56 protein-coding genes (2 of these 56 cut by a window edge) are annotated in these 57,671 nt (G+C 44.9%); 29 read left to right on the top strand and 27 right to left on the bottom strand.

The window, feature by feature from the left end:
• The 4 genes from SIO70_RS05795 to SIO70_RS05780 all read left to right on the top strand — a co-directional run.
• Positions 1 to 724, top strand: the 3' portion of a protein-coding gene (locus SIO70_RS05795) for a tetratricopeptide repeat protein (RefSeq protein ID WP_320580011.1). The gene continues 71 nt to the left of window position 1, outside the view; 724 of the gene's 795 nt are visible here — the last part of the coding sequence; the start codon falls outside the window, past its left edge; its stop codon occupies positions 722 to 724.
• Positions 725 to 780: 56 nt separating this feature from the next.
• Positions 781 to 2,724: a (E)-4-hydroxy-3-methylbut-2-enyl-diphosphate synthase gene (gene ispG, locus SIO70_RS05790; protein ID WP_320580010.1), complete on the top strand. Its 1,944-nt coding sequence runs from the start codon at positions 781 to 783 to the stop codon at positions 2,722 to 2,724.
• A 327-nt stretch (positions 2,725 to 3,051) separates the two neighbouring features.
• Positions 3,052 to 3,327 (top strand): hypothetical protein, encoded by a 276-nt coding sequence (locus SIO70_RS05785; protein WP_320580009.1) that lies wholly within the window; start codon positions 3,052 to 3,054, stop codon positions 3,325 to 3,327.
• 57 nt (positions 3,328 to 3,384) lie between these two features.
• Positions 3,385 to 4,287: a LysR substrate-binding domain-containing protein gene (locus SIO70_RS05780; protein ID WP_320580008.1), complete on the top strand. Its 903-nt coding sequence runs from the start codon at positions 3,385 to 3,387 to the stop codon at positions 4,285 to 4,287.
• Positions 4,288 to 4,328: 41 nt separating this feature from the next.
• Here SIO70_RS05780 and SIO70_RS05775 read toward each other — a convergent pair whose 3' ends face one another.
• The 5 genes from SIO70_RS05775 to SIO70_RS05755 all read right to left on the bottom strand — a co-directional run bounded on the left by SIO70_RS05775 (position 4,329) and on the right by SIO70_RS05755 (position 7,027).
• Positions 4,329 to 4,832 (bottom strand): lipocalin family protein, encoded by a 504-nt coding sequence (locus SIO70_RS05775; RefSeq protein WP_320580007.1) that lies wholly within the window; start codon positions 4,830 to 4,832, stop codon positions 4,329 to 4,331.
• Between the two features lie 83 nt (positions 4,833 to 4,915).
• Positions 4,916 to 5,329 carry a hypothetical protein gene (locus SIO70_RS05770; protein ID WP_320580006.1) on the bottom strand — a complete coding sequence of 138 codons (414 nt, stop codon included), beginning with the start codon at positions 5,327 to 5,329 and terminating at the stop codon, positions 4,916 to 4,918.
• Between the two features lie 164 nt (positions 5,330 to 5,493).
• Entirely contained in the window at positions 5,494 to 5,985 is a 492-nt protein-coding gene (locus tag SIO70_RS05765) for a hypothetical protein (RefSeq protein ID WP_320580005.1), read from the bottom strand.
• The gene (locus tag SIO70_RS05760; protein WP_320580004.1) at positions 5,986 to 6,489 is read right to left on the bottom strand and encodes a sigma-70 family RNA polymerase sigma factor; all 504 of its coding nucleotides are present in this window, start codon (positions 6,487 to 6,489) and stop codon (positions 5,986 to 5,988) included.
• A gap of 76 nt (positions 6,490 to 6,565) precedes the next feature.
• Positions 6,566 to 7,027, bottom strand: coding sequence for an SRPBCC family protein (locus SIO70_RS05755; RefSeq protein ID WP_320580003.1), 462 nt, complete (start codon positions 7,025 to 7,027; stop codon positions 6,566 to 6,568).
• A gap of 54 nt (positions 7,028 to 7,081) precedes the next feature.
• On the opposite strand from SIO70_RS05755, the gene SIO70_RS05750 reads away from it, so the two are divergent.
• From SIO70_RS05750 to recR, 3 genes are all read left to right on the top strand, one after another.
• Positions 7,082 to 10,240: an ATP-dependent DNA helicase gene (locus tag SIO70_RS05750; protein WP_320580002.1), complete on the top strand. Its 3,159-nt coding sequence runs from the start codon at positions 7,082 to 7,084 to the stop codon at positions 10,238 to 10,240.
• An 83-nt stretch (positions 10,241 to 10,323) separates the two neighbouring features.
• Positions 10,324 to 11,841 carry an Ig-like domain-containing protein gene (locus SIO70_RS05745; protein WP_320580001.1) on the top strand — a complete coding sequence of 506 codons (1,518 nt, stop codon included), beginning with the start codon at positions 10,324 to 10,326 and terminating at the stop codon, positions 11,839 to 11,841.
• 47 nt (positions 11,842 to 11,888) lie between these two features.
• Positions 11,889 to 12,506: a recombination mediator RecR gene (recR, locus tag SIO70_RS05740; protein ID WP_320580000.1), complete on the top strand. Its 618-nt coding sequence runs from the start codon at positions 11,889 to 11,891 to the stop codon at positions 12,504 to 12,506.
• A gap of 114 nt (positions 12,507 to 12,620) precedes the next feature.
• On the opposite strand, the gene SIO70_RS05735 is transcribed toward recR, so the two are convergent.
• Positions 12,621 to 12,821, bottom strand: a complete 201-nt coding sequence (locus SIO70_RS05735) for a hypothetical protein (protein WP_320579999.1) — start codon at positions 12,819 to 12,821, stop codon at positions 12,621 to 12,623.
• A 272-nt stretch (positions 12,822 to 13,093) separates the two neighbouring features.
• Between SIO70_RS05735 and SIO70_RS05730 the strand changes: the two genes are divergently transcribed.
• From SIO70_RS05730 to SIO70_RS05705, 6 genes are all read left to right on the top strand, one after another.
• The gene (locus SIO70_RS05730; protein ID WP_320579998.1) at positions 13,094 to 14,110 is read left to right on the top strand and encodes a homocysteine S-methyltransferase family protein; all 1,017 of its coding nucleotides are present in this window, start codon (positions 13,094 to 13,096) and stop codon (positions 14,108 to 14,110) included.
• A gap of 33 nt (positions 14,111 to 14,143) precedes the next feature.
• Positions 14,144 to 16,894, top strand: a complete 2,751-nt coding sequence (gene metH, locus SIO70_RS05725) for a methionine synthase (protein ID WP_320579997.1) — start codon at positions 14,144 to 14,146, stop codon at positions 16,892 to 16,894.
• 73 nt (positions 16,895 to 16,967) lie between these two features.
• A complete protein-coding gene (locus tag SIO70_RS05720) occupies positions 16,968 to 17,732 on the top strand; it encodes an exodeoxyribonuclease III (RefSeq protein ID WP_320579996.1) in 765 nt (254 codons plus the stop codon).
• 15 nt (positions 17,733 to 17,747) lie between these two features.
• On the top strand, positions 17,748 to 18,050 hold the full coding sequence (locus SIO70_RS05715) for a DUF4286 family protein (protein ID WP_083723334.1): 303 nt from the start codon (positions 17,748 to 17,750) through the stop codon (positions 18,048 to 18,050).
• 307 nt (positions 18,051 to 18,357) lie between these two features.
• Entirely contained in the window at positions 18,358 to 18,627 is a 270-nt protein-coding gene (locus SIO70_RS05710) for an HU family DNA-binding protein (RefSeq protein ID WP_012788562.1), read from the top strand.
• A gap of 203 nt (positions 18,628 to 18,830) precedes the next feature.
• Complete coding sequence (locus SIO70_RS05705) at positions 18,831 to 18,959, top strand: 30S ribosomal protein THX (RefSeq protein ID WP_072362758.1); 129 nt, start codon at positions 18,831 to 18,833, stop codon at positions 18,957 to 18,959.
• A 58-nt stretch (positions 18,960 to 19,017) separates the two neighbouring features.
• Here SIO70_RS05705 and pdxH read toward each other — a convergent pair whose 3' ends face one another.
• A complete protein-coding gene (pdxH, locus tag SIO70_RS05700) occupies positions 19,018 to 19,662 on the bottom strand; it encodes a pyridoxamine 5'-phosphate oxidase (RefSeq protein ID WP_320579995.1) in 645 nt (214 codons plus the stop codon).
• 121 nt (positions 19,663 to 19,783) lie between these two features.
• Between pdxH and SIO70_RS05695 the strand changes: the two genes are divergently transcribed.
• Positions 19,784 to 20,869 (top strand): DUF3298 and DUF4163 domain-containing protein, encoded by a 1,086-nt coding sequence (locus tag SIO70_RS05695; RefSeq protein WP_320579994.1) that lies wholly within the window; start codon positions 19,784 to 19,786, stop codon positions 20,867 to 20,869.
• A 45-nt stretch (positions 20,870 to 20,914) separates the two neighbouring features.
• Here the strand turns inward: SIO70_RS05695 and pyrH are convergent, their stop codons facing one another.
• The 6 genes from pyrH to SIO70_RS05665 form a co-directional block, all read right to left on the bottom strand.
• Positions 20,915 to 21,628: a UMP kinase gene (pyrH, locus tag SIO70_RS05690; RefSeq protein ID WP_320579993.1), complete on the bottom strand. Its 714-nt coding sequence runs from the start codon at positions 21,626 to 21,628 to the stop codon at positions 20,915 to 20,917.
• Positions 21,629 to 21,808: 180 nt separating this feature from the next.
• Complete coding sequence (tsf, locus tag SIO70_RS05685) at positions 21,809 to 22,636, bottom strand: translation elongation factor Ts (RefSeq protein ID WP_320579992.1); 828 nt, start codon at positions 22,634 to 22,636, stop codon at positions 21,809 to 21,811.
• A gap of 133 nt (positions 22,637 to 22,769) precedes the next feature.
• On the bottom strand, positions 22,770 to 23,774 hold the full coding sequence (gene rpsB, locus SIO70_RS05680) for a 30S ribosomal protein S2 (protein ID WP_320579991.1): 1,005 nt from the start codon (positions 23,772 to 23,774) through the stop codon (positions 22,770 to 22,772).
• A gap of 77 nt (positions 23,775 to 23,851) precedes the next feature.
• Entirely contained in the window at positions 23,852 to 24,241 is a 390-nt protein-coding gene (gene rpsI / locus SIO70_RS05675) for a 30S ribosomal protein S9 (protein ID WP_083723339.1), read from the bottom strand.
• A 14-nt stretch (positions 24,242 to 24,255) separates the two neighbouring features.
• The gene (gene rplM / locus SIO70_RS05670) at positions 24,256 to 24,699 is read right to left on the bottom strand and encodes a 50S ribosomal protein L13 (RefSeq protein ID WP_083723340.1); all 444 of its coding nucleotides are present in this window, start codon (positions 24,697 to 24,699) and stop codon (positions 24,256 to 24,258) included.
• A gap of 301 nt (positions 24,700 to 25,000) precedes the next feature.
• Positions 25,001 to 25,690: a zinc metallopeptidase gene (locus tag SIO70_RS05665; RefSeq protein WP_320579990.1), complete on the bottom strand. Its 690-nt coding sequence runs from the start codon at positions 25,688 to 25,690 to the stop codon at positions 25,001 to 25,003.
• A 563-nt stretch (positions 25,691 to 26,253) separates the two neighbouring features.
• Here SIO70_RS05665 and radA point away from each other — a divergent pair.
• From radA to SIO70_RS05640, 5 genes are all read left to right on the top strand, one after another.
• Positions 26,254 to 27,621, top strand: a complete 1,368-nt coding sequence (radA, locus tag SIO70_RS05660; RefSeq protein WP_083723342.1) for a DNA repair protein RadA — start codon at positions 26,254 to 26,256, stop codon at positions 27,619 to 27,621.
• A 6-nt stretch (positions 27,622 to 27,627) separates the two neighbouring features.
• A complete protein-coding gene (locus SIO70_RS05655) occupies positions 27,628 to 28,308 on the top strand; it encodes a ComF family protein (RefSeq protein WP_320579989.1) in 681 nt (226 codons plus the stop codon).
• Between the two features lie 48 nt (positions 28,309 to 28,356).
• Positions 28,357 to 28,884, top strand: a complete 528-nt coding sequence (locus SIO70_RS05650; RefSeq protein WP_320579988.1) for a glutathione peroxidase — start codon at positions 28,357 to 28,359, stop codon at positions 28,882 to 28,884.
• 77 nt (positions 28,885 to 28,961) lie between these two features.
• Entirely contained in the window at positions 28,962 to 30,101 is a 1,140-nt protein-coding gene (locus SIO70_RS05645; protein WP_320579987.1) for a hypothetical protein, read from the top strand.
• A 143-nt stretch (positions 30,102 to 30,244) separates the two neighbouring features.
• Entirely contained in the window at positions 30,245 to 31,684 is a 1,440-nt protein-coding gene (locus SIO70_RS05640) for a regulatory iron-sulfur-containing complex subunit RicT (protein WP_320579986.1), read from the top strand.
• 183 nt (positions 31,685 to 31,867) lie between these two features.
• Here the strand turns inward: SIO70_RS05640 and SIO70_RS05635 are convergent, their stop codons facing one another.
• Together SIO70_RS05635 and SIO70_RS05630 are read right to left on the bottom strand one after the other, a co-directional pair.
• A complete protein-coding gene (locus tag SIO70_RS05635) occupies positions 31,868 to 32,920 on the bottom strand; it encodes a nucleoid-associated protein (RefSeq protein ID WP_320579985.1) in 1,053 nt (350 codons plus the stop codon).
• A gap of 75 nt (positions 32,921 to 32,995) precedes the next feature.
• Positions 32,996 to 33,160 (bottom strand): hypothetical protein, encoded by a 165-nt coding sequence (locus SIO70_RS05630; protein ID WP_320579984.1) that lies wholly within the window; start codon positions 33,158 to 33,160, stop codon positions 32,996 to 32,998.
• A 197-nt stretch (positions 33,161 to 33,357) separates the two neighbouring features.
• On the opposite strand from SIO70_RS05630, the gene SIO70_RS05625 reads away from it, so the two are divergent.
• The gene (locus tag SIO70_RS05625; protein ID WP_320579983.1) at positions 33,358 to 34,236 is read left to right on the top strand and encodes an SMP-30/gluconolactonase/LRE family protein; all 879 of its coding nucleotides are present in this window, start codon (positions 33,358 to 33,360) and stop codon (positions 34,234 to 34,236) included.
• A 58-nt stretch (positions 34,237 to 34,294) separates the two neighbouring features.
• Here SIO70_RS05625 and fabG read toward each other — a convergent pair whose 3' ends face one another.
• From fabG to lptB, 3 genes are read right to left on the bottom strand one after another with little or no spacing between them, the layout of a single operon-like run.
• On the bottom strand, positions 34,295 to 35,044 hold the full coding sequence (fabG, locus tag SIO70_RS05620) for a 3-oxoacyl-[acyl-carrier-protein] reductase (RefSeq protein WP_083723348.1): 750 nt from the start codon (positions 35,042 to 35,044) through the stop codon (positions 34,295 to 34,297).
• 28 nt (positions 35,045 to 35,072) lie between these two features.
• Positions 35,073 to 36,605 (bottom strand): GH3 auxin-responsive promoter family protein, encoded by a 1,533-nt coding sequence (locus SIO70_RS05615; protein WP_320579982.1) that lies wholly within the window; start codon positions 36,603 to 36,605, stop codon positions 35,073 to 35,075.
• A 30-nt stretch (positions 36,606 to 36,635) separates the two neighbouring features.
• Positions 36,636 to 37,400 carry an LPS export ABC transporter ATP-binding protein gene (gene lptB / locus SIO70_RS05610; RefSeq protein ID WP_320579981.1) on the bottom strand — a complete coding sequence of 255 codons (765 nt, stop codon included), beginning with the start codon at positions 37,398 to 37,400 and terminating at the stop codon, positions 36,636 to 36,638.
• A gap of 189 nt (positions 37,401 to 37,589) precedes the next feature.
• Between lptB and metF the strand changes: the two genes are divergently transcribed.
• The gene (gene metF, locus SIO70_RS05605; protein WP_320579980.1) at positions 37,590 to 38,543 is read left to right on the top strand and encodes a methylenetetrahydrofolate reductase [NAD(P)H]; all 954 of its coding nucleotides are present in this window, start codon (positions 37,590 to 37,592) and stop codon (positions 38,541 to 38,543) included.
• 253 nt (positions 38,544 to 38,796) lie between these two features.
• Here the strand turns inward: metF and SIO70_RS05600 are convergent, their stop codons facing one another.
• From SIO70_RS05600 to SIO70_RS05585, 4 genes are all read right to left on the bottom strand, one after another.
• Complete coding sequence (locus SIO70_RS05600; protein WP_320579979.1) at positions 38,797 to 39,423, bottom strand: porin family protein; 627 nt, start codon at positions 39,421 to 39,423, stop codon at positions 38,797 to 38,799.
• A 196-nt stretch (positions 39,424 to 39,619) separates the two neighbouring features.
• Positions 39,620 to 40,228 (bottom strand): porin family protein, encoded by a 609-nt coding sequence (locus SIO70_RS05595; RefSeq protein ID WP_320579978.1) that lies wholly within the window; start codon positions 40,226 to 40,228, stop codon positions 39,620 to 39,622.
• Positions 40,229 to 40,345: 117 nt separating this feature from the next.
• Entirely contained in the window at positions 40,346 to 41,038 is a 693-nt protein-coding gene (locus tag SIO70_RS05590) for a porin family protein (protein ID WP_320579977.1), read from the bottom strand.
• A gap of 246 nt (positions 41,039 to 41,284) precedes the next feature.
• A complete protein-coding gene (locus SIO70_RS05585; RefSeq protein WP_320579976.1) occupies positions 41,285 to 42,694 on the bottom strand; it encodes a redoxin domain-containing protein in 1,410 nt (469 codons plus the stop codon).
• A 101-nt stretch (positions 42,695 to 42,795) separates the two neighbouring features.
• On the opposite strand from SIO70_RS05585, the gene rlmD reads away from it, so the two are divergent.
• From rlmD to SIO70_RS05550, 7 genes are all read left to right on the top strand, one after another.
• The gene (rlmD, locus tag SIO70_RS05580; RefSeq protein ID WP_320579975.1) at positions 42,796 to 44,202 is read left to right on the top strand and encodes a 23S rRNA (uracil(1939)-C(5))-methyltransferase RlmD; all 1,407 of its coding nucleotides are present in this window, start codon (positions 42,796 to 42,798) and stop codon (positions 44,200 to 44,202) included.
• Positions 44,203 to 44,226: 24 nt separating this feature from the next.
• Entirely contained in the window at positions 44,227 to 45,045 is an 819-nt protein-coding gene (locus tag SIO70_RS05575; RefSeq protein WP_083725175.1) for a rhomboid family intramembrane serine protease, read from the top strand.
• 37 nt (positions 45,046 to 45,082) lie between these two features.
• Positions 45,083 to 45,835, top strand: coding sequence for a rhomboid family intramembrane serine protease (locus SIO70_RS05570; protein WP_320579974.1), 753 nt, complete (start codon positions 45,083 to 45,085; stop codon positions 45,833 to 45,835).
• Between the two features lie 175 nt (positions 45,836 to 46,010).
• The gene (locus SIO70_RS05565; RefSeq protein ID WP_320579973.1) at positions 46,011 to 47,075 is read left to right on the top strand and encodes an endonuclease/exonuclease/phosphatase family protein; all 1,065 of its coding nucleotides are present in this window, start codon (positions 46,011 to 46,013) and stop codon (positions 47,073 to 47,075) included.
• 106 nt (positions 47,076 to 47,181) lie between these two features.
• Positions 47,182 to 48,246, top strand: a complete 1,065-nt coding sequence (locus tag SIO70_RS05560; RefSeq protein ID WP_320579972.1) for an endonuclease/exonuclease/phosphatase family protein — start codon at positions 47,182 to 47,184, stop codon at positions 48,244 to 48,246.
• Between the two features lie 75 nt (positions 48,247 to 48,321).
• Positions 48,322 to 49,818 (top strand): cysteine--tRNA ligase, encoded by a 1,497-nt coding sequence (cysS, locus tag SIO70_RS05555; protein ID WP_320579971.1) that lies wholly within the window; start codon positions 48,322 to 48,324, stop codon positions 49,816 to 49,818.
• Positions 49,819 to 49,845: 27 nt separating this feature from the next.
• Complete coding sequence (locus tag SIO70_RS05550; protein ID WP_320579970.1) at positions 49,846 to 50,826, top strand: M28 family peptidase; 981 nt, start codon at positions 49,846 to 49,848, stop codon at positions 50,824 to 50,826.
• Between the two features lie 194 nt (positions 50,827 to 51,020).
• On the opposite strand, the gene recA is transcribed toward SIO70_RS05550, so the two are convergent.
• From recA to SIO70_RS05525, 5 genes are all read right to left on the bottom strand, one after another.
• Positions 51,021 to 52,031, bottom strand: a complete 1,011-nt coding sequence (gene recA / locus SIO70_RS05545) for a recombinase RecA (protein ID WP_320579969.1) — start codon at positions 52,029 to 52,031, stop codon at positions 51,021 to 51,023.
• A gap of 235 nt (positions 52,032 to 52,266) precedes the next feature.
• Positions 52,267 to 52,959 (bottom strand): hypothetical protein, encoded by a 693-nt coding sequence (locus SIO70_RS05540; RefSeq protein ID WP_320579968.1) that lies wholly within the window; start codon positions 52,957 to 52,959, stop codon positions 52,267 to 52,269.
• 39 nt (positions 52,960 to 52,998) lie between these two features.
• Positions 52,999 to 54,495, bottom strand: a complete 1,497-nt coding sequence (gene rpoN, locus SIO70_RS05535; protein ID WP_320579967.1) for an RNA polymerase factor sigma-54 — start codon at positions 54,493 to 54,495, stop codon at positions 52,999 to 53,001.
• A gap of 64 nt (positions 54,496 to 54,559) precedes the next feature.
• Complete coding sequence (locus tag SIO70_RS05530) at positions 54,560 to 55,171, bottom strand: ribonuclease HII (protein ID WP_320579966.1); 612 nt, start codon at positions 55,169 to 55,171, stop codon at positions 54,560 to 54,562.
• Positions 55,172 to 55,247: 76 nt separating this feature from the next.
• Positions 55,248 to 55,679, bottom strand: coding sequence for a hypothetical protein (locus SIO70_RS05525; RefSeq protein WP_320579965.1), 432 nt, complete (start codon positions 55,677 to 55,679; stop codon positions 55,248 to 55,250).
• Positions 55,680 to 55,853: 174 nt separating this feature from the next.
• Here SIO70_RS05525 and SIO70_RS05520 point away from each other — a divergent pair, with 174 nt between their 5' ends.
• Positions 55,854 to 57,671 carry the 5' portion of a S46 family peptidase gene (locus tag SIO70_RS05520; RefSeq protein WP_320579964.1) on the top strand. 342 nt of this gene lie beyond the right edge of the window, so 1,818 of the gene's 2,160 nt are visible here — the first part of the coding sequence; it begins with the start codon at positions 55,854 to 55,856; its stop codon lies off the right edge, out of view.

Below are 57,671 nucleotides of genomic sequence, written 5' to 3'. Positions count from 1 at the left end.
CGCTCAGAATGGTAATAAGTACATCCGTAAAGGCAATGAACTGTATGAAAAAAAGCAATATACCGATGCTGAAGCCAACTATAAGAAAGCCCTGGATGTAAACCAGGCATCTGTTGAAGGCAGGTATAACCTGGGTAACTCCATGTACGAGCAAAAACGCTACGACGATGCCCGCGCTCAATACCTGAACAGCTTCAAGATGGCGCCAAACAAAGCACAGAAAGCGGATGCCAGCTACAACATCGGGAACACCTTTATGGAAGGAAAGAAATGGGAAGAAAGCATTAAGGCTTATAAAGAAGCCCTGAAGATGAACCCGTCCGATGAACAGGCGCGTTACAACCTTGCCTATGCCCAGGCCATGCTGAAAAAACAAAACCAGGGCGGCGGCGATAACAAGAATAACAAAGACCAGCAAAACAAGGACAAGAAACAAGACAAGAAAGATCAGAACAAAGACAATAAGGATAGCCAGGATAAAAAGGAGCAGAACAAAGATCAACAGAACAAGGATAATAAAGACCAGCAGAATAAAGACAAAAAAGATCAGAACAAAGACCAGAATAAAGATCAGCAGGATGAAAAACCGCAACCGCAACCCAGCAAACTGGACAAGCAGGAAGCAGAACGATACCTGCAGGCTTTAGGTCAGGAGGAGAAGAAACTGCAGGACAAAATGAAAAAAGCCAAAGGACAGATTGTGCCAGTTGATAAGGATTGGTGATTTAACATCCCACGTGATGCTTTTTGTTACCTTTGTCCTGGATATTTTTTCGAACTATGCAGTTATATTGTAATTCACTGACGGAGTATAAAAGGTTGGCTACGCTTGAAGTTAAGGTAGGAGATTTGTTGATAGGGAATTTTAACCCTGTGCGTATCCAGACCATGACGACTACAGATACAATGAATACCCTGGCTACTGTAGAACAGGCCATTCGTTGTATCGAAGCGGGCTCCGAACTGGTGCGTATCACTGCGCCCAGCAAAAAAGAAGCAGAAAACCTGCTGCCCATTAAAAACGAACTGCGTAAAAGAGGCTATCATACCCCCCTTGTGGCCGATATCCACTTCACTCCCAATGCTGCTGAAGTAGCAGCCCGCATTGTGGAAAAAGTGCGTATCAACCCCGGCAACTTTGTAGATAAAAAGAAATTTGAGACCATCAACTATACAGACAGTGAATACATGGCTGAAACAGACCGTATTCGCAAACAATTCACCCCTCTGGTGAACATCTGTAAAGAATATGGTACCGCTATGCGTATCGGTACAAACCATGGTTCCCTCAGCGATCGTATCATGAGTCGCTATGGTGATACTCCCATGGGGATGGTGGAAAGCGCGATGGAATTTCTCCGTATCGCAGAAGACCTGAGCTACCGCAACATCATCCTAAGTATGAAGGCCAGCAATCCGCAGGTAATGGTACAGGCTTACCGCCTGCTCATTCAAACCATGCAGGATGAACTTGGTCATTGCTATCCACTGCACCTCGGTGTAACGGAAGCTGGTGATGGTGAAGATGGCCGTATCAAATCGGCCGTTGGTATCGGCACCCTGCTGGAAGATGGTATCGGCGATACAATTCGTGTCTCTCTCACAGAAGATCCGGAATTCGAACTGCCTGTATGCCGCGACCTGATAAAGCGCTATGCTAACCGTCAGCAACATGCCCCCATTCCTCCGGTTGAGCAGGTGCCTTACTCTCCTTTCAATTACAAACGCCGTGAATCTGTCGCCTTCAATAATGTAGGTGGCAAGCAGGTACCGGTAGTAGTAGCTGACCTGAGCGCAGTCAATAATATCACACCTGAAAACCTGAAGGGCATCGGATATAATTACGATGCAGATACTGACAAATGGAATATTGCCGATGCAGCAGCAGACTACCTGTTCTGCCATGAGGTACTTTCCTTTGCATTGCCTGGCACACTGAAAGTGATCGTTCCCAACACCCTTTGGGAAACTGCTGAAGACAAGGAAAAATACATGCCGCTCTTCTCTGCCGAAGAGTTTTTACAGGCAAAAAATACTTCTGCTATTTTAAACTTTGTAGACATCAATACCGGTGTTGAAATGACAGAAGAACTGCTCCTGCAATTGAACAATGGCAAACCTGTAGTGCTTTGCCTGCATTCATCAAATCAGCATGCAATGCCTGAAATACGCAGGGCATTCATGACCCTGATACAGCAAAATGTACAGCTGCCGGTAATACTTCGCTGCCTGGCTGCGGAACAGACAAACGATGAACACCTGATTCACTACGCTACAGAAACCGGCGCCTTACTGCTGGATGGCTTTGGCGATGGCTTATGGCTGGAGAAAACAGATACAGCCGATGACACAGTAGATCGTACATTGCTGAATAACGTAGCCTTTGGTATCCTGCAGGCTACCCGTACCCGAATTTCTAAAACTGAATATATCTCCTGCCCTTCCTGCGGTCGTACCCTATTCGATCTGCAGGAAACAACTGCACGTATCAGAGCTGTAACCAATCATCTCAAAGGAGTGAAGATCGCCATTATGGGTTGTATCGTAAATGGCCCCGGCGAAATGGCTGATGCTGACTTTGGCTATGTAGGTAGCGGCGTTGGTAAAATCACCCTGTATAAAGGTAAAGAAGTGGTAAAACGCGGATTGAACAGTGACGTAGCTGTTGATGAACTCATCAACCTGATCAGGGAAAACGGCATGTGGGTAGATACAAATAACTAAAAATAAATAAGGGCTGTTGGTTCACAACAGCCCTCGCATCTTTATGCGTGTTCTTGAGGTTAACGGACGAACTAAAATCAATAGTTGGGGTTATAATATATAGTCAGACAATCGATACATCGTTTTCTCTAACATTCAAATAAGTTTTTGGGGTTAATTATCTTATTGTCAGGTGATACAAAGGTACGCCTGACAGAGGCCCTGAGTCAAGCGTATATATACGTATTTTATATGTGAGAACTACGGTTTAAAATTCTAAGTACCAGTCGCTTAAACCAGCATTGAAGTAATATTTTCTATACTTTTTAATTTAAAATGAACAACACTATGAAAAAGTTTCTGACTGGCGTATTCGCCCTGCTCTTGGGTGCTTCTATCGCGTTTGCACAGACTCCTGCCGCACAGCAAAAACAAGACAAGCCAAAAACTGAAGCTAAACAGGATGCTCAAAAGATGAAGAAAGACGGTACGCCTGATAAACGTTATAAGGAGAACAAAGAAACTAAGACTGCCAGTGGACCTAAAAAGAAAGATGGTACGCCTGACAAACGTTTCAAGGAGAACAAAGACGTTAAAGCAACTAACACTAAAAAGAAAGCTTAATTATTGTAAAAGGCTGGCTATTACAGGCCAGCTTTTTTATTTTCGTACATTTATCGCATGTTGGACTTCAGGTTAAAAGTGTTTTATACAGTTGCCCGGCGCCTCAGCTTTACCAAAGCAGCCGAAGAGTTATTTATTTCCCAGCCCGCCGTGACCAAACACATTCACGAACTGGAACAACAGCTGGGCATGGCCCTCTTTGAAAGAATAGGCAACCGTATCAAGATTACCCGAGCAGGACAGGTGATGCTCAAACACGCAGACGATATCTTTACCAGCTACCGCAATCTCGAATACGAGATCAACCAGCTCAAACATGAACAGGGCGGCCTGCTGGCTTTAGGTGCAAGTACCACTATCGCACAATACTTCATTCCACCCTTACTGGCACAGTTTAACCAACGCTATCCTGAAATCACAGCTTCCCTGATCAGTGGCAATACCGAACAGATAGAACAGGCCCTCTTTGACAAAAATATCCAACTGGGTCTCATTGAAGGCCGTTCAAAAAATCCGGTTCTCAAGTATGTGGAAATTGCCAAAGACGAAATAGCCCTGATTGGAAATGTCAACTACAACTACGGTGACAATACTACATTGAATGCAGCCGATCTTAAAAATATTCCCCTGCTCATGCGTGAACACGGCTCAGGTACACTGGAAGTAATTACGGATGAACTGAAAAGATTAAAACTAAAGCTGACCGACCTGCAGATAGCTATGTACATGGGTAGTACAGAGAGTATCAAATCTTACCTGCACCATGCGCCATGCGCTGCATTCCTCTCCCTCAAAGCAGTACAGCGGGAACTGGAAGCAGGAGAATTCAAGATTCTGCCAGTCAAAAACTTTAAACTGGTGAGAAAGTTCCATTTTATATACCTGCAGGGACAACAGGATAAATTAGCGCAACTGTTTATGCGCTTTGCCAGACAACATGCCGAACCACAACAACTATAAAATAAAAAACCGGCCCTTTCAGCCGGTTTCTGTTTTATACCTTAGCTACGCTGTAGCGTGTAAATGATATATCCTGTTTTGTCCTCGTAATTCACCGCAGCTCTCCATACCATGGTAGTTTTATCCAGGGAGCTGATCTCGAGACGGTACCCTTCTGCTACATTCTTCGCTTTTACACCACCGCCAATCTTTTTGAACTGTAACATTTCTACACCACCTGCTTTGTAGATAGACCATACAATAGGCTGTGAAGCTGTGTTACAACCATCATCGGTATTGGTCAGTGTAAAAGAACCGTTTGTCTCATTATTGGGGAATATCCACTGGCTACCTTTAAAGCAACTATAAGAAGCCTGATCAAAAACAGTAACTTTTGAATGCTGAGGAATCCCTTCAAAGCTGATATCAGTAATAACCCAGTTTCCCTTTATATTACCCTTGCTTGCGCTCACATTGGTATTAGTGGGTGCCCCTGACTGGGTTTTGCAGGATATGGTGAAGAGAGATGCCAGCAAGCACAATGCTGCTAATGTTAGATGCTTCATGTAAGAAATATTTAAATGTTAAAAAGGCAGTAACGCAATTAGTTACCGGCTAGAGATAAGAAAAGACAAGAAGTGTACCAAACCTACCTATGGGTTTGCTGCTGCTGTTCTATGTGGGACAGCGTGCGGAGAAATCGGTCTTCCATCTGATGAAAACGATTATAAAAATAAATGGTGGTAGCTGTTAACGCTATAATAATCATACCCATCGCAATAACTGCACAACGCCACCAGATGCTTACAGTCATTGTATAGTTGCGGGGCTGTAAAATATAGGTCGGATTTTCAGGCGAAGGCCTTTTACCCCTGGGAAGTCGTTCCCAGCTGATTCGAGCTGTAATCTTATTCCAGACTTTTGCGGGAGGAGTTACACCTCCCTCTTCGGTGACTCTTTGCAACCGGTACTCCGCCATGGCGATTTCTGTTTCCAGCTCAGGGTAGATGTAACGCATGCGTTCCAGCAATGCTTCCTCCTCTACTGAGGCAAGCCCCAGCAAATAGCTTTCAATAATGCCACTATCTATGTAATCTTGTAAATCCAGAGGGTGATAAATAAGAAGGTGAAACCATGTGTTCCCTCCAAAGGTCAACTTCACATGCCTTCGCAAATGTCAAATTAAAATCTGAATTATATTACTTTTTTGTGCTTTTGATAGGAAAATCACCTGGAATTGGCAGGGAATTCTGCACGGGGAGATACTTGTTCCAGCTTTTTTTCCTGCATCTGATACTTCAGGTAGAAGTAAATTGCAGAAGCCAGACAAACCTTTGAGAGAATAAATACAGCAATGAAAAACACTTTCCACCACTTGTGTACTGTGATATATTGATTATCCTTTGGCTGGATATTGATATAGGTGGTATTGTAATTAGCCTGTTGGTTTTGATTAGATCTGCCATAATCAGTGGTGTCATGATAATCTTCTTCCCGCCAGTTGATCCGCTGAAAGATCCGATCTTTCAAACGCTCTGGAGGCAATACAGCCTCTGCAAACGCCTGTCTTTCCATACGCTTCTCTACAGCAGCTATTTCACTGTTGAGTTCCGGGTAAAGCCTACGCATATATTGAAGCTCTTCTACCTCTACGTTGGTAGCAAGCCCAAGTACATAGCTCTCTATGATACCGCTTTGTATGTAGTGATCCAGTTCCAATTAATTTCTTAAAAAATTTCTGAAAGCCACCATAATTTCCCTCATCTGTCCGGCTACCATTTCTGCTTCCACCCCCATCATCCTGGCAACTGCTTCTTTAGGCAAGCCTTTAAAGTAGCACAGGTAAAAAATTTTTTGTTTTTCCTGTGGCAAGGTGTTGGTAAATCGATGTAGCGAATGATACCCCTGAATAGCGACTCCCCCCATTATTTCCCCATCTGCATAACTTCCCTCCGAAAAAGCTATTTCCCTTGTCAGGCGCATCATCCATCCGAAGAGCGTGGTGTTGCCGGACTGCTTGTAACTATATACCTCACTATATATACGTACAAACACAGTAATAAGGATGTCCTCAGCCTTTTTATTATCAGGAACCACTTGTAAAATTAAACTGAAAAGAGCTGGACCATAGTAGTCATACAATAACTCCCTGGCCCCGGGGTCATCAGCAATCAAGCGTTCAATCAGTAAATGCTCATCAATATGAACAGCAGCCTGTCCCAAATGTTGTAGGTTTAACTATAACTAAGATAGCTATTCTACCAATAACCATCAACTTTCTTGTTATAACATATAAATGTTACACAAAGAACTCCTGGATCTTCTTTCGCCTGTAGGTAAAAATACCTTCCAGCTGACGCCGTACAAAAAGAGCATGTGCAACCCTACCCAAAATACCTAATGGCAGTGAGTAGTGTACAATGTCAGTCATCTTTACACCCTCTTCCACTTCCTCAAAATGATGCTGGTGATGCCATAAACCATAAGGGCCCTTCCGCTGCTCATCCACAAAGTACACTCCATCCTTCACGTGTGTAATTTCCGTCATCCAGCTCAGTGGTATTCCCAATACAGGATGAATTGTGTAAGTAATAATTTCCCCTGCGTAAATAGGTTGATCTGTCACAGGCGAAGTAATGTCAAATCGCATATAAGAGGGCGTGATTTTCTCCAGGTTATCTGCCCGGGAAAAAAACGTCCATGCCTCCGATATTGATGTATTTAATACCTGCTCATACCGCAACCGATAGATTTTTGCCATAACTTCATATATATTTTAGTGTTGCCAGATGCTAATCCATTTTCAAATATAGTCATGTCCAGAGATCAATATCAACAACGTTTCGAGGAAGTATATAATCGGTTGAATGAACGACAGCGGGAAGCCGTTGACAATACCGAAGGCCCTGTGATGGTGATAGCCGGACCTGGTACCGGCAAAACGCAGATCCTGGCATCGCGGATCGGCAAAATTCTGCGCGATACAGACTTTTTACCACAAAATATTCTTTGCCTTACTTACACCGATGCCGGTACAGTCGCCATGCGTAAACGCCTCACCGATTTCATCGGCCCCGATGCCTACCGTGTCAATATTCATACCTTCCACTCCTTCTGTAACGAAGTGATCCAGGATAATCTCGGCTTTTTTGAAAAGAACAGCCTTGATCCGATATCTGAGCTGGAAAAAATACAACTGCTCAAAAAACTTATCGACGGATTTGATAAACAAAATCCTCTAAAACGATACCGTGGCGATGTATACTTTGATATGAACAATCTTTCCAACCTCTTCTCCACCATGAAGCGGGAAGGCTGGACTGTTGATTACATCAAAGGCGCCATTAAAGCTTATATAGACGACCTGCCAAACCGTGATGAATTTATCTGCAAAAGAGCGACCAAAAATTTTAAAAAAGGCGATATCCGCACTGATAAAATTGAAGTCGAAACGGAGAAGATGGCCCGCCTGGAAGCTGCTGTAGAGCAGTTCCTCGTGTTCACCTCCCTTATGCATGCCGCCAACCGCTACGACTTTGACGATATGATCAACTGGGTGATCAGGGCTTTTGAACAAAACCCCAACCTACTCGCTGACTACAAAGAACGCTTTCAATATATACTCGTCGATGAGTACCAGGATACCAGTGGTACCCAGAATAAACTCATACAACAACTCATCTATGGCGAGGAATTGCCAAACGTATTCGTTGTGGGAGATGACGATCAATCCATCTACCGGTTCCAGGGTGCAAATATTGAAAATATGGAACAGTTTGCCGGGGGCTTTGCAGAAACCCTGCTCACCATCGTGCTTACACAGAACTACCGTTCTGCCCAGAATATCCTGGATGTCTCCATGACCCTAATTGACAATAACGGCGATTCCCGTCTGGTAAATCAGCTGCCTGGCCTTAGCAAACAACTAACGTCCAGCAACGAAAAATTGATGAACCTCAATATTACACCTGTCATCCAGCGCTATAACACGCCCCGCGATGAAATGGCCGGATTGACAAACACCATGGTGTCCCTGCTTGAAAAAGGCGTTCCCGCCGGCAAGATAGCAGTGATCTACCGTGAGAACCGTTTTGGCGAAGAGCTGGCGCAATACTTTCGGCTCAAAGGCATTCCATTCTATTCCAAAAGGCATGTGAACATTTTTGAAAACCCGTTTGCACGCAAAGTACTCACCATACTTCGTTACCTGGCAGCAGAACTGGATACGCCTTACAGCGGAGACGATCTGCTCTTCAAAATCATGCACTTTGATTTTTACGATATACCACCTGTCGAAATAGCGAAAGTAAGTATACGGGTAGCCGAAAAAGGCTATGCGGAGAAATCTTCCATGCGTCAATACCTGCAGGAGTGGCAAGCCACCCGCAACCTCACCCTCTTTACTGAAGCCCCTGAACAGGCCATGATGGAGATGAGCAAAATGCTGGAAGGATGGATTAAAGAAGCACATAATCTCACCCTGCAACAACTCTTTGCCAGCATCATCAGCGAAGGAGGTATCCTCTCCCATATCATGGATTCACCTGAGAAGATGTGGCTGATGAAAGTATTGCAGGCACTCTTCGATTTTATCAAAGAAGAAACCCGCCGTAATCCTGACCTGAGCCTCGTACAATTTGTAGAGATGGTAGACCTCATGGAAGCCAATAAAATTCCGATTCCACTGGTACAGGTGTCCGGCAATGAAAAGGGTATTAACCTGATCACCGCACATGGTTCAAAAGGTCTGGAATTCGAATATATTTTCCTGGCAGGTACCAACTCCCACCTCTGGGAAAAGAAGAAGAAAAACAACAGCGGTTTCTCATTCCCCGATACGGTATTTGCTACACAATCCATCAGTTCAGACGAACAGGAACTGCGCCGTCTCTTTTATGTGGCAATCACCCGTGCAGAAAAATACCTGTACATCAGTTACCCGGAATTCAGACTGGATGGAAAGCCGCTGGAACCCAGCATGTTCATCACCGAAATACTGGAACAACACCAGTTGCCAAACGAAAAAGTGGAACTCTCCGACGAAGCGCTTTTCGCCTTCGAATCTCTCCACTACAGCAAAAACCTGGCACCGGAAATTGCCCGTGCAGATCAGTTGTTCATCGACAACCTGCTCTCCAGCTTTACCATGAACGTGACAGCGCTGAACAACTACCTCGACTGCCCACTGGGCTTCTTCTATAAAAACCTCGTACGCATCCCCACAGGACGCTCAGAGAATACAGAATTTGGTTCTGCCGTACACTATGCACTGGAAAAACTCTTCCAGAAAATGCAGGAAGCCGGCAACAACACTTTCCCTACCCGCGAAGAATTCATCAAAGACTTCATATGGAGCATGCGCCGTAACCGCGAATGCTTTACCCGCGAATCTTTTGAAAGAAGAATGGAGTATGGAAAGGAAATTCTGACCAACTACTACGATACCTACATCGGCACATGGAACAAGATCGTAAGTGTGGAAAGGAATGTGCGCAATATCGTAGTGAGTGGCGTACCGCTAAAAGGAAAGGTGGATAAACTGGAATTTGAAGGCAATCAGGTGAATGTAGTGGACTATAAAACCGGTGATTACGAGAAAGCCATCAAAGACTATAAAAAGTTTGACCGTCCAAACGAGAAAAATCCAAACGGCGGCGACTACTGGCGTCAGGCGGTATTTTATAAGATCATGCTGGACAACTACCGCTCCAAGAGCTGGCAGGTATCCAGCACAGAATTTGACTTCATCGAGCCAAATAAGCAAAAGGTTTATCACAAGGAAAAAGTGTTTATCACAGCAGATGATATCGCAGCTGTAACACAGCAGATCGTGGACACCTGGACCAAAATCCAGAACAAAGACTTCTATACCGGGTGTGGTAAAGAGGACTGCGTATGGTGCAACTTTGTGAAGGATCATAAGCTGCACATCGCACTGCATGACCTCGAGGAAGAGAGTGAATTACAATTTTAACATTTCCTGCGCTCCGGCAATATTTGGATATTACTGATTCAAATTTGATCTTTGGACCCGTTTTTTGGCATAATACGATAAAAATGAATCAGAACTTCCGTGGCTGGGTTTCCCTGCTTATTGTAATCATAGCAAGTGTACTTTTATTCCCCCGCTGTGCGAACATCGTTCCGCCCGGTGGAGGACCTAAGGATACTTTACCTCCTGTATTGCTCAATGCCAGTCCTGCGGATTCCAGTCTGCATTTCAACTCCCACAAGGTTGTCCTGTCTTTCAATGAATACATAGAGCTGGACAACATCTTCGAAAAGCTGATCGTATCCCCGACCCTGAAGCGTACCCCGACCGTGACAGCCAAATTGAGAACTATCACCATGGTCATCAAGGATACGTTGGATAAGAACACCACTTATACATTCAACTTTGCAGACGCCATCCGCGATATCAACGAGCATAACCCTATTCTGGACTATGCCTACGTAATATCTACCGGCGACTACCTCGACTCTCTGCAGGTAAAAGGCTTCATCATCAATGCCGAAACTGGTAAACCGGATAGTAACGTATCTGTTATGATGTACCGCCACCTGGAAGACTCCGTGGTTTCCAAGGAAAAGCCGGTATACTATGCCCGTTCCAAAGGCAATGGTGCATTCTGGTTCAAAAACCTGGCTCCCGGGGATTATAAATTATTCGCCATCAAAGAAGAGAACAAGGATTTACAATACAACGATCCTAAAGAACTGATTGCCTTCCACGATAGCCTGATACACCTGCGGGAAACCAACCTGTACGATGTACCATTGCTCACTTTCCTGGAAAAAGATTCTACCCTCAAGGGTGGTCCGGACGAGATGGGCGGCCCTGGTGGCGAACCCGGTGGTCTTCCTCCAGGTGGTAACAATGCCCCTCCTCCTGAAGAAGAAGACCACAAAAGCAAAGAAGAAAAAGAGAAAGAGAAGAAAAGAAAGATCTTCGTGGCAGCTACCCTGGGCGAGAAAAACTCCCAGGATCTGGGGCAACCACTGATCGTGAACTTCAGTGCTCCTGTAAAAACACTGGATACCACCCACATACTCCTGGCAGAAGATACTACTTTCAAACCAGTAGCCTTCACCACTTTCTTCGACTCTACCCGCAAAGTGCTACACCTGGTTTACAACTGGAAAGAAGGTACCCCATACCGCCTTACCATTCCTAAAGAGGCGGTACTTGATACCCTTGGTCAGGAACAGTCAAAAGCAGATACGATCCTCTTCACTGCCAAAAAAGAATCAGATTACGGCAGTGCGATGCTCTCGCTCACACTCAGCGATAGTCTGAAAGCTGCAGGTGGTGATACCATGCACTTTGTGGCACAGCTGGTGAAAGAAAAAGACATAAAATACTCTGGCAAAATTGTAAATGGCGTCTGGATCCAGAAGCGCATTATGCCTGCCGAATATGAAGTAAGGATTCTGATTGATGATAACAATAACGGCAAATGGGATCGTGGGGTATACTATGGTACACCCAAAAAACAACCCGAAAGAGTAGTAAACTTCCCTAAAAAGGAGAACATCAAAGCCAACTGGGGAGTCCCGATCAAATTGCAGTTATAACCGGCCGGGGGCGCATTGCCCCCACGAAAAATCATTATTTTTGTACCATGATCTTTTCTTCCGCTCTGATAGAAAATGCTGTTAATGAATTTGCGCGGCTGCCGGGTATAGGCAAGAAAACAGCGCTTCGCCTGGTATTACACCTTCTCAAACAGGACCCTGCCCAGGTGAAGCTATTCGGCGAAGTGGTTACCCGCATGCGTGACCAGATCAAGTTCTGCAAAAACTGTCACAACGTCTCGGACGACGAAATCTGCTCTATCTGTAGCAGCCCTTCCCGCAATAAAGCACTGGTATGTGTCGTGGAAACCATCCGCGATGTCATGGCAATTGAAAATACCCAGCAGTTCAACGGAGTATACCATGTACTTGGTGGCATCATCTCCCCTATCGATGGTATTGGTCCGGACCAACTGAATATTTATTCTCTGGTAGAAAGGGTACAGCAACAAGGTGTGGAAGAGATCATCATGGCACTGAGCCCGACGATAGAAGGGGACACAACCATTTATTACCTCTCTAAAAAGCTGAAGGATTTTTCTGTAAAGATCACCACCATCGCCCGTGGTATCGCCTTCGGCGGCGAACTGGAATATGCTGATGAAATGACGCTGGCCAGATCCATCTCTAACCGTTTACCACTCGAAAGTTATGTACAGAAATAAAAAACGCTGAAGGTGTCAGCGTTCTGCAGCTGCCTTTCAGCGTTTTTGAAAAAAGATACGAGTGCTCAACAACACCCGTGTGTGTTTAACCTGTAATTCCACGTTATGAAAAAGCTATGATTGGTCTTTGTCTTTAAGTTTTCCTCCACCGTCTTCCTCATTGCGCAGCTCACGCCAGCGCTCAATCTCATACTTGTTCAGAAAGCAGATTCTAAATACAGTGGAAGCCTCATTTTCAGCATCCTCAGGAACCGGGTATAAACCAAATTGCGCTAAATGCTTTTGTAAGCTGTGTACATGCTTCGCAATGCTCATTGTCTTAAATTTTTTGTTTAAGCTGGTTGTTAACTATGCGGGCAAAGTGGTGGATTCCCTGGTAGTAATCAGATGGTGGTATATTGATCCATTGTTGGATTACCCTACAAATATAGTAGACTTTTGGTTTCAAACAAAATTTTCTCTCATTTCCCCGAATAAAGTAAAAAATTCTGCAAATACATCTTCCGCTGGTGATATTTCATATAATGAGGCAATTAATAAGTATCTTTGTATGTCTTTCCAGAAAAAACAGTAAACACATTATCGATATGAAATCATTATCCCAGTGTGCGGCAGAACGTATTCTGATCATAGATGGTGCTATGGGTACCATGATCCAGCGCTACAAGCTGGAAGAAGCAGATTATAGAGGCGAGCGATTCAAGGATTACCATATGGATGTAAAAGGCAACAATGACCTGCTCAACCTGACTCAGCCCCAGATCATAGAAGCCATTCACAGGGAATACCTCGAAGCTGGCGCCGACATCATCGAAACCAATACATTTAGTAGCACGACCATCGCTATGGCCGACTATGATATGCAGGCTCTCGCTTTTGAACTGAACATAGCTGCTGCAAAAATTGCAAAAAGAGCTGCAAACGATTATACAGCGAAGAACCCCGAAAAGCCCCGCTTTGTAGCTGGTGCGATCGGTCCGCTGAATAAAACACTCTCCCTCTCCCCCGATGTGAACAATCCGGGGTTCCGCTCCGTTACTTTTGACGAAGTGGTGACTGCTTATTACGAACAAATTCGTGGTCTGCACGAAGGAGGCGTAGATATATTGCTGATCGAAACCATCTTTGATACCCTCAATAGTAAGGCCGCTATCTACGCTGCCAAGAAATACTTCCGGGATATCAAACAACCGGAACTACCTATCATGATCTCCGGTACCATTACCGATGCCTCCGGACGTACACTGAGCGGTCAGACCCTGGAAGCATTTTATATTTCCGTAATGCACGCCAAACCATTCTCTGTCGGCTTAAACTGTGCATTGGGTGGTGAGCAGATGCGTCCACACGTGGCGGAACTGGCACAGATAGCTGGCTGTTATGTAAGTTGCTACCCAAATGCCGGCCTGCCAAATGCATTCGGAGAATACGACGAAACACCGCACGATACAGCCTGCATCATCGAAGATTTTGCTAAAGAAGGTTTTGTAAACATCGTTGGCGGTTGCTGTGGCACCACTCCGGATCATATCCGGCACATTGCTCAGCACGTGAAAACAATCGCGCCAAGACCATTACCAGTAAAGGAAACAACACTGGCCTAATTTTAATTTATCCGCTAATTACTATAGCTACCAATGAGCGATACACTCAATCCCGCGCAAACTGCCACTGGACAGGAACAAACTGTCATCAAACCATTTTTGCGCCTGAGCGGCCTGGAGCCACTGATAGTACGACCTGAAACCAACTTCATCAATATTGGTGAACGTACTAACGTAACCGGTTCTAAAAAATTTGCCCGTCTGATCAGGGAAGGACAGTACGAAGAAGCACTGTCTGTAGCCCGCCAGCAGGTAGAAAACGGTGCGCAGGTACTGGACGTAAACATGGATGATGCCCTCCTCGACGGAGAACTGGCAATGACCACCTTTCTGAACCTGCTTGCTGCAGAACCGGATATTTCAAAGATCCCGGTAATGATCGACTCCAGTAAGTTCAGCATCATTGAAGCCGGTCTGAAATGCCTGCAGGGTAAATGTATTGTGAACTCCATCTCCCTCAAGGAAGGTGAAGCGAAATTCATTGAACAGGCCACTATCTGCAAAAGCTTCGGTGCTGCTGTAGTCGTAATGGCTTTCGATGAGTATGGACAGGCAGATACAGAAGAGAAAAAAGTAGCGTTCTGTCATCGCTCTTACAAGATCCTGACAGAAGTTGTAGGGTTTGATCCACAGGATATCATATTCGACCCGAACATCTTTGCGATTGCCACAGGTATCGAAGAACACAATAACTACGCAGTAGACTTCATCAACGCCACCCGCCGTATCAAGGAACTAATGCCGCTGACCAGCGTAAGTGGTGGTGTGAGTAACATCTCCTTCTCCTTCAGAGGAAATGACCTGGTGCGCGAAGCGATGCACTCTGTATTCCTGTTCTACGCGATCAAAGCGGGCATGAACATGGGTATCGTGAATGCCGGTATGTTGCAGATCTATGATGAAATTGAACCAAAGCTGCGCGAACTCTGTGACGATGCTATCCTGAATCGCCGTGAAGATGCTACAGAACGCCTCATCGCCTATGCCGAAACTGTAAAGGCAAAAGGAAAGGTGATCGAAAAAGACGAAACCTGGCGCCACGGCTCTGTAGAAGAAAGACTAAGCCACGCACTCGTAAATGGTATCACTGACTATATCGAAGCTGATACCGAAGAAGCCAGACAAAAATATCCCCGTCCGCTGGATGTGATCGAAGGTCCGCTCATGGACGGTATGAACATCGTCGGCGACCTCTTCGGCAGTGGTAAAATGTTCCTGCCACAGGTAGTAAAAAGTGCCCGCGTGATGAAGAAATCCGTGGCCGTACTGACACCTTTTATTGAAGCAGAAAAAGCCAGGATGGTCGCAGAAAATGGTGGCGTGATCAAATCAGCCGGAAAGATCCTGCTGGCTACTGTAAAAGGCGACGTACACGACATCGGTAAAAATATCGTAGGTGTAGTATTGGGCTGTAATGGCTACGACATCATCGATATGGGAGTAATGGTCCCAGCGGAAAAAATTCTGCAGACCGCCCGCCAGGAAGATGTGGATATCATTGGCCTCAGTGGCCTGATCACCCCTAGTCTGGACGAAATGGTGCACGTGGCCAGAGAAATGAAACGCCAGCACTTTGAAGTACCATTATTAATAGGCGGTGCCACTACCTCCCGTACCCATACCGCCGTAAAAATTGCCCCCGAGTATGAACACGGCGTGGTGCATGTACTTGATGCGTCCCGTAGCGTAACCGTAACCGGTAACCTGCTGAACAAAGCCCTGAGAAAAAATTTCCTGCAGGAAGTAACAACTGAGTACACCAAACTCAATGATAACTTCCGCAATAAGAAACCAGTAAAACAATACCTTCCTATCGCAGAAGCCCGCCAGAACAAGGCGATCAGCGACTGGACAGGATTCACTCCGGTAGTTCCAAAACAACTGGGAGTACAGGTTTTTAAGAACTATGAACTGGCTGATATAGCTGAATATATAGACTGGCAGCCCTTCTTCATCTCATGGGAACTGCACGGTAAATTCCCGCAGATCCTGACGGACGAAGTAGTCGGTGTGGAAGCAAGTCGCCTGTATGAAGATGCCAAAGTAATGCTAAAACGCATCGTTGAAGAGAAATGGGTAACTGCCAACGCTGTAATTGGCCTCTTTCCTGCCAGCAGAACAGCAGATGATACCATCACCGTATTGTCACCAAAACCAGGTCAGGGTACCGTAAATCTGGAATGTCTGCGTCAGCAGATCAAGAAGGCGCCTGGTCAGCCAAACATATCACTGGCAGACTTTATCGCCCCCTCCGATACAGGTATCCAGGACTACATGGGTGCCTTTGCCGTGACCACAGGTGGTGGCATTGAAGAATGGTTGGAAAAGTTCAAGGCAGACCATGACGATTACAGCAGCATTATGCTGAAAGCCCTTGCGGACAGGCTGGTAGAAGCCTTTGCAGAGCTGATGCATGAGCGTGTAAGAAAGGAATTCTGGGGCTATGCTTCAGAAGAACACCTGAGTAAAGATGACCTGATCAAAGAAGAATACGCAGGCATACGTCCTGCACCAGGTTATCCTGCCTGTCCTGAACATACAGAGAAATACAAGATGTTCGATATGCTCGATGCTACGGAGAACACTGGTATCACACTCACAGAATCACTGGCCATGTATCCTGCTTCAAGTGTAAGTGGCTGGTATTTTGCCAACCCTGCTGCCAAATACTTTGGTATAGGAAAGATCGAGAAAGACCAGGTAATAGATTATGCTGAACGCAAAGGCTGGACTGTAGAAGAAGCAGAGAAATGGCTTAGACCGGTACTCGAATACGACATGTAAAAACTTCGTTATAATATTTTTAACTGAATGCCGGTGGTTGCGCTGCAATCACCGGCATTCGTATATTTACAGTATGAGAATCATATCGTACAATGTAAACGGGCTTCGTTCCGCCATGACAAAAGGCTTCACAGAATGGCTCAAAACTGATCCCGCCGATATCATCTGCTTACAGGAAATCAAAGCGCACAAAGACAATGTAGACTTCCAACAGTTTGACGAGCTTGGCTATGAACACTACTGGTATCCTGCCCAGAAAAAAGGCTACAGCGGTGTAGCTGTACTCACTAAGATAAAACCAGACCATGTACAATATGGAAATGGCTACATGCAGAGCGATGCCGAAGGCAGGGTAATGCGCCTCGATTTTGGGGATATCACACTCGTTAACACATATATCCCTTCAGGCACCAGTGGAGACGAAAGACAAACCTATAAATACCAATGGTTGGATGAGTTCTTTGGCTACCTCCATACACTCAAAGCCACAAGACCTAATATAATAGTGTGTGGCGACTACAATATCGTGCACAAACCAATCGATATTCATGATCCCGTAGGCAACAAGAACAGCAGTGGTTTTCTGCCCGAAGAACGTGCATGGCTGGACAAATTATATGAAAACGGCTTCGTAGATACTTTCCGTCATTTCTGTAGTGATCCGCACCAATATAGCTGGTGGAGTTTCCGCGCCAATGCACGCAATAATAATAAGGGATGGCGTATCGATTATATCAGTGTCACTACACCATTGCAGGAAAAGCTGAAAGAGGCAAAGATTTACGCCGATATAAAGCACTCTGATCACTGCCCCATATATCTGCAATTAAGCCACTAACAAGGATTTCCAACTATGATCATATTTAACGTTACCACAATGGTGTCGCATCCTATCAACGACAGATGGATGCAATGGATGAAGGAAGACCAGATCCCAGCTATCATGAATACCGGTTTATTCCATGATTACCGCATGTGCAGACTGCTGGAACAGGATGAGGAAGATGGTCTCACCTACTCTGTACAATTCTTTGCAGATACACTCGAGAACTACCAAACTTACATAGACGAATATGCGCCAGTACTCCAAAAGAGGGCTTATGACCTGTTTGGAAGCCAGTTTGTAGCCTTCAGAACAGTGATGCAGGTAGTTTAACATTTAAACTTATCCACAGGAAATCCACTGTTTATCAGGGATTGTGAGTTTGGTACAATACTTGGAACACTCTGACGTTAATTATAAAACCAGTAGCAAATTGCCACTAGCAGCGGGTTTCAGACGTTAACTCCTGTTTTGCTCATACATCCATATCATGAGCGAATCAGCTGTAACCGTTACCTGTAGCCCTTTTCAGCCGATAAAATTTTGCTTAAAAAAGATGCAAAAAATTTGGTAATCTGATAAAACGCGCTATATTTGCTCACATCAAACATTTTAATTCACTAGTTAAATCTTACTAGCTATGAACAAAGCCGAATTAATCGACAAACTGGCAAAAGATGCCGGTATCACTAAAACCCAAGCTAACGAAGCACTGGATTCTTTCACTAAAGCTGTTGCTGATACCCTGAAAAAAGGTGGTAAAGTAACCTTAGTAGGTTTCGGTACTTTCTCTGTTTCTAAACGTGCTGCTCGTAACGGTAGAAACCCACAGACTGGCCAGATCATCAAGATCAAAGCTAAGAAAGTTGCTAAATTCAAAGCTGGTAAGGCTCTGTCCGACAAGCTTTAATCTGTTAGCTTACCTTATTCAAGCAAGGAACATTACTGTTTCTTGCTTTTTTTATTTTATATAGGTCCACCTCTTCTTCGACGCTTCTTCGACGCTTCTTCGACAACAGGCTTATAAAATGGCCACGAACCCTTCAGTTTGTGGTATCTTCCTTTTTTACGTAATTTGCACCAATTAATAATAAACAATCAAACTGTCTAACAATGGGTAGAGGTGATATCAAAACCAAAAAAGGTAAGATTTTCAGTGGTTCTTTCGGAAAATCAAGACCTGCTAAGCCAGCTAAAGCTGCTGCTGTTAAAGCTGCAAAGGCTGCTGCAAAACAAGCCTAAAATTATTAAAGAGGCTGACCACTTAATTATGATCAGCCTCTTATAATTTCTTTATTCATCATGGCGCCAGGCGCTCTATTTTCCAGCTACTCCCTTCCTGACTGTACTGGATACGGTCATGAAGTCGGCTACTGCGTCCCTGCCAGAACTCAATTGCAACCGGTTTCACAATATACCCCCCCCAGTTTTCCGGTCTCTCTGGAGCATTTTTCTCATATTTTTCAGTCACTGTCTTTACCTTCTCTTCCAGGAAACTCCTGTTAGGTATCACCTTGCTCTGTGGAGAAGCTATAGCACCAATACGACTACCCAGCGGACGGCTGTTGTAATATTCATTACTCATACCCGCATCCACTTTGGATACAATTCCGTCTATACGCACCTGTCTTTGCAGCTCTTTCCAGAAAAACAACAGAGATACGTGCGGATTAGCCGCCATTTCATGACCTTTACGGCTATCATAATTGGTAAAAAACACAAAACCATCTGCATCAAAGCTCTTTAGCAATACGATGCGGGTAGTAGGAATACCTGCGGAGCTACTAGTGGCCAGCGTCATCGCATTGGCTTCCTCTATCTCTCCGGTGATGGCTTCATTCCACCACTTTTCAAATTGTTGAAAGGGATCCTGGGCTACTTCCTTTTCATCCAGCTCAGCAAGGGTATAATCCTTACGCAGGTCAGCAACTTTTTTATTTAGCATTGGCCAATATTTTACGGGTACAAAGATACAGGATGGCCCCTGCATGAAAACGCTAAAATGATTGATTGTCATCAGCACCCAACCCGATAAAAAGAATATGAATAATTATTAATTTTAACGCATGAGAACCATACTCCTTATTACTATCTCAGCTATTTTACTGATATCCTGTGGCGACAGGCATCCCAAACAGGCTGCTGCAAGTCTCCCTGATTTCAAGACCACACCCTATTTTTATGTACAATTGAAAGGTACGCTGGCAGGGAAGAACATTACGATGGAACTGACCAAAGCCAATCCGGCCATGTACCGTGGATATTATAGTTACGAAGAGACCGGGGAGCCGATCGCCATCTGGGGAAACCTGGACCAGAACAAAATGCTGGTATTATATGAGAGTACGGATGAAAAGGAAGAACGCTTCTTCACAGGTTTACTGGACAGTGCCGGTGTATATAAGGGAAAATGGAGAGGAAAAGGGACTACCTATGAGTACACCCTCGTACCTGATATGAAAGAAACTACTCCCCTGAGTGTATATTATGGAGAAGATTCTGCGAAGCTGCTGCCAGGTAATCCTGCCTCCCCGGTAGCAGTAGCTACTAACGCCATTATCTGGCCGGCGCCCACCCTGGATGAGGAGACAAAGGCTTTCATTCGCAGCACTGTAACCGGCAACCCTTCCCTGGACAATCCGGTTCGTTACCTCAGAAGAGATATTGACTCCTTTCTGGTCACTTACAAAATGACTGAAAAAGATATCGATACCACACAGGAAATTCCTGCCACCGCCAGCTGGTCAGCCGATGCCGATATGAGAGTAGTGTATAACCATTATCCTTATCTGAGCATTGAATCATTCACCTATGAGTATACAGGTGGTGCACACGGCAATTACGGCTCAATTTACAAGGTTTTAGATTTGAAGAACAAGAAAGTATTAACTACAGAAGACCTGTTTAAACCGGGCTATAAAGAGGCATTACCGGCATTGCTGGAAAAAGCGTACAGAAGAATTTTCTGGGTGAGTGAGGAAAACACATTGAAAGACCAGTTGCTGGTCGATCAGATCCCCGTGAATGAGAACTTCTTCATCACGGAAAAGGGCATTGGGTTCTGCTATACCCCGTATGAGATCGGGCCTTATGCAATGGGGCAGATTACTTTGTTCTTACCCTTTACAGAGCTCAAAGCATACCTGAAATAAAAGCAATCGGGGAATTGCTAAGCAATTCCCCGATTCCAAATAAGTTTATGCTTTTACAAGTGTCCCCACATTCTTCCCCATAATCACCTGTAGCAGATTGCCCGGACGATTCATGTCAAACACGATAATCGGGAGTTTATTCTCCTGGCACAGTGTGAAAGCGGTCATATCCATCACATTCAGTGATTTCTGATACACCTCAGAGAAGGTAATGGTTTCAAATTTTGTAGCGGTTGGATCTTTTTCCGGATCAGCGGTATAGATACCATCTACACGGGTTCCTTTCAGGATCACATCTGCCTGGATTTCGATCGCACGCAGGGAAGCAGCGGTATCTGTAGTGAAGTACGGGTTACCGGTACCAGCACCAAAGATCACAACACGGCCTTTTTCCAGGTGGCGAATGGCACGGCGGCGGATATAAGGCTCAGCGATCTGCTCCATTTTGATAGCAGATTGCAGGCGGGTATATAAACCAACCTTTTCCAGGCCACTCTGCATGGCCATACCATTGATAACTGTTGCCAGCATCCCCATATAGTCGCCCTGAGCACGCTCAATACCTGTCTCTTTTTCGTTCATACCACGATAGATGTTACCACCACCGATCACGACCGCAACCTGCACGCCCAGATCAGTAGCAGCTTTAATATCGTATGCATACTGTGAGATCACCTTGTGATCGATCCCGTAATTACCTTCGCCCATCAGGGACTCACCGCTTAGTTTAAGTAAAATACGCTTGTACTTTGGCAACATGACTATTGAAAATGATATATTAAGATGAAGATAGTTATCGGTTATTGCGCCCCGAAGATACAAAAAATGCGGAACGCGGAATTTTCGGGGCAGGATTACCCTTCGTTGACACTATATGATTTCCGTTAGGCACAAAAAAAAGGAGAGAAAAACTTCTCTCCTTTTCTGACCGGGATTATATTACCCCAATGCGATTCTGCTGAATCCTGTTACCTTCAGACCTGCACTTACAGACTTCAGATAATCAGCAACAGTCTTATTATTATCTTTCACAAACGCCTGCTGTAACAGGGTATTGTCTTTGAAGAACTTGTTCACCTTACCCATAGCGATTTTTTCAGCCATGTCTCCTGTTTTACCTTCAGCAGCGATCTGCTCAAGAGCGATTGCTTTTTCACGTGCAATCAGATCTTCAGAAACACCAGCCGCATCAACAGCGATTGGGTTCATAGCAGCGATCTGCATTGCCACATCCTTACCTACTTCTTCAGCTACAGCTTCGTTGAAACCTACCAGTACACCCATGCGGTAGTTACCGTGGATATAAGCAGTTACAGAAGCAGCGCTGATTTTTTCGAAACGTGCCAGGGTGATTTTCTCACCAATCTTAGCAACCTGGTCGTTTACTTTATCACTTACAGTTGCACCGTCCAGGCTAGCTGCACCCAGTTCTTCTACGGTGTTAACACCGGAAGTCAGTGCCAGGTCTACCAGAGACTGCGCAAACTTGATGAAATCTTCATTCTTAGCTACGAAGTCAGTTTCGCAACCCAGGGCTACTATCACACCAGTCTGGCCATCAGCAGCAGTCTTAGCAATGATAACACCTTCTTTAGTTTCACGGTCAGAACGTAAAGCGGCTACTTTCTGGCCTTTTTTACGCAGATAATCAACTGCTTTTTCAAAATCACCATCGCTTTCTACCAGCGCCTTTCTGCAATCCATCATCCCTGCACCTGTCTGCTGACGCAGTTTGTTTACATCAGCTGCTGTAATTGTTGCTGCCATAACTTATAATGAGTTTAAGAGTATTAAGTTTATATGAATTTTGCTACTTGTCCGGTTTATATGACCAATTGCGAACCACAGATCAGATAAGCTGTCCACGGTTCGCAATTGATCTATTTAGTCATGAACAGAATTATCTTCCGCCACCACCTGGTCTGCTACCACCAGAACCTGCAGGACGACGCTGTCCGCCGCCACCGCCGCCTGGACGGTTACCACCGCCACCTGGACGGTTACCACCACCACCTGGACGATTGTTGTTGCCACCTGGACGGTTGCCACCACCACCGCCTGGACGGTTGTTGTTGCCACCTGGACCACCTGGACCACGACCACCTGGCTTACGACCTCTCTCACCACCACGATCATCACCACCTTCGAGTTCGAACTTCAGTGCCTTGTTGTCTTCTTCTTCCTCTTCTACTACGTCGTCAGTTTTCTCATTCGCTCTTTCAGACAGACCTTCTGCAATTGCTGCAGCGATATAGTTAGTGATGATTGCGATAGATTTAGTAGCATCATCGTTCGCTGGTACTGCGAAGTCTACCTTGGTAGGATCAGAGTTAGTATCTACCATACCGAAGGTGGAGATACCCAGACGACGAGCTTCTGCCAGTGCAATGTGCTCATGGCTGATGTCAACCAGGAACAGCGCTGCAGGAACACGAGCCAGCTGAGCGATACCACCCAGAACTTTCTCCATTTTCTCCTTATCACGTGTTAAGGTCAAACGCTCTTTCTTAGTGATGCTATCGAAAGTACCATCAGTCAGCATTTTCTCGATGCTCTGCATTTTCTTCACGCTTTTACGGATAGTGGTGAAGTTGGTAAGCATACCACCTAACCATCTTTCAGTCACGTAAGGCATGTTTACACGCTTAGCCGCTTCTGCTACGATTTCTTTAGCTTGCTTTTTTGTTGCAACGAACATGATCTTTTTACCGCTCTTAGCTATAGATTTCAGCGCTGCTGCTGCATCCTGTAAACCTTCAACGGTTTTATTCAGATCTATGATGTGAATACCTTTCTTTTCTGCGAAAATGTAAGGCAGCATCTTTGGATTCCATTTCTTCTTCAGGTGACCGAAGTGTACACCAGCCTCCAGTAACTGCTGCTGCAATGAGGTATTATTTTCCATGTTATTATACTCTGTTATAAAAGGTCAATGTTAATAATCTGCGATGGGTATATACTACCACCACGCATTCATCACGATTAGCGTTTAGAGAACTGGAAGCTTCTTCTAGCTTTAGCTTTACCTGGTTTCTTACGTTCAACGCCTCTAGGATCACGTTTCAGCAATCCAGCCGCTTTCAGTGCAGGGCGGAACTCGATGTTCACCTCACACAGACCACGTGCAATACCAAGTTTCACTGCCTCAGCCTGACCCTTGATACCACCACCAGCAGCATTTACCTTTATATCAAATTTATCCAGAGCGTCGATAGTTTTCAACGGCAGTTCTACCTGATTCTGCAGGTAAACCAGCGCGAAATATTCTTTATAGTCTTTGTCGTTGATTGTAATTGCACCAGTGCCCTTGCTGATATACACGCGAGCTACGGCTTCCTTACGACGACCAATAGTATTTTTTTGCTTTTCCATGTATCAGAGAAAAATTAGAAAGTTAAGGATTTAGGTTTCTGCGCAGCATGTGGATGCTCAGCGCCGGCATATACAAACAGTTTTTTGTACATAGCACGACCCAGACGATTCTTAGGAAGCATGCCCTTAACAGCTCTTTCGATCACTACTTCTGGACGACGACGAATCAGTTCCTTAGCAGTCTCTGATTTCTGACCACCTGGATAACCTGAATAAGTCAGATATTCCTTGTCATTCCATTTATTACCAGTCAACTGGATCTTTTCTGCATTGATGATGATTACGAAATCTCCACAATCAGTGTGAGGAGTATAGTAAGGCTTGTTCTTACCTCTTAAAATGGACGCAATCTTCGCGCTCATCCTACCCAGTGTCAGGTTGGTAGCGTCTACAATATGCCAGTCACGCACTACGGTTGCGTCGTTGGCAGATTTAGTCTTGAAGCTTAAAGTATTCATTATAGTAAATAAAATTTACGCTTGAAATATGATCCCACACAAATTGGGAACGCAAAGTTAAATCACAGACTTTGAATAACCATACTTTTCGAGACATTTTTTACGAGCACCTTCAGAAGTCATTGATTTTCAATAAAAATTTTGACTTATAATTATTAACATAGCAAGTGGAATAATTCCATGAGCCGTTTTTATATTGTTTTTCAACCCAAAACATATAGGCTATAAACTATATAAACAGAAAGGCCGGAAGCAGTCTCTTACTTCCGGCCCCTGATAATTATGACAAAGTGTTTGTTTATTAATCCCTGTCCCTTGCGCCCAGGAATAAAAAGATATATTGTACCAGCATCACTACCGAAGCTACCGCCGACACTACATAGGTCATAGCCGCCCACCAGAGGGCATCCTTTGCCTTGTAATGCTCTTGCGGCCTCATCACATTAGTATTGTCCAGCCAGATCAAAGCCCTCCGCGAAGCATCAAACTCGACCGGCAGCGTCACCAACGAAAACAAAGTGGTCAGTGCAAATAATATTATGCCTATCAGCAACGGCGCAGACGTCCAGTAAAGGGTAATAACCCCAATCATCAGCACAAACTGTAACCACTGAGAGCTAAACTGTACCATAGGTACCAACCTGGACCGCAAACCAAGCCAGGCATAAGCATCTTTGTGCTGGATCGCATGCCCGCACTCATGCGCAGCCACCGCCGCGGCCGCTACGTTCGCCCCGGAATATACCTCCGGACTTAAATTCACTGTTTTGTTGGTGGGGTCGTAATGGTCAGTCAGAAACCCATCCACAGATATCACCTGCACATCATATATTCCATTCTCATTCAACATCTTCTGTGCTATCTGCTTCCCTGTTAGCCCGGATGAGGTAGGTATTCCGCTATATTGCCTGAATTTCCCCTGTAACCGGTAACTCACCAGCATGCTGATCCCAACAAAAATCAGCGATACTATCAACATTCCAGGTGTCATAAATAGAACAATTATTTACTTTCTAAGATCAAATTCCCCTCCAAAACAACCCTTTTTAAAGGATTTATGATTTCCTTAAGAAACTACCCGACAAACTCCTCCCCGACCTGACAACCATAAATTTAACACTGTCATTATGTCCTGAATCGTAATTTTTAAGTCATAAATTCGGACTATATGACATATGAGAATAACCCTCTTATGACACGTTTTTCATATATATTTTTGGGCGTTATCAATCCTATTTATCAACCTTTTACGCCCGTTCAATGAAAGTATAATTAAATACCTGGAAGCCCTGAAATAGGCTATGGGAGCCGTTCTGTCACATTACAAAAACTACTCAAAAGTTATTCACATCGATTAAATAAACTTTTTTATTCTGAAGCCATTTAGTAATTTAGACCTGAATTTAATGGGTTAGTAAGTAGAAAGAGTCAGCAGAATCTTCTGTTGGCTCTTTTCTTTTTGAGCCATTTTTTTCTCACCCCAATTTTTCCCTTTTTTAACTTTTTTATCGATAGCACTGCTCATTTTTTTAGTGCTTTTATCACCTTTGCTACATGAAAATAAAATCAGCATTCTTCTGTCAGAATTGTGGATATGAATCAGCTAAGTGGACAGGTAAATGTCCTTCCTGTAATCAATGGAATACATTTGTCGAAGAAAAAATTCAGAAAGATGTTCCGCTACGTAATCAAAGCTGGCAAACAGAAAAAGAGAATGGCCGTAACAACATTGTGAACCTCAGCGAAGTAAGCGCAGTTGAAGAAGAAAGACTACTCACTCCTGATGTAGAACTGAACCGTGTACTCGGTGGCGGTATTGTTCCCGGATCACTCGTTCTCGTAGGTGGTGAACCAGGAATCGGTAAGAGCACACTCTTCCTGCAAAATGCATTGCAACTCAAAAATATTACTACATTATACGTAAGCGGTGAAGAAAGTGCCTCGCAGATAAAGATGCGCGCAGACCGCCTGCAGGCCACCAACGATCAGTTCTACCTGCTCACGGAAACCAATACCCAGACTATCTTTCAGGAAATAAAAAAACTCCGCCCACAACTGGTGGTCATCGATTCTATACAAACGTTGCAATCTCCTTTTATCGAATCTGCTCCCGGCAGCGTATCCCAGATCAGAGAAACCGCCGCCGAAATGCAACGCTTCGCCAAAGAAAGTCATGTGCCCGTATTTCTGATCGGTCATATCACCAAAGATGGCGCTATCGCAGGTCCAAAAATTCTGGAACATATGGTGGATACCGTATTACAATTTGAAGGCGATCAACACTATGCTTACCGCATATTGCGTACCATCAAAAATCGTTTTGGTTCCACCGCAGAACTGGGCATTTACGAAATGACCGGCACCGGATTACGACAAGTTACCAACCCTTCAGAAATTCTCATCTCTCAGCGCGAAGATCTGTTGAGTGGCGTAGCCATCGCTTCTACCATGGAAGGTATGCGCCCTATGCTCATCGAAGTACAGGCACTCGTTACTCAATCAGTATATGGTACCCCACAACGTACTGTGACCGGCTTCGATCTGCGTCGCCTGCAATTACTTCTCGCCGTACTGGAAAAAAGAGGCGGCTTCCACTTCGGTGTCAAAGATGTGTTCCTCAATATCGCCGGTGGTATCCGTGCAGAAGATCCTGCCATCGATCTGGCAGTGCTATGTGCACTGCTTTCTTCTTACGAAGACATTGCCATCGCCGGCAAGATCTGCTTTGCAGGTGAAGTAGGCCTGAGTGGTGAAATCCGCGCAGTGAACCGTATCGAACAGCGAATAGCAGAAGCAGAAAAACTGGGTTTCGAAAAGATCTTCGTCAGCAGGTATAATAAAAAAGGATCCGACTTCAGTAAATTCAATATTGAAGTAATTCCCGTAGGCCGCGTCGATGAAGTATACAGCAGATTATTCTGATCATATATGTTTACAGCATTACTCCATCTTTGTTTTCCCCATGTATGCGAGAGTTGTGGCAACACACTCACACATACTGAAGCATTCCTGTGTCATCAATGTACAGTACAGTTACCACGAACCGGCTTTCAGCACTTTACAGAGACCCCTGTAGAAAAATTATTCTATGGCCGATTGCAGGTACAGCACGCACTGGCTGCTTACTATTTTTCACAGGCATCCATGTTGCGTAAGCTGGTGCATAAAATAAAGTACCGGCACAAAAAGAAACTAACCTTCTACATGGGAAAGCAGATGGGAAAGATACTCGCACAGACCAACTGGATCAACCAGATTACCTGTATTGTGCCAGTACCTATCACTAAAAAGAGGGAGAAATTTCGAGGCTATAATCAGTCTGCTTTATTATCTGCGGGTATTGCAGCAGTGATCAACAAACCCGTATTATCACATGCACTGAAAAGAGTAGTATTTACCGCTTCGCAAACGAGGAAAAGCAGGATCCTCCGGTGGCAAAATGTACAACACGCTTTTCAACTGGAAAATCCTGAATTATTGAAAGATGAACATGTATTATTAATCGATGATGTGATCACCACAGGCGCTACCACTGAAGCTTGTGGAAAGCTCTTTCAACAGGCAAATATTCCGTTCAGCATTTGTTCCCTGGCATATGCACGTCATTAACTTTTTATGTGTGAGTTATTCATTAATTTCATTTCAAACTTTGTAGGTATGTTAAAAACATTGCTCATCTCGTTGTTGATATTTATGAAAAGCAGCGCCATTTATGATTTTAAAGTGGATGCTGTAGATGGTGGTAAAATCAATTTTGCCGATTACAAAGGCAAGAAGATCCTGATCGTGAATACTGCTTCTCTTTGCGGAAACACTCCACAATATGCAGAACTGGAAAAACTGTATGAGAAGTACAAAAAGAACCTGGTGATCATTGGTTTCCCTGCTAACAATTTCGGTTCTCAGGAACCAGGCAGCAACCAGCAGATCCAGGAATTCTGTACTAAAAAATATGCAGTAACATTCCCGATGGCTGCCAAGATTTCTGTGAAAGGTGCGGACATACATCCCATCTATAAATGGCTGTTAGACCAAAGCAAGGAAAAACATTTTGAACCTGCTGAAGTACAATGGAATTTCCAGAAGTACCTGCTTGATGAAAAAGGAAATCTGGTAGCTGTGTTTTCACCAAAAACACAACCTAATGCTGCAGAAGTGATAGCTGCAATAGAGAAAAAATACTAATCGGCCGCAAGCCACTCTCCCCATGAAAAAATCGCTTATGCCAAAGGTGTAAGCGATTTTTCTTTTACTTTGCACCCATGCTTTTCTCAAATATCATAGGTCAGGACGACATCAGGCAACAACTGCTCAATGCTGTCACTCAACAACGCATCAGCCATGCTATGATCCTCCTGGCCCCGGAAGGGGCCGGTGGTCTGCCCCTTGGCCTTGCCTTCGCCCAGCACCTTGTTTGCGAAGACAAACAGCCTGAAGGCCCCTGCGGTAAATGTTCTGCCTGTATCAAAGCACAAAAGTACATCCACCCCGACATTCACTTCTCATACCCTGTCATCCCTAAAAAAACAGGCGATAAACCAGTGAGTGCCGACTACGCCAGCGAATGGCGGGAATTCATTACCGAACATCCATACGGTAATGCATACGACTGGCTGCAATTCATAGGAGCTGAAAACAAACAGGGTAACATCACCGCTACCGAATGTCAGGACATCATCCGCAAACTGAGCCTGAAAAGCTTCGAGAGTAAATACAAGATCCTACTCATGTGGATGCCCGAATACCTGGGTAACGAAGGGAACCGCCTGCTCAAACTGATCGAAGAGCCACCAGATGATACCATCTTCATCCTGATCGCCGAAAACCAGGAGCAAATACTGGCGACCATCCTTTCGCGGACTCACCTCATCAAGGTAAACCCTCTCCCCAAAGACGTTCTGGTCAATGCACTCGTAACCAGGGCCAATGCTCCTGCTGCAAGAGCCCGTCAGGTGGCAACAATTGCTTCCGGCAACTACCGGGAAGCCCTTGCCCTGCTGCAAAATTCAGAAGATGATTACCATGAGCTACTACGTAACTGGCTCAATTATATCTTTACCAACAACCGCCTGGCCCTCCAGGAATGGATAGAAAATGTATCCAACGCCAAGATGGGTCGCGAAAACCAAAAACAGTTCCTCCGCTACTTCATCAACCTGCTGGAACATACCCTCAGACTGAAATACATAGACAAAAGCCAGCTGGCATTCTCCGAAGAAGAAACCGATTTTGCCTTTAAATTGCAAAAACTGGCCAATCTCCAGCAAATGGAGCTGATCACACAGGAACTGGACAACGCCAGCTACTACATTGAACGAAATGCCAACGCTAAACTGCTGTTTCACGCCCTCAGTATCAAATTGCAGTACATTTTTAAACATAAGCCCATCCCGACCTGTTAAACCTATATTGACAGGACGGGGCATTACTTTTTCCGTTACCTTTGTTACTTCCGCCCTTTTGTATATATAAAGGGAAATATGTATTTTAAAGCGTTCGGGACAATACCGGATGCATATCAATTAACTCTTTTAAATATATAAATATGGCTTGTGCCGGATGTGGTACAGGTGCAGAGGGAAAGCCGTCAGGATGCAAAAGTAATGGAGGTTGTAGTAGTGGTGGATGTAACCGACTAAATGTTTTTGACTGGCTGGCCAATATTCCCTTAAGTGATAGCTTAGCACCATTTGATATTATAGAGGTAAGTTTCAACAACGGAAGCAGGAAAGATTTCTTCCGAAACGTTACCAAACAATTCCTGGATAAGGGAGAAATGGTAACCGTAGAAGGAGTGAGTGGTTTTGATGTAGGCCAGGTAAGCCTCACCGGCGAACTGGTAAAGCTCCAGATGAAGAAAAGAAGGATAGAAGATACCCCTGAAGTAAAAAAAGTATTGCGTCGCGCCAGCAATGAAGATCTGCACAGAATGGGTGAAAACAAAACCCGCGAAAAAGAGGCCCTCATCAAAGCAAGAGCAATAGCCCGCAGTATAGGCCTCGAAATGAAACTCGCCGAGGTAGAAATTCAGGCCGATGGACGTAAAGCAACCTTCTTCTACACTGCCGATGACCGTGTTGACTTCCGTGAATTAATTAAGCTCTACGCCGGAGAATTCCGTGTCAAGGTGGAAATGCGCCAGATCGGCGCTCGCCAGGAAGCCGGTAAAGTAGGCGGTATTGGTAGCTGCGGCCGCGAATTGTGCTGCTCTACCTGGCTCTCTGACTTTAAGAGTGTGAATACCACTGCTGCCCGCTACCAGAACCTTTCCATCAATCAGGCAAAACTGTCCGGCCAGTGCGGACGTTTGAAATGCTGCCTGAACTACGAGCTCGATACTTACCTCGATGCACTTAAAGATTTCCCTGAAGATGCAGATAGCATTGAAACCATCAATGGCGTTGCAACCCTGCAGAAGAGGGATATTTTCAAAAACCTGATGTGGTATGCTTATGGCGACAGCAACAAGCAATACCCGCTTACCATCAGCCGCGTAAAAGAAATACGTCAGCTAAACAAGCAAAACATCAGACCTGATGACCTGAAACCAGTAGAAGTGGTAGCAGGTAAACCTAAAGAAACTGACCTCGGATTTGCAGACGTGGTAGGCCAGATCAGCCTCCGCTCACTGGAAAAAACAGCCCAGAAACGCAAACACAAGGACAAGGAAAAACAAAAACACAAACAACAGCAACAAGGGGCTAAACCGGCTGAACAACCTGCTCAACAGCAAAAGCCTAAACAACAGGCACAGCCACAGCAGCAACAGCAGCCAAAACCTAAACAGCCGCAACAACAAGGACCAGGTAAGCCACAAGGCCCTAAACCACAGCAGCAGCAGCCGAAACAACAGCAACAACAGCAGCAGCAAGGTAAACCACAGGGACCTAAACCACAGCCAAAGCCTCAACAACAAGGCGGCGGAGGTGGCCAGCAGCAGCCTCAAAACAGGCCGCCGAAACCTAAGCAAAAACAACAGAAATAATAAGAAACGCTTCTGCTCAAAACAGAAGCGTTTTTTTATTTAAACAATATGCTGTTTTACCCGTTAATAATAAAAGGCCGCCCAAAAGAGCAGCCTTTATTAATAATTGGTTTTTGCTTATGAAAAATTTATAACCGATCGGTTTAATCTTAGACGACTGATGCCGCAGTTTGTTACGGCATTTTAACTTTCATTCTCAAACGAAAGTTTATAGTAATACATATTCGTAGATTCATCAAAGCCCCGTTCAATCAATTCCCTGTTACCGTGTATGTATATATGAAAGTTTTTATCCAGTTTCAGAATACTCTTAAATACTTTTTGCTGCTTCTTGAATGCTGGTGCTGATATATCAAATTCATCAGGTATCTCCTGTTTGTAATCCTGCTGATATTGCTCCCGGTATTCTCTGAATGATTCGATGGCGTCCTGATGCCCTAGCACCTCCTGGGCGAAATCATCCATCTGGAACTGCTCTTTTTCCTTAAAATAAGCTGCTGATTTGTTGAGCAGATCTACCTGATCTATCCTGCTCATTTCATACTCACTGGGTAGTTTTTCACTGATGAATTGCTTACACATATTCACTGCCAACTCTGTCTGATGATAATTGTCTTCCCTCCTTTGTACCTGCAGGAAAGAGTCTTTCCAGTATACAGCTTCATTCTGCTTGCTGATACTATCTATTATGCTGACTTTATATCCCTCTTCTTCTTCTGTATTGAATACAAGGCATCCTTTATCGAGCTTGTTGATATTTATACCATCGTCGTAATTTACCTGGTAGCTTTCGTTGGACAAGTATACTTTCAAATAGGTATCTCTGGTCTCAGATTTGAAAATACCAATGGCTTCCACATCCTCACCATCCACCTGACACTTGCTAAAATAAGCGATATACAACTCTCCACCCTTGATTTTAGGATGCGTGGAATGCTTATATAGATGCTTGGCTATATTTACAGATTGCTCATGAAAATTGTCCCGATTCTCAAATATACGACGGCAATATTGAAAAATCTCATTTAATTGAAGGTCAGCCTCGTGGTAAAAGCGGAAGTATTCTGCCGCATTCGTAAATGGCTGGATAAAGTAACTCAACAATAGCTGACTGATGGTCTCATCCTGTAATTGCAAAGGCTCCTGGGAGCAGATCAGGGACTCTTCCTGAGAGGCGTTGCCCACCTTGTGGATCGATAGCAGCTCCAGGTCTTTAAATTCAGAAACATGTATCATGCCGGCGAAAATAGTGAAAATTAACCCATTGACGGTTGAGGGTAATCCCCTATTTCACAAACCTGCCATCCGCATCTATATGCAGATCCTTTGTGTAATGCCCCCTTTCTCTCTCACGCATCCATTATCAGTATCCTGGTCCTTAATGGCGGCTTCCCGGTAACTCACATTCTTCAACGTATTATACAAAGGGTACCTGTACAGCACCAGCCCATCCGCTTTGCTGGTAAACAGTTCCATCAGGCACTCATTTTCCTTCTGGAAAAAATGCATACCACTTTTAAAGGTACAATACTGCCGGAAGCCTGAATGGCATACTGCATATTCACATTCTCTGTAAACGCTGCACCATCATCCAGGAATAAGAAATGCGGGATCAGTCTTGCCCACCGGTACAAATTTCACTATCTTAATCTCTCAACGTCAATCTTTCTATCATGAAACAACTTATCTGTCTATTACTCGGTCTCTCCGCCACGGCACAGCTAAAAAGCCAGGATTTATACCAAACCAAAGATCTCACCAAAGAACAAATGTTCTCTGTAAACATCGAAGGCCCTCATTACGATAAATCTGGCTATCTCTATGTAGTCAACTTTCAGAAAGATGGAACCATTGGAAGGATCAATACCAAAGATGGTAGCGGCGAAGTCTTCGTCAACCTGCCAGATAGCAGTGTAGGCAATAGCATTCATTACAACAGCAAGGGACTGATGTTCCTGCCTGACTTCATTAATCACAACGTACTCCAGGTAGATCCCAAAACAAGGAAAGTCAGCGTATACGTGCACAATGACAAGTTCAATCAGCCCAATGATCTCTGCATAAACAAGAAAGATCAGATCTATGCTTCTGACCCGAACTGGAAACAATCCACCGGTCAGATCTGGCGCATCGACAAAGGCGGCAAAGCTGTACTGCTGGATGCAAACATGGGCACCACCAATGGTATAGAACTCAGCCCCGATGAAAAGACACTCTATGTCAACGAAAGCGTTCAACGCAAGATCTGGAAATTCGATGTAGACAAAGCCGGCAATATCAGTAACAAACAACTCTTTGCTGAAGTACCCGACTTTGGGTTTGACGGTATGAAATGCGACAAAGCTGGTAACCTGTACGTAGCCCGCTGGGGTAAAGGAGTGATCTGGGTATTATCTCCTGCCGGCAAAACCATCAGGGAAATCCCCCTGAAAGGCAAGCAATGCAGCAACCTCACCTTCGGTGGTCCGGATGGTAAAACAGTCTTCGTAACACTGCAGGATCGCAAGTGTGTAGAGACTTTCCGCGTAGCCACTCCCGGTAAAAAATACTAAAAACAAAAAGCGGTTGTGCCCAAAGACACAACCGCTTTTTTAATTATATAGATCCGGATTAGATATTCAAACCACCACAGGTGCTGATTGTCTGACCTGTTACATAAGCACTCAGGTTAGAAGCCAGGAACAGCGTCACGTTTGCAATATCCTCAGGACTACCAAAGCGACCTAACGGAATCTTCTCAATATAAGCCTGCGCACCGGTACCTTCTTTCAGGTAGTGCGTCATATCAGTTTCTACGAAACCTGGCGCCACCGCATTCACACGAATATTACGGCTACCCAGCTCCTGTGCTATAGACTTGGTAAAACCAATTATACCAGCCTTGGAAGCAGCATAGCTACTCTGACCAGCATTACCCTTGATACCGATAATAGAACTCATGTTAATAATGGAACCTGACTTAGCCTTCATCATCGGGCGGATCACATGTTTAGTCATGTTATACACGCTCTTCAGGTTGATGTCCATTACATCATCCCACTGATCAGGACTCATACGCAGCAGCAGATTATCTTTAGAAATACCTGCATTGTTCACACAAATATCGATAGCGCCGAACTCTTTCAGTACATCGGCAATTAACGTTTCGCATTCCTCGTAAACACCGGCATTGGACTTATAGGCTTTCGCCTTTACACCCATACCTTGCAGCTTCTGTTCAAGCGCTTTGGCTTTTTCATCAGAACTCAGGTAAGTGAAAGCTACATTTGCACCCTCTTCTGCAAATTTGATTGCAATAGCTTCTCCAATACCACGGCTGGCCCCGGTAACGATAGCTACTTTGTTCTCCAGTAATTTCATATAGACGTATTAGTTAATGGTTACCCAATTATATCACACCAGTGATACCAGTGAATTTTAAAATTTCTTCGACATGCTGCCGGTCGTTATTCAACCGGGGCACTTTGTGCTGACCACCCAGTTTGCCTTTGCTCTTCAGCCATTCGGTGAAAGTGCCTTTTGGCAATACATGCAGCACTGGTCTGCGCAGCGCCATATCTTTGTGACGCTTGGCTTCGTAGTCAGAATTGATAGATTTCAGTGTCTGATCCAATACATCAATAAAGTGATCTACACTATCTGGAATCAATTCAAAATCAAGTAACCATTCATGGGCCCCCGCTTCTCCTTCGCTAAAATAAATAGGAGCCGCTGTGTAATCATTTACAATGGCGCCCGTTGCTTCACAAGCTTTGGCTATCGCCTTATCTGAATTCTCGACAATCAATTCTTCACCAAATGCATTGATAAATGATTTGGTACGACCACTCACCTTCACACGGAATGGAGACAGAGAGGTAAACTGCACGGTATCGCCCACCATATAGCGCCATAAGCCACCATTGGTACTAATCACCAGTGCATAGTTTTTCCCCATTTCCACTTCATTCAGTTGCAGTGTCTGTGGTTGATCTTTTCCTACTTCTTCCATCGGCATGAACTCATAGAAGATACCATGGTTCAGGAACAACAGCAACCCCTCCTGCCCGATCACATCCTGTGCGGCAAAGAAACCTTCAGATGCATTGTAGGTTTCCTGGTAGAACATATCCGGCTTGCGGATCAGCTTTTTGAACTGCTCACGATACGGTGTGAAACTCACCCCCCCGTGAACGTAAAGTTCCAGGTTAGGCCAAATGTCTGCCAGGTTATCCTTACCGGTGATTTCAAAGATCCTTTTTATCAATACCATGGTCCAGGTAGGTACCCCTGCTATAGAGGTGACATTCTCATGGATCACGGCATTGGCCATGCGCTCGATCTTCTCTTCCCATTCATCCATCAGGGCAATAGACAGATCCGGAGTACGGATCATATTGCCATAGAAGGGCATGTTCTGGAGCATCACGGCGCTCAGGTCACCAAAGTAAGAATCGCTCTCCTGATCCAGTTTATTCACCTGGTGACTACCACCGATTACCAGTGACTTGCCGGTTAGTAACCTGGACTCAGGATAATTATTATAATAAAGGGATAATACATCTCTCCCTGCACGATAGTGACATTCATCCAGGCTTTCTACAGAAATAGGAATGAACTTGCTCTTATCGGCAGTTGTACCGCTGGATTTGGCAAACCATTTTATAGGGGTATTCCACAAAATGTTTTGCTGGCCTTCCATGGAACGCTGAATATATGGCTTCAGGGTATCGTAGTTATGGATAGGTACCCTTTGCTTAAACTCTTCAATCTTATAGATCTGCGAGAATCCATATTGCTTACCAAACTCAGTATACTGAGCGGCACTGAGTAGGTTTTGAAATACCTGCTGCTGCACCTGCAGGGGATACTGCATAAAATACTCTATGCGCCCCATGCGCAAACGCGCCAGTTGTGATATTGCAGGACTTAATATTCTCATAATAGGATGGTAGGAACGGAGTAGTTGTAGTTATTTTTGCTTAGCTGCTTCGTCCAGGTAATTTTTACGACGTAAAATAAAATTCTGTCCAAGATACACTTTCCTTACCTGTTCATCTGCAGCTAATTCTTCGGCTGATCCGGCTTTTAATATTTTACCCTCAAATAGCAGATAGGCACGGTCAGTGATGGACAGTGTCTCCTGTACATTGTGGTCGGTGATCAGAATGCCGATATTTTTATATTTAAGGCGGGCTACGATAGATTGAATATCTTCTACTGCAATTGGGTCAATACCTGCAAAAGGCTCATCCAGCAGGATAAACTTAGGGTCCACCGCCAGTGCGCGTGCAATTTCTGTACGCCTGCGCTCACCACCGCTCAATACGTCGCCGGGGCTTTTACGCACGTGTGTGAGACGAAACTCTTCCAGCAGACTCTCGAGTTTTTCCTTCTGTTCTGCCTTCTTGAGGTTAGTCATTTCCAATACCGCAGAGATATTGTCTTCCACACTCAATTTACGGAATACAGATGCCTCCTGGGGAAGATAACCTATCCCCATCTTGGCCCTTTTGTACATGGGCAGCTTGGTGATGTTGACTTCGTCCAGGAATACCTGGCCCTCGTCCGGCTTGATCAGGCCCACGACCATATAAAACGTAGTTGTCTTACCGGCACCATTCGGGCCCAGCAATCCAACGATCTCTCCCTGAGTAACCTCAACAGATACGTTGTTGACCACAGTTCTCTGACCGTAGCGCTTTACCAACTGATCTGTATGTATTTTTAATGCCATATGTTGAAACTTAGCAAAAATAAGCATTTACTTCTGCTTTCCATGCCGGGCATTTATTGCCTGTGCTTTTATCTACGAATCAAGCACAAAGGTTCATAAATATTCGGACTATTCGAGAATTATTAGATGATAATTCTAAGAGATGCATTATTTTTGTCCGGCTATACATTTTTAATAAGCCCACTTGCTATGAAAGTAACTGAACATATTGCACAGGCAAAGGATACATTGATCTCTTTCGAGATCCTTCCCCCACTCAAAGGGAAGAGCATAGAGTCTATTTACGATCATCTGGACCCCCTGATGGCATTCAAACCTGCATTTATCAATGTTACCTATCATAGAAGTGAGCACATGTTCAAAAAGCGGTCGGATGGTTCCTTTGAAAAAGTAGAAATCCGCAAAAGACCCGGCACAGTAGCTATTTGTGCTGCCGTGATGAACCATTATAATGTAGATGCCGTTCCTCACCTGATCTGTGGTGGCTTTAGCCGTGAAGAAACAGAAAATGCCCTGATTGACCTCAATTTCCTCGGTGTAGACAATGTGCTCGTACTCCGTGGTGATGCCCCAAAAAACGAGCCGGCCTTCGAACCAGAACCGCATGGACACCGCTATGCAGAAGAACTACTGCACCAGGTAGTGAACATGAACAATGGTATGTACCTGGAAGAAGACCTGCAGGGTGGGGTGAAAACTAAATTCTGTATCGGCGTAGCCGGCTATCCGGAAAAACACTTCGAAGCACCCAACCTGGCTACAGATATGAACTACCTGAAGCGGAAAGTAGAAAATGGTGCCGATTATATCATTACCCAGATGTTTTTTGACAACCAGAAATATTTCGACTTTGTCAAAAAATGCAGAGAAATGGGCATCACTGTTCCCATTATTCCAGGATTGAAACCAATGACCACTCGCAAACAGTTAACAGTACTGCCAAGGGCGTTCCATGTAGATATCCCGAATGATCTGGCCAACGAAATCCTGAAATGTAAGACTGACAAGGATGTAGAACTGGTTGGTACCGAGTGGCTGATCCAGCAGTCTAAAGAACTGAAAGAATTTGGTGCACCGGTGTTACACTATTACACCCTGGGTAAACCAGAAGTGATCAGAAAAGTAGTAGATGCCGTAGTATAACCCGGCTTTCGCTTATACCATCAATCCGCTTTTGCCTGAGGTAAAAGCGGGTTTTTATTTTAAAATAAAAATGCCATTACGTGGAAACGTACTGGCATGTCCGAATAACTGTCACACTTTTTGTTTTATCCTATGTCAAAATAGTTTACAAGTAAGACGCGGGTCACTGCCCATACCCCTACTTCCCATAAAAAAAAGGTGCACCCTGTCCGGATACACCTTTTGCATTTATTCGCATGTATAATTATGGCCGTTAATAATCTTCTCTGCTCAACAAAATTCCAAGGCTCACCCCTACACTATTATTGCGGATCGTACTGTTGCCGGACAGGTCCAGGTTACGGATTCCCCTACTATAGTGCACCCCAACTATCAGCAGGTTATTAAACTCAACACCTGCCGAGACCTGCGCCCCCACATCCCAGCGATTCAGCCGCGTGCCGGGATAAATACCTTTATTCCCGCTGCCGCTGAAGGCAACACTATAATCGGTGGTGCTTACTACATTTCCTGCATTATATACCTGGATCCGGTTATTCCCATTTAAACCATAAGCAGTGTATGGCCCTGCCCCAATCGTAAGCCGGCCAAATGATGCAGGTATTTTATATGTAAAATTGACGGGTATTTCCAGGTAATGCACTTCCAGCCTGCGGGTGTATTCTCCATCTCCACCGGCAGTCAGGTTGGCGCCTTTTGTAATATACCGGATAGCTGGCTCTACATACAACCCGTTTATCAGCGGTACTGTTACCAACAGATCAGCATTAAATCTTGTGAGCGGTTTATTCTCTTCGGCAGAATGACCGGCGGGATCCCTGAACTGCATCCAGGATTGATTGACACCCACATTCAGACCAAAACTAACCTGTGCCTTCAATTGGAAAGGTGATAAAAAAATGCACAATAGAAGTAATATAAAAGTACGCGTAATGGATTGCTCAAACATATAGGGGTTTATGATAAAACTAAGGTAGGAAATAAGTGGGAATTTAGGGTATTAATAGCTCGTTAACAAAGGAACAGGGCTGATCCCCTGAAAAGGAGATCAGCCCTGCATATAATATTGCTTGCCATTAAAATTTATACCCTACTGAAACACCGAAGGAGGTATTATGCCAGCTTCGGCCATTGTCTGTATTGTCATATGTATTTATGAGACCTAAGTCTGCATTCAGACCCAGGTACAAGCCTACTGGCAGTTCATAACCTGCTACGATACCCAGACCTGCATCAAACCTTTTCAACCTGGTTACTCCTGCTTCATCATCAAATGCTTTTACAGATATATCTGCATTACCAACCGTAGTTTTATGGTTGCCTGCTACTCCGTATGCAAGGTAAGGGCCTACACCTAGGTTCAGCTTTCCTGTACCTACTTCAGGTTTAAAGAGGAAATTTACCGGCACTTGTAAATAAGATAAGTTGGTTTTAACACCGTCATCCTTTCCACCCTTGCCGGAGTAAAGCAGACCGGTTCCGATATAAAATTCCTCTGCCAGTGGTATGTCTACAGTAATACCAGCCCTGACATTTGTAAACAGGTCACTGGTTTTTTTGCTATCATTATCAGCCTTGGTCGTATAACTGGAGAACTGAGGTCCTGCAACGATCCCCCATTTTGTCTGCCCAAAAGATACACATGCAATCAGAAGCCCGGCGGCCGCTAAAAGTACTTTTTTCATATAGGTAAATTTATCAGTATAGCATCCTACAGGCGTGGTCGGATGCTATACATGTTCATAGCTGTTGTTTTAATTACAGACGTTGCCTGTTTACGCCCCTTTGTTCAAGATTGTTGATTAGAACAAGTAACCCACACTAAGGCTAAACACACGGTTTTTGTTCTTGTCGTTGTTACTGTCATTTCCACCGGAATTGATCTTGGCGAAACCTACTCCGTACTGTGCTGAAATCAGGAAATTGCTGATCTCTGCACCTACCTGTACGTTACCACCCCAGTCAAAGCGTTTCAACTTATTATAACCCTGGTTTGGATCATCATTGTTGAATGGGGTATCATCATCCCACTTGATATTGGATTCAGTAGTCGTTGTTGTACCTCCTACAGTTGTGTAAGTTTTGTTCTTACCAGCTACGCCAAATGCAAAGTATGGACCTACCCCCGCAAAGAGACTTGCGCTCGGACCTACTGGTAATTTACCAATGAAGTTCAGCGGAACTTCGATGTAGGATGGATTGGTTGTAAACTTGTAATGCACGGCATCATTTTCATCTCCGGATTTCAGTTTAGAACCCTTGGTAGTGTAGAACACACCCGGCTGGAAGGATAAGATTCTTGGTACTAATGGCATATCTGCAATTACACCGATATTAAAGCCAGACAGTGATTTGTCTTTATCTACACTACCACTGTTGTCAACTGTAATGGTTGAAAGGTTCCAGCCACCTTTTACACCCACACGTACCTGCGCCATCGCGCTCATTGAAAAAATTGCAAGGGCTGCAAACGAAAGGATCATCTTCTTTGTCATAACCTAGAAAGTTTTATTACGACTATGAATTGCCAAAGACTATGCCAAATCATAATACAGCAAACGCATGCAACTGATAATAAAAGGATTACAACATTAATTATATAGTCATTTAATATTTACTCACATTTTTGTGTACTCAAAAAAAATCCCGTGTATCTGTGATACACGGGATGAATTATCTATAATTACTACACATGTGATTGATGTGTGTACAACCTGTACGCTCCATTACACAGTCGTGGATTATTTCTTCGCTGTTTTGCCTTTATTATCTGATCGCTCGATAAATTCATTCAACTGCTCCACACCCAGTCTCTTCGCTACAATCTTCTTCTTCTCATCCAGTAGATATACTACCGGTGTACTATATACGTCGTATAGGCGTCTATAGTTAGACTGTGCATCAGGATCCCATGCATGGATCCATCCTTTCAGATGATTGTCATGAATGAATTGTTCCCACTGCTCTTTGGTACCTTCTGTCTTGAATCCAATCATGGTTACACCTTTATTTTTCCAGCTCGCGTTATAGGCAGAATCCAGCCTGGGTACTTCTATCTTACAGTGTCCACAGGTAGGATCCCAGAATACAAGCACTGTAAATTTACCTTTGGTGGTATACAGCGAAATAGGTTTCATGGCACTATCCTTTACTTCCAGTGGCGGTGCCTGTTGACCAATCAGATTAGGTGCTATGGAGTATGCACGGGAAATGATCTTATTCAGTTGTTCATCATTCAGCCAGTAAGCATCACCTGCTACATAATACTTTTCTACCAGGTGCACGAATACGGCATCCATTCCCATGTAAGGAGATGACTCGTAAGTAGATGTCAGCCACCACACTACAAACTTGAAGTTCTCTTTATCCTTACGTGTCTTTTCAATAAGTTCATCTGCCGCAACATTGATAGAATCAGGATCCATTGGAACCAATTGGGTAAAATACCTGTTCAGTTTATCTTCCAGTACAGGTGTACGGGCCAGACGCCCGTCACTGAGGTTGGTATTGTCCCAGTAGTGGCTTCTATAGTAGCGGTAGCCAAAGGTAGAATCGGCATCCGCTGGCTTTGGTGGCACTTCCGGATCTTTCATCATTTTGAAAATGCTGGTCAACAGGCTTTGGGGATGATTGGTCATCACATTGTTCCTGTAGGCCTGCAGCTTTTTGCCCAACTCTGTCTGTAACTGTCTGGCACTGGCAGTGTCTGCTGCTGTATGTTTTGCCAGCAGGGTCTGTGCTTCCTTGTTCAGGGATGCCACATCTTTGGACAGGAATTTATTGTAATCCACGAAAAGTTCATTCTCCGGTGAGTTCTTATAAATTGTCTTATTGATCAGGTCTGAAGTATCTGCTGAAACGGAGAAGTTTTCCTGTTTGCTGTCCAGCAACATTTCAAAATACCGTGTTTTACCGGGGAACACTACAAGATAAATACCACCGGGTAAGGCCTCTTTTCCCTGTAGCACTGCTACACCCTGGTCATTCAGCATGGCGGAATCTGCCATATATGTCTTTTTACCCATATACTGGGCCAGGTACATCATACCTCCTTTGTACTGTTTCAGCTGTACTGTGATCTTGTAGCCATTCTGGGCCTGTAGCTGAATTGCAGAGCATACAAACACCAGTATTATCATAAGTTTATGCATAGGACATCGGTTGATGTAAATGTAACCAAGAATTAGGAATTTGAAAAATACGACTCCCCTGCACGCCTACATTACTCTTTGAAAATCCTACCTTTGCACCCGTGAGGAAAAAAAACGTAATTCTGGAAAAAGTTCCCGTGACCGCATATGCAGCAGAAGGGAAAGCACTGGCCCGCATTGACGGCAAAGTGATCTTCATTGAAGGTGGCGTAGTCCCTGGCGATGTTGTAGACGTTCGCCTGGGCAAAAGCAAGAAAGACTGGGCCGAAGGCCGCGCCATCCGCTTTCATAGCTACGCAGCTGACCGCGTAACTCCTTTTTGTGAGCACTTCGGCACCTGTGGCGGCTGTAAGTGGCAAATGCTCCCGTATGATAAGCAGCTCTCCTACAAGCAACAACAGGTAACCGACAACCTGACCCGCATCGGAAAACTGGAACTTCCTGAAATGCAGCCCATCCTTGGCTCCAAACACGTTACACATTACCGCAACAAACTGGAATTCACATTCAGCAACAAAGCCTGGATGCCATCCGAAGCAATTTCCGAAGACGGTACCATTCCCCGGATGAATGCCCTCGGATTCCACGTACCCAAGCTCTTCGACAAGGTGCTTGACATCAATACCTGCTACCTCGAAGCAGAACCTGTCAACGCAATCCGCAATACCGTCAGGGCTTATGCACTCGAACACGATCTGTCTTTCTACGATATCCGCGCCCAGGTAGGCTGGCTGCGCAACCTGGTGGTGCGCATCTTAACCACAGGCGAAGTCATGGTCAACCTTGTTATCCAACACGAAAACAAGAAAGACCGCGAAGCCCTGCTGGACCATCTGCTGGCGACCGTACCCGGTATTACCACCCTGCTGTATACGATCAACCCCAAGTTGAACGACAGCATCTTTGACCTGGAGCCTAAAGTGTACTTCGGAAAAGGATATGCAGAAGAAAAACTGGAAGACTTTACGTTCAAAATTGGCCCTAAGTCCTTTTTCCAGACGAATACTTACCAGGGAGAAGTCCTTTACCAGGTAACAAGAGAATTTGCCGGATTAACAGGAACAGAAATTGTTTATGACTTATATTGTGGAACAGGCAGTATTGGTATTTTTGTATCCAGACAGGCAGGAAAAGTAGTGGGGATTGAACTGATTAAAGAAGCGATAGACGATGCAAAAGAAAATGCAGCCCGCAATGGCGTAAACAATGCAACATTCTTCGCTGGCGACGTAGTAGACATTTGTAACGATGCATTCTTTGCCCAACATGGGCAACCAGATGTGATCATCACCGACCCTCCTCGGGCTGGTATGCACGAAAAACTAGTGAACAAACTACTCGAAATTGCAGCACCCCGTATCGTGTATGTAAGCTGTAACCCGGCTACCCAGGCCAGAGACCTGGCGCTGCTGGATCAGTTATATGCTGTGAAGAAAATCCAGCCTGTAGACATGTTCCCACATACACACCATATTGAGAACGTGGTATTGTTAGAAAAAAGGTATTAGTAATAATCAGAATCGGAAATCATAATGAGTGAGTTCAGGCCCCGCAGTTTCGACATTTTACCGCTGGTGATTAAAAACCTATTGATCATCAATGGCTTGGTATTTCTTGGACAATATACAATGGGAGAGATTCAGAATCCATCATCGAATCATTTCCTGACGGACCTCTTTGCCCTCCACTATTGGGGCTCGCCCCTGTTCAAGCCGCACCAGGTACTGACTCACCTTTTTATGCATGGTTCTATCGAGCACCTGTTCTCCAATATGTTCACCCTGTGGATGTTTGGCGCTACACTCGAAAACCTCTGGGGGCCTAAGCGCTTCCTGATGTTCTATCTCATCTGTGGATTGGGTGCAGCCCTCTGCCATATGGGCGTGATCACTTACGAAAATATGCGGCTCACTCATGAGATCAATACTTACCTTGCTGATCCGAATTTTACGAACTTCCATAACCTTACCACACATTACGACCTGGTCAATTCCATTAATCAGGAATTAAGCTTCCCTGATACACCTGCCAAGGTAGAAATGTCTAAATTATTCCTGCGTGAATTCCAGATCGGCTACCGCGATGCAGCAACCCTGGGCGCTTCCGGCGCTGTGTTCGGATTGCTCTTCGCCTTCGGGTACCTGTTCCCCAACAGCCTGGTGTACCTCTACTTCCTGTTTCCGATCAAGGCAAAGTACATCGTTACCTTCATGATCCTGCTGGAACTCGTATCCGGTGTCCGGAACACCGCCGGAGATAATGTGGCGCATTTTGCCCACCTGGGTGGTGTACTGTTCAGCTACCTGCTGCTCCGAAACTGGAACAGGAAGAACCGGCGCCATTTTTACTAAATGGAATCGTACCTTTAGCCCCTAAAGTTTTAGGTCAATGGACGTAGCCGAAAAAGGAGAACCGATGCCAATCCTCTCCCTGGGAGAAGGAAAGAATATGGTCACCCAGTTATTACTGGTGAACCTGACAGTATTTATCCTGCTATTTTTTACACAAGTAGTTTATAATATTGAAGGCAATTCAACCATCCGGTTCAACCTGGATGTAATGAATAATGTGATATTGCCTGCCAGTTTCAGCAGACTGGCTCGTTTACCATGGACATTTATTACTTCCCTCTTTGTTAATGAGAGCGTTTGGCTGATATTTGGCAATATGGTATGGCTCTGGGCTTTTGGTTCTGTATTGCAGCGCAAAGCAGGGCCTGGTGTTATCCTTCCGTTATATCTTTTTGGCGGCATGGCGGGAAATCTCCTCTATATGCTGGGCATGCAGTTCATACCAGCCTGGCATCCTACACAATTCTTTGCCTCTTATTATGGCTCTTCAGCCTCCGTGATGTCTCTGGCAGTGGCAACACTTTTACTGGCGCCTGACGTTCGGTTCTTCCAAAAGTTGAACGGCGGCGGCGGTATCCCAATGTGGATAGTAACTGTATTGTACATCCTCATGGCAATATCAGAACACCTGTTTTCACATCATGACCTTACTACCCTGCCCACACTCATCGGCGGAGCAATCACAGGCTTCTTATTTATGAGTGCGTGGAAAAAAGGCAATGACTGGGGTGCCGGCTTTAATAAGCTGGTGTACAAAGCCACACACCTCTTCCATCCGAAAGAAAATTAATCAGGAAATAAATACATGAAAAGAGCCTGTATCAAAAAAATACAGGCTCTTTCTATTTTGGAACCTGATGGAGATAGGTAATCGTATCAACGATTGTTAAAAGGTTCGATATTTTTGATATGACCTCTTTTCACTTTATAGAGTATTTTGTTATTTTTATAGAAACCCCTGTACATTGTCAAAAGCTTTCATCGCCACGGGTATCGTCGCATTATCCCTGATCCTTTCCAGCTGGCTCCCTTACCTCAACCCCGGTAAATGGTGGCTGAGCGGCTTTGCCGGACTATTCTTTCCTATCGTATTCCTCATTAACCTGGTGTACCTGGTCTATTGGCTGATACGAAAGAAACCCTACTGGGGACTTTCGCTGGCCGGCATCCTCCTCTCCTGCAGAGCATTGCTGGTTACCTTTGGTCATCATCCCGCAGGTCATGCAGCAACTCCACAACGTGGCAGCTTCACTCTCATGACCTTCAACAGCAGCAGCATGGGATTGAAAAAATATGTTGAAGACTCCGCTATCAAACAATCTATTTATACCACCCTTGCATCAGCAACACCAGACATTCTCTGCATGCAGGAATTCTATACAAACAGTGGCCCTGATCATACAGATCACCTGAACGCCATCAAAGAAAAACTGCACTACCCTTATCACTACTTCACCTGCGACAAAACACGCTGGAATACCTGGCAATACGGTATCGTATTATTTTCTAAATACCCTATTGTTTCAGCCTGTCACATTCCCTGCGGCCACAGTGATGTAGGCAGCGGTAGCAGCATTCTGCAAGCTGATATAAAGATAAATGAACATACTATCCGCATCTTTACTGCACAACTGCAATCCTATATGTTCCGGCATAAAGATTACGCTGCATTACAAGGTGAAACATCTCAAGCCAAAGGCCTTGCTGCCAGGATGAAAAACACCTTCGGCAAGCGTTCCGCACAGGCAGAACAACTGGCGGCACTCATTAAAGAAAGCCCTTATCCAGGCATCGTTTGCGGCGACTTCAACGATGTACCCGTCTCTTATACATACAACACGATTTCACCAAACCTGCAGGACGCATTCCTGGAACAGGGCTGGGGCATTGGCAGAACACTTTCTTTTCTCGCACCTACCCTGCGCATTGACTATATACTTACACAATCACCTTTTCATGTGAATGGCTTTAGTTCCTTTCCCCACAAGGGTTTTGAACATTTTCCAATAATGGCAAGCTTATCACTATAACAAAGTTTGATCGTTTCAATTATCTTTATTCGCAAAAAGCGATTAGGAGTTGAGATTTCTTCGGTTATTTACAAAAGGTTTTTTTCTAACGGTCAATATCATTGTCATGCTATTCTTTCTGGTAGCATGCCTGGCCCCTTTTGTATCTCCCGTTCAGTGGTGGCCTATCAGCTTTTTTACACTGCTGTTTCCAATACTGTTACTGATATTAATCCTCTTCTTCATCTGCTGGTTAATCTTCGATTATAAATACTGCCTGCTTTCTCTGCTGGCCATTGTAATCGGCTGGAAGTCTATCTCTGCTTTCATTGCCTTCAACTTCCCTTCTGCAGAAAAAAAATTGTCTGCCCCTCCTGACGGTCTCAGTGTGATGAGCTACAACGTAGCCCAGTTTGGATTATACAGGGAAAAAGACAGTAAATATACCAGGCAGGCCATGTTTGCTCTGATCAAAAAACAGGAGCTGGATGTGGTATGCTTCCAGGACTTCTATACTTCAGAAAAGAAAAATGATTTCAATAACCGGGAAGATATCTCACACGAAATGCACCTGCCCTACCGCTACTTTTCCAGCGACTTTAATCGTGCAGGCATGCAGCACTGGGGCTCCATTATCTACTCCCGGTTCCCGATCATCAAGTCGGACAAGATCAAGATGTCTACTGGGCCACGCAGCGAAAGCCTGATCTACGCAGATATTGTGAGAGGTGGCGATACCATCCGCATTATTAATATGCACCTGGCCTCCTATCGTTTCGATCAGCGGGATTACCACAATATCCAGAAGATCAAAAACCAGCAGGACAGTGGGCTGGTAGCTACCCGCAACATTATTGAGAAAATGAAGGACGCCTATGTAGGACGTGCCCGCCAGACCCGGGTCGTTGCAGATTTTATCAAAACCAGTCCCTACCGCACCATTGTATGCGGAGACTTCAACGATACACCTGCCTCTTATACCTATTTCACCATCCGTGGTTCCCTACAGGACGCCTTCCTTCAAAAGGGCAGCGGCATAGGCCGCACCTTTGCCGGACTGGCCCCTACCCTGCGGATTGACTATATTTTCTGCGATAAGTCATTCACAATCAACTCTTATCGTAAAATAAATTCTGACCTCTCCGATCATTATCCCGTTATTGCCAACTTGTCCCTGACCCATGCAAAATAATTTGGATGACTGGTACCCGGGACTGTCATTTCCCTGACGAAACAATAACTATCTTTGCAATCCGAATTAAACGATATGTCTGAGCTTAAAGTTTACAACTCGCTGAAGCGACAAAAGGAAGTATTTACCCCATTGTATCCTGGTCATGTTGGTATGTATGTGTGTGGTCCGACCGTATCAGGAGAGTCCCACCTGGGACACGCCCGCCCTTACATCACCTTCGACGTGGTATACAGGTACCTGCAACATCTTGGCTACAAAGTCCGTTATGTGAGGAATATTACCGATGCCGGTCACTTTGAGGAAGAAGGCCGTGAAGCCGAAGATAAGATCAGCAAAAAAGCGCAGCTGGAAAAGCTGGAGCCTATGGAGCTGGTCCAGAAATATACAAACCTGTTCCACTGGGCATTCCGTGAGTTCAACACACTGGAGCCAAGTATCGAACCTACGGCTACCGGTCATATCATCGAACAGATCGAAATGATCAAAACCATCATCGAAAAAGGCTATGCCTACGAGGTAAATGGCTCCGTATATTTTGATGTAAAAAAATATGCTGCTTCCCACGACTACGGTATCCTCAGTGGACGTGTACTGGAAGACATGCTGGAAACCACCCGCGAGCTGGAAAACCAGGATGAAAAGCGTAACAAAGTAGACTTTGCCCTGTGGAAGAATGCACCTCCTGAGCACCTGATGCGCTGGCCCAGCCCATGGGGAGAAGGTTTCCCTGGCTGGCATATTGAATGCTCTGCTATGAGCAGCAAGTACCTGGGCACACAGTTCGACATCCACGGCGGTGGTATGGACCTGCAGTTCCCTCACCACGAGTGTGAAATTGCACAGAGCGAAATTGCACACGGTGAAATGATGGCCCGCTACTGGATGCACAACAACATGATCACCATAGATGGTCGTAAAATGGGTAAGGCGTATAACAATACTATCCGCCTCACTGAACTGTTTACTGGCGATAACTATCAGCTGGAAAAACCGTACAGCCCAATGACTGTTCGCTTCTTCATATTACAAACACACTACCGTAGCACGCTCGACTTCTCCAACGAAGCACTGCAGGCTGCCGAAAAAGGCTTACAACGCCTTTGGAGTGCCTATGAAGTACTGCAGAAACTCGGGTACGCCAACACAGGTGGTGAACTGAACGAAGAGCTGGATAAGCAGGTACGTACCTGGTGCGAAGAATGCCAGGACTTCATGAACGATGATATCAACACCGCCAAAGTATTGGCCAACCTGTTCGAAATAACGCCTGTGATCAACTCCCTGAAAGGAGGACAGATCAAAATGCATGAAATCAGTGAAGATACTTTCCAGCTAATCAAAAAGACCTGGAAAATCTGGCTGATCGACATCCTCGCACTGGAGCCGGAAAACCTGGCTTCTGACAACAATACACTGGATGGAGTGATGCAACTGATTATTGAGATGCGTAAAGAAGCAAAGACCCGTAAAGACTATGCTACTTCAGACAGGATTCGTAACCAGCTGCTGGCAGCCGGTATTCAGTTAAAAGATGAAAAGGATGGTAGCGTAAGCTATACTATCCAGTAAGACGATCATAAAATGTTCTTGTTTCATATGCGTAAATTGATTGGCATTTTAACAGGAGTAGCTATTTGTGCTGCTGCCTGTCATTCGGGTACTAAACCAGCCGATACTACTGAGACGACCACTACAAAGCAGTCCAATGTGAATGTTCCTGTATTCAATGCAGATAGTGCATACGCATATACTGCCAAACAGGTCACCTTTGGTCCGCGTATTCCCGCTACTCCGGCACAGACTGCCTGTGCGGACTGGATCATCTCTCAGTTCAAACCACTGGCCGATACACTTTACATTCAGCGTACCAACGTAACCATCCCCGGTGGTAAATCTGTTCCCTGTATCAATGTGATTGCGACCTTCAATCCTGGTGCTGCACAGCGTATCCTGTTGCTCACACACTGGGATACCAGACCCCATGCGGACCAGGATGCGTTTGATAAAACCAAACAGTTTGATGGTGCAGACGATGGTGCAAGTGGTGTAGGTGTGCTACTGGAAGTAGCGCGTCAATTGCATGCACAACATCCAGCTGCGGGTATCGATATTCTGCTGGAAGATGTAGAAGACAGTGGTGTAAGTGAAGATGAAAACAGCTATTGCCTGGGTACACAATATTGGGCCAGAAACCCGCATGTTAAAGGTTATAAAGCAAACTATGGTATCCTGCTGGATATGGTGGGTGGCCGCGGTTCTCAGTTCTATATGGAAGGTGGGTCACAACAATATGCTTATGGCCCGATGAAGGCATTCTGGGATGTGGCGAACGGACTTGGATATTCTGATTACTTCCGCTATGAGAACACTGGCGCTACTATCACAGATGACCATGTGTACATCAATACCATCGCCATGATCCCTACATTTGATGTCATCGCGATGCAGGCAAATGGTAACTTCGCTCCACACTGGCATACAACCAATGATGACATGCAGGTGATTGACAAAAGAACCTTGCAGGTAGTAGGACAAACACTCCTGGAAGTGATCTACAAACGACCATTTGAATTCTAATCTGATTCAGCTCTTTTATATAAACGCTTCTACCCCACGGTGGAAGCGTTTTTTATTTACGCTATGACACAAATATTTAAGCTATGACACAAAAAAATCCCCGCCTTGAAAAAGGCAGGGACATTACGTTAATACTAACTAACCCAATGCTTATTTCTAAGCTTTAATATATCTAAAACTAAAACAACTCTTAATTAAGCCTGTGCAGCCTGCTCAGCTAATTTCGCCTTGATCTTTCCCTCAATTTCAACAGCTACTTCAGGATTATCTGCCAGCAATTGCTTCACGGCATCGCGGCCCTGGCCCAGCTTGTTGGATTCATAACTGAACCAGCTGCCGCTTTTCTGGATAATGCCATATTCAACACCCATATCGATAAGCTCTCCTACTTTGGAAATACCCATTCCGAAGATAATATCGAACTCAGCCTGGCGGAAGGGAGGTGCAACTTTGTTTTTAACCACTTTTACTTTCACGCGGTTACCTACAGCCTCATCTCCATCTTTAATCTGGGTCATACGGCGAATATCCAGACGTACGGAGGCATAGAACTTGAGCGCATTACCACCCGTTGTGGTTTCCGGGTTTCCAAACATCACCCCGATCTTTTCACGCAGCTGGTTAATAAATATGCAGCAGCAATTAGTTTTTGAAATGGTAGCAGTCAGTTTACGCAGCGCCTGAGACATCAAACGTGCCTGTAAACCCATCTTACTTTCACCCATCTCACCTTCCAGTTCACCCTTTGGTACCAGGGCAGCTACGGAGTCAATCACCACCACGTCTACCGCTCCGGAGAGGATCAGCCGGTCAGCAATTTCCAATGCCTGCTCACCATGGTCTGGCTGAGAGATCAGCAGTGCATCCACATCCACACCCAGGCGCTGGGCATAAGAACTGTCAAATGCATGTTCCGCATCGATAATTGCACAGATACCACCCTTTTTCTGGGCTTCTGCAATAGTATGTATAGCTACTGTCGTTTTACCAGATGATTCAGGACCGTAAATTTCTATGATCCTTCCTTTGGGGAGCCCCCCAATACCTAACGCAATGTCAAGTCCCAGCGAACCAGTAGAGATAACCTCCATAGGAACAACTCCCTTCTCTCCCATCATCATCACGGATCCCTTTCCAAAATCCTTCTCGATCTTGTCCATTGTAAGGCGCAGGGCCTTCAGTTTATCTGTATTTGCTGTAGACATATTAGTAAGATTTTTTACAAATTAATGGTGTGCTAAATTATTATATAATTTTCTATTTTCCTAAAATTTTTAGCATTTTACAAGCTTTGCTAAATTAGCTAGCAAAATAAAATGAGGGGTTAACTCACAACAGACGCAGATGTCAATTATCAAATAACACTACAAAGATGAGATGCGCTCGCGCACTGAATTTGCGCAGCCAGAAAATAACTGAAAAAAAAGGGTAAAATTTCTCTTATCCTACTATGACATATGCGATCAGTTGTGCCAGTATACCCACCAGGAAACCAGCGTAAATCTCCACTGGTTCATGGGCATTCAATATAAGGCGTGCAGTTGCAACAATAGCCGAAAGGAACAAGGCCAGTATCAATACGCCGCTTACATTCAACTGCAAACTGAACATCACGATCAGGACAAACCCGATCACGCCGCCCCAGCCTACCGTATGCATGCTCACTTTTATTCTCGTATTGAGCACCATGGCCAGGCTCACCGCAAGAAACACCCCTAAAAAGAAGACATTGAAGAACGGTGGTGCTACCCCCTGCTTTTTAAAAGCATAAAATGCCCAGAAGTAGTAAATCGTGCAGGCAATATATGGTATGATACGATCCTTTTGGGTACGCAGGTGCAAACTATCTATAAAGTTCAGCGCCTTGGAAAGCCCTACAGTCAGTGCAGGAAAAAAGATACTGATCGCGATGACCCTGAAGTACAGGGTATCGTAAGCAAACCGGAAACTGATCTGCTTGAAGGTCACAAAGTACTCCGGCAGTGCATGCACCACCAGCCAGGTCACCAGCAGCGGTATAAAAAGAGGATGCAGCAGATAAGAAATAAACATTGAGATCCCGCGAAGCACGGGACTAAAATCAGATGCTCGTTCAGGCCGGTTATCTGTTGCGTGTATAGTTGCTTGTTCCATTTAAATCATGTGTACATTTCGGGCTGTACAGCGACCCTATTATAATTCCTTCCTCAGCCTTGCTACCGGAATATTCAGCTGCTCACGGTACTTTGCTACCGTACGGCGGGCAATATTATATCCCTTGTCCTGCAGCATCTTCGTCAGGTTTTCGTCGCTCAGCGGTTTCCGCTTGTTCTCTCCCTCTATAAGGTCAGACAGTATCTTCTTTACCTCACGGGTAGATACCTCTTCCCCACTATCTGTCGATAATGATTCGCTAAAGAAAAATTTCAGTTTGAAGGTACCAAACTCCGTCTGCACATACTTACTGTTGGCCACACGACTCACAGTAGAAATATCCAGCTGGGTGATGTCCGCAATATCTTTCAGGATCATCGGGCGCATGGTAGTTTCATCTCCTGTCAGGAAAAACTCTCTCTGGTATCCCATGATGGATTCCATGGTAGACAACAGCGTATGCTGCCTTTGCTTAATAGCGTCTATGAACCACTTGGCGGCATCAATCTTCTGCTTGATAAAAAGTACAGCCTCTTTCTGACGCTTGTCTTTTTTATCACCACGGTCATACTCTTTCAGCATGTCGCGGTAGCCTTCTGAAATACGCAGATCAGGTGCATTCTTTGAGTTCAGCGTCAGCTCCAGTTTACCATTGTTGTTCAGGATAAAGAAGTCTGGTACCACATAGCTTTCCGCCTTGTTCAGCGTAGCATAGTTACCACCCGGCTTTGGTGTAAGACGGATGATCTGGCCAATGGCTTCCTTCAGACCTTCATCACTCATATTCAGCCCCTTCTGGATCTTCTCGTAATGTTTCTTGGTAAACTCGTCAAAGTAGTTTTCCAGGATCATGTAGGCGCCTGCCACTCCCTCATCATCCTGTGGCTTGCGTTTCAACTGCAGCAATAGGCACTCTTTCAAATCGGTGGCACAGATACCAGGCGGATCGAAATCCTGTATCTTTTTGATCAGATCCCTGATCTCTTCCTCATCTGTACTTACGTTCTGTGAAAAGGAAAGGTCGTCCACAATGGCACTCACTTCCCTGCGCAGGTATCCGTCGTCGTCAATACTACCAATGATCTGCTCAGCAATGGCGTTTTTCCTCTCATCCAGCTCCAGCATGCCCAATTGTTCAAGCAGGTGCTCGTGGAAAGACGTCTCTACCCGCACCGGGATGGTTTTGTTCTCATCCTGATCGGGGTAGTTATCATCGCGCAGTTTATAGTCTGCTATATCATCATCACCTTCGCTTACATACTCGGAAATGTCAATATTATCATACTCGTTCTCACTTCCATCTGGTTCAAACTCGTCGTCACCCTCTCCTTCTTCGTTACCTGAAAACTCATCCTGCGGATCCTTAAATTCCTCTTCATGTGCCTCTTCTCCATATTCAAGAGCAGGGTTCTCCTCCAGCTCCTCCTTGATTCTTTCTTCAAGTACGGCAGTAGGGACCTGCAACAGTTTCATAAGCTGAATCTGCTGAGGCGACAATTTCTGTAATAGCTTCTGCTGTTGTGTCTGCTTTAACATAGTCTGATCCTATCCAAGGGCAAAAATAATAACAATAGTGTTTACTAATCTGGTCTATAGTCTCTCACCCTCCAAAGTCCAGCGAAAGCTGTTCATCCGGTAGTAACCGGAAAGACTTTCTGTGAAAGGGAGTATCTCCATGTTCTCTGATGGCATTCCGGTGCTGAATTGTAGGATAACCTTTGTTTTCAAGCCAGCCGAAATGTGGAAACTGTTCGTGCAGCTTCATCATATATTCATCCCTGTAAGTCTTGGCCAATATAGATGCTGCTGCTATTGAAGCATAAATACCATCTCCTTTGATAATGCAGGCATGGGGGACATTTCCATAGGGTTTGAAACGGTTGCCATCTACCAGGATGTATCCGGGTTGTTGCTGCAACTTTTCCAATGCTAAGTGCATGGCCCTGAATGAAGCCTGTAATATGTTGATTTTGTCAATCTCCTCATTATCTACGCTTGCTACCGAATAGAAGAGTGCCTTTTCCTCGATTACCCCGCGCAGGTATTCTCTGTCAGCAACTTTCAGCTGTTTGGAATCGTTGAGCAGTTTGTGGCGGAATTTTACTGGCAGAATGACTGCCGCCGCAAAAACCGGCCCTGCCAGACACCCTCTGCCAGCTTCGTCACAGCCGGCTTCAAATGCTATTTCTTTCTGATGGTATGAACGTAACAAGGCGTTTCTTTTGATTGTTGCCCGGTAAAGTTAGGGATTTTAGCCATGTTCCGGTACCCGGCAAACATCTAAATTCTTACTGGAATAAATCTTTGAAATCCTGTTTGAAGTTCGTCCATTCCCTGTCGGAGCGCTTTAAGGCAGTATCGATATCGGTACGGGTACTATCCCAACCGGCAGCAGTACCGTTTTTCAGTTCATCCAGTTTCCCATTAATCTGGTCTCTCAGTAAACCCAGTTTACGGCGGGCTTCTTTACTTCTGGCGGATCCGTCACTCTTTAGCTGGTCCATTTTTTTATCAATATCATTTTTTCGCTCTTCCAGGTCTCCTCTCAGCTTCTGCCGCTCTTCATCCAGGTAATCCCCAGCAGCGCCGGCAGCGGACTTAACATCTTGTCCAATTTTTTCCACACCTTCCTTCAGCGAGTCCTTCTTTTCCTCCTGCTTTGGCGTCTCGTTACAGGCGAAGAATGCAACAGCAGCCAATAGATACAATAGCTTCTTCATAAGTAGGTTTTTAATATAGTTTGTGTGCGTAATTGCTATAATCATCTCCCCTTTAACAAATGCCATTCCATAATTATGCCTGGCCGACAATCAGCCCCCTTCCATCATAATATCAGCGGCCAATACCTAAAAATTAGCTAGGTTTGGCCCTGTTTTCAAAAAAATACGATATCAATGAAGAAAAAAGTTCTGCTGCTTTTGCTGTTATTGGCAGTTAAATTTGCCAAAGCAGACGAAGGTATGTGGCTTCCTTACTTATTAGGACAGCAAGTGTACAATGATATGGTCCAGAAAGGACTGAAACTTACCAAAGAACAGTTATACAGCATCAATAAGGCATCTGTAAAAGATGCAATTATCATCTTCGGCGGCGGCTGTACCGGCGAAATCGTGAGCAATCAGGGCCTCATTTTCACCAACCACCACTGCGGATACGATGCAATTGCTACCGCCAGCACCGTGGAACACAACTACCTGAAAAACGGATTCTACGCCCAGACCAAAATACAGGAAATCCCTGCTAATGGCCTGACCGTACAATTCCTGGTACGTGTTGATGATGTGACTAAGAAAATGGAAGACGCTCTCCAGGGACTCACTGGCCAGGACAGAATGAAGAAACAGCAAACCGCCATCGGCGAAATCGTGACCGAAGCTACCAATGGTACCGGCTACGAAGCTAAAGTACTCCCCCTATTCAAAGGCAATCAATTCCTCCTCTTCGTATACGAACGCTATAAAGATATCCGCCTCGTAGGCGCTCCTCCTGAAAGCATCGGGAAATTTGGTGGCGACACTGACAACTGGGAATGGCCACGCCACACCGGCGACTTCTCCGTATTCCGTGTATATGCCAACAAAGATGGTAAACCAGCCGATTACGCTGCTGACAACGTACCATTGAAACCAAAATACTTCCTCCCTGTATCCATCAAGGGTATCAAGGAAAACGATTATGCCATGATCTTTGGCTACCCTGGTGGTACCAATAGGTATGAAAGCTCCGAAGGCGTGAAACTGAAAATCGACGTAGAAAATCCTTCAATCGTAAACCTTCGCGCAGTACGCCTGAAATACATGTTTGACCAGATGAAAAAAGATCCGGCTATCAAACTGAAACTGGCATCTTATTATGCCGGCGTGGCTAACTACTGGAAGTTTTACGACGGTGAAACCAAACAACTCCTCAAATACAAAGTAGAGGAACAAAAACAAAAACAGGAAAGCGCTTTTGTAAAATGGGCACAGGGCAAACCTGAGTTTGAGCAGATCTTTGCCGGTTATGCCCAGACTTACAAAGAATGGACTCCATATGCAAAACACCGCATTTACATCAATGAAGGTATCATGGGTTCTCCTTTGGCAGGTTTTGCCGCCAGCCTCCAGGCCCTGGAAAAAGCAATGGTACAGTCAGGCACCAGCGCCGATATACTTGCCAAAAGTATTCAGGCTGCTGACAAAGCACACACTGCTTTCCTGGAAGAAGAAGATAAAACCAGCGATCAGAAAATACTGGCAGCCACCTGCCGCATGTTCTATACCGACATTCCTGCTGCGCAGCATCCTATCGGGTTCTTCGATGCTATAAAAGCGAAATTTGGTAGCCTCGACGAAGACAATACCTACCGTCTCTGGGCGGCAGCATTGATGTCTAGCAGCATGATCATGAACGACACCCGCTGGAAAGCTTTCATCGAGCACCCTGATGCAGTGACCCTCCAACAGGATCCGGCATTTGCATATTCCAGCGCGTTCATTAAGAATTGGAGCAGCAAGTACCTGCCTCTATACAACCAGTTCGTTACCAAGATTAATGACCTGGGCAGAGCTTACCTGAAAGGCCTGATGCAGATGGAACCAAACAAGAAATGGTATCCTGATGCAAACTTCTCTATGCGTCTTACTTACGGACAGGTAAAACCATATACACCACGCGATGCTGTATCTTACGATTATGTATGTACCATGAAGGGGGTGCTGGAAAAATACAAA

This window comes from Chitinophaga sancti, assembly GCF_034087045.1.
Classification (GTDB): domain Bacteria; phylum Bacteroidota; class Bacteroidia; order Chitinophagales; family Chitinophagaceae; genus Chitinophaga; species Chitinophaga sancti_B.
This window is presented reverse-complemented; position numbering and strand designations above follow the sequence as displayed.

What these genes read in the sequence shown, in the direction of transcription:
- ispG (WP_320580010.1), top strand. Translation starts at nt 781, where the DNA reads ATGCAGTTATATTGTAATTCACTGACGGAGTATAAAAGGTTGGCTACG.
- SIO70_RS05785 (WP_320580009.1), top strand. Translation starts at nt 3,052, where the DNA reads ATGAAAAAGTTTCTGACTGGCGTATTCGCCCTGCTCTTGGGTGCTTCT.
- SIO70_RS05780 (WP_320580008.1), top strand. Translation starts at nt 3,385, where the DNA reads ATGTTGGACTTCAGGTTAAAAGTGTTTTATACAGTTGCCCGGCGCCTC.
- SIO70_RS05775 (WP_320580007.1), bottom strand. Translation starts at nt 4,832, where the DNA reads ATGAAGCATCTAACATTAGCAGCATTGTGCTTGCTGGCATCTCTCTTC.
- SIO70_RS05755 (WP_320580003.1), bottom strand. Translation starts at nt 7,027, where the DNA reads ATGGCAAAAATCTATCGGTTGCGGTATGAGCAGGTATTAAATACATCA.
- SIO70_RS05750 (WP_320580002.1), top strand. Translation starts at nt 7,082, where the DNA reads ATGTCCAGAGATCAATATCAACAACGTTTCGAGGAAGTATATAATCGG.
- SIO70_RS05745 (WP_320580001.1), top strand. Translation starts at nt 10,324, where the DNA reads ATGAATCAGAACTTCCGTGGCTGGGTTTCCCTGCTTATTGTAATCATA.
- recR (WP_320580000.1), top strand. Translation starts at nt 11,889, where the DNA reads ATGATCTTTTCTTCCGCTCTGATAGAAAATGCTGTTAATGAATTTGCG.
- SIO70_RS05735 (WP_320579999.1), bottom strand. Translation starts at nt 12,821, where the DNA reads ATGAGCATTGCGAAGCATGTACACAGCTTACAAAAGCATTTAGCGCAA.
- SIO70_RS05730 (WP_320579998.1), top strand. Translation starts at nt 13,094, where the DNA reads ATGAAATCATTATCCCAGTGTGCGGCAGAACGTATTCTGATCATAGAT.
- metH (WP_320579997.1), top strand. Translation starts at nt 14,144, where the DNA reads ATGAGCGATACACTCAATCCCGCGCAAACTGCCACTGGACAGGAACAA.
- SIO70_RS05720 (WP_320579996.1), top strand. Translation starts at nt 16,968, where the DNA reads ATGAGAATCATATCGTACAATGTAAACGGGCTTCGTTCCGCCATGACA.
- SIO70_RS05715 (WP_083723334.1), top strand. Translation starts at nt 17,748, where the DNA reads ATGATCATATTTAACGTTACCACAATGGTGTCGCATCCTATCAACGAC.
- SIO70_RS05710 (WP_012788562.1), top strand. Translation starts at nt 18,358, where the DNA reads ATGAACAAAGCCGAATTAATCGACAAACTGGCAAAAGATGCCGGTATC.
- SIO70_RS05705 (WP_072362758.1), top strand. Translation starts at nt 18,831, where the DNA reads ATGGGTAGAGGTGATATCAAAACCAAAAAAGGTAAGATTTTCAGTGGT.
- pdxH (WP_320579995.1), bottom strand. Translation starts at nt 19,662, where the DNA reads ATGCTAAATAAAAAAGTTGCTGACCTGCGTAAGGATTATACCCTTGCT.
- SIO70_RS05695 (WP_320579994.1), top strand. Translation starts at nt 19,784, where the DNA reads ATGAGAACCATACTCCTTATTACTATCTCAGCTATTTTACTGATATCC.
- pyrH (WP_320579993.1), bottom strand. Translation starts at nt 21,628, where the DNA reads ATGTTGCCAAAGTACAAGCGTATTTTACTTAAACTAAGCGGTGAGTCC.
- tsf (WP_320579992.1), bottom strand. Translation starts at nt 22,636, where the DNA reads ATGGCAGCAACAATTACAGCAGCTGATGTAAACAAACTGCGTCAGCAG.
- rpsB (WP_320579991.1), bottom strand. Translation starts at nt 23,774, where the DNA reads ATGGAAAATAATACCTCATTGCAGCAGCAGTTACTGGAGGCTGGTGTA.
- rpsI (WP_083723339.1), bottom strand. Translation starts at nt 24,241, where the DNA reads ATGGAAAAGCAAAAAAATACTATTGGTCGTCGTAAGGAAGCCGTAGCT.
- rplM (WP_083723340.1), bottom strand. Translation starts at nt 24,699, where the DNA reads ATGAATACTTTAAGCTTCAAGACTAAATCTGCCAACGACGCAACCGTA.
- SIO70_RS05665 (WP_320579990.1), bottom strand. Translation starts at nt 25,690, where the DNA reads ATGACACCTGGAATGTTGATAGTATCGCTGATTTTTGTTGGGATCAGC.
- radA (WP_083723342.1), top strand. Translation starts at nt 26,254, where the DNA reads ATGAAAATAAAATCAGCATTCTTCTGTCAGAATTGTGGATATGAATCA.
- SIO70_RS05655 (WP_320579989.1), top strand. Translation starts at nt 27,628, where the DNA reads ATGTTTACAGCATTACTCCATCTTTGTTTTCCCCATGTATGCGAGAGT.
- SIO70_RS05650 (WP_320579988.1), top strand. Translation starts at nt 28,357, where the DNA reads ATGTTAAAAACATTGCTCATCTCGTTGTTGATATTTATGAAAAGCAGC.
- SIO70_RS05645 (WP_320579987.1), top strand. Translation starts at nt 28,962, where the DNA reads ATGCTTTTCTCAAATATCATAGGTCAGGACGACATCAGGCAACAACTG.
- SIO70_RS05640 (WP_320579986.1), top strand. Translation starts at nt 30,245, where the DNA reads ATGGCTTGTGCCGGATGTGGTACAGGTGCAGAGGGAAAGCCGTCAGGA.
- SIO70_RS05635 (WP_320579985.1), bottom strand. Translation starts at nt 32,920, where the DNA reads ATGATACATGTTTCTGAATTTAAAGACCTGGAGCTGCTATCGATCCAC.
- SIO70_RS05630 (WP_320579984.1), bottom strand. Translation starts at nt 33,160, where the DNA reads ATGGAACTGTTTACCAGCAAAGCGGATGGGCTGGTGCTGTACAGGTAC.
- SIO70_RS05625 (WP_320579983.1), top strand. Translation starts at nt 33,358, where the DNA reads ATGAAACAACTTATCTGTCTATTACTCGGTCTCTCCGCCACGGCACAG.
- fabG (WP_083723348.1), bottom strand. Translation starts at nt 35,044, where the DNA reads ATGAAATTACTGGAGAACAAAGTAGCTATCGTTACCGGGGCCAGCCGT.
- SIO70_RS05615 (WP_320579982.1), bottom strand. Translation starts at nt 36,605, where the DNA reads ATGAGAATATTAAGTCCTGCAATATCACAACTGGCGCGTTTGCGCATG.
- lptB (WP_320579981.1), bottom strand. Translation starts at nt 37,400, where the DNA reads ATGGCATTAAAAATACATACAGATCAGTTGGTAAAGCGCTACGGTCAG.
- metF (WP_320579980.1), top strand. Translation starts at nt 37,590, where the DNA reads ATGAAAGTAACTGAACATATTGCACAGGCAAAGGATACATTGATCTCT.
- SIO70_RS05595 (WP_320579978.1), bottom strand. Translation starts at nt 40,228, where the DNA reads ATGAAAAAAGTACTTTTAGCGGCCGCCGGGCTTCTGATTGCATGTGTA.
- SIO70_RS05590 (WP_320579977.1), bottom strand. Translation starts at nt 41,038, where the DNA reads ATGACAAAGAAGATGATCCTTTCGTTTGCAGCCCTTGCAATTTTTTCA.
- SIO70_RS05585 (WP_320579976.1), bottom strand. Translation starts at nt 42,694, where the DNA reads ATGCATAAACTTATGATAATACTGGTGTTTGTATGCTCTGCAATTCAG.
- SIO70_RS05575 (WP_083725175.1), top strand. Translation starts at nt 44,227, where the DNA reads ATGAGTGAGTTCAGGCCCCGCAGTTTCGACATTTTACCGCTGGTGATT.
- SIO70_RS05570 (WP_320579974.1), top strand. Translation starts at nt 45,083, where the DNA reads ATGGACGTAGCCGAAAAAGGAGAACCGATGCCAATCCTCTCCCTGGGA.
- SIO70_RS05560 (WP_320579972.1), top strand. Translation starts at nt 47,182, where the DNA reads ATGCTATTCTTTCTGGTAGCATGCCTGGCCCCTTTTGTATCTCCCGTT.
- cysS (WP_320579971.1), top strand. Translation starts at nt 48,322, where the DNA reads ATGTCTGAGCTTAAAGTTTACAACTCGCTGAAGCGACAAAAGGAAGTA.
- SIO70_RS05550 (WP_320579970.1), top strand. Translation starts at nt 49,846, where the DNA reads ATGCGTAAATTGATTGGCATTTTAACAGGAGTAGCTATTTGTGCTGCT.
- recA (WP_320579969.1), bottom strand. Translation starts at nt 52,031, where the DNA reads ATGTCTACAGCAAATACAGATAAACTGAAGGCCCTGCGCCTTACAATG.
- SIO70_RS05540 (WP_320579968.1), bottom strand. Translation starts at nt 52,959, where the DNA reads ATGGAACAAGCAACTATACACGCAACAGATAACCGGCCTGAACGAGCA.
- rpoN (WP_320579967.1), bottom strand. Translation starts at nt 54,495, where the DNA reads ATGTTAAAGCAGACACAACAGCAGAAGCTATTACAGAAATTGTCGCCT.
- SIO70_RS05525 (WP_320579965.1), bottom strand. Translation starts at nt 55,679, where the DNA reads ATGAAGAAGCTATTGTATCTATTGGCTGCTGTTGCATTCTTCGCCTGT.